Source organism: Streptomyces sp. NPDC057474 (assembly GCF_042802555.1).
Classification (GTDB): domain Bacteria; phylum Actinomycetota; class Actinomycetes; order Streptomycetales; family Streptomycetaceae; genus Streptomyces.
This window is the reverse complement of record NZ_JBHVDX010000064.1, coordinates 1-42,929: the sequence shown is the minus strand read 5'-3', so window position 1 is coordinate 42,929 and position 42,929 is coordinate 1. Positions and strand designations below refer to the sequence as shown.

The window sequence follows — 42,929 nt, the reverse complement described above, 5'->3', positions numbered from 1 at the left end:
CCCCTGTTGGACAGGGGCGCGGGGAACTGCGCGATCAGCCACACACAAGCCGTTGGCGCACGGCTTGCCGAAGACGCCTAGCTGATGATCGTGATCCGGTTCGCCGCAGGCGGCGCGATCGGGCTCGTGGCCGAGGAGTTGGCCAGCAGGTACTGCTCGAGCGCGGCGAGGTCGTCCGCGCCGACCAGGTCGTTCGTGCCCTGGCCCAGCGTCGGGAAGCCGTCGCCGCCGCCCGCGAGGAAGCTGTTGGTCGCGACACGGTAGGTGGCGGCCGGGTCGATGGCGGCACCGTTGAGCTTGACGGTGTCGGCGGCGATCCGGTCCGCGCCGGTCTTCGTCAGGTCCAGCGTGTACGTCAGACCGGACGACGGCAGCAGCACCTTCGGCGCGGCGGTGTTCGAACCGCTCACCTGCTCCTTGAGGATGGAGATGATCTGGGCGCCCGTGAAGGACTGCAGGTTGACCGTGTTGGAGAACGGCTGGACGGTGAAGCCCTCGGCGTAGGTGACCACGCCGTCGCCCTCGGTGCCCTTGGCCGCGTAGGTGAGCGGCGCGCGCACACCACCGGGGTTCATCAGCGCGAGGTCGACCTCGGGGTCCAGCGTCTTGCCGTACCAGTACTGCGCGTCGGCGATGAGGTCACCCATCGGGGTCTCCGTGCCGACGTTGGCCACATCGCCGGTTATGTAGCCGATGGTGCGGTTGCCGATGGGGGCGGCGAGGGTGTTCCACCTGCTGATGAGGGCCGTCATGTCGGCGGCCTTCGCGACGGTCCGGGTGACCACGTGGTTCGCGGACTTCACGGCCGTACGGGAGATGTCGTTGGTCTGACGGTCGTACGTCAGCGTCGTGTCGGTGTAGAGGCGGCCGAAGGACGCGGCCGAGGTGACCATGCGCGGCTTGCCCGCCGGGTCGTTGATCGTGCAGGCGTACGCGGCGTGCGTGTGGCCGGTGACGACGGCGTCGACCTTCGGCGTGATGTTCTTGGCGATGTCGACGATCGGACCGGAGATGCCGTCACCGGCGCCGGGCGAGTCGCAGTCGTAGTTGTACGACTGGGAGGCGGGGAGACCGCCCTCGTGGATCAGCGCGACGACCGACTTGACGCCCTGGCTCTCCAGCTCCTTGGCGTACTTGTTGATCGTCTCGACCTCGTCCTTGAACTTGAGGCCCTTGACGCCCTCGGCGGAGACGACGCCCGGGGTGTCCTCCAGCGTCACACCGATGAAGCCGATCTTGACGCCGTTCTTCTTCCACACCCAGTAGGGCTTCAGGAGCGGCTTGCCGGTCTTCTCCTCGATGACGTTCGCCGCGAGGTACGGGAAGTCGGCGCCCTTGAACTTCTTGCCCTCGACGTAGCAGCCGTCGACCTTGTGGCAGCCGCCCTTCTGCAGGCGGGAGAGTTCCTTGGCGCCCTCGTCGAACTCGTGGTTGCCGACGCTCGTCACATCGAGGTCGAGCCCGTTCAGCGCCTCGATGGTGGGCTCGTCGTGGAACAGGCCCGAGATCAGCGGGGAGGCGCCGACCATGTCACCCGCGGCGGCCGTGATCGAGAACTTCGTGTTGGCCTTGCGGGCCTCCCGCAGGTGCGTGGCCAGGTACTCGACACCACCGGCGTTGATCGTCGTGGTCGTACCGTCCTCGTGCAGCTCGGTCACCCGGCCCGAGGAACCGGCCGGCGGCTCCAGGTTGCCGTGCAGGTCGTTGAACGACAGCAGCTGCACGTCCTGGTACCGCGGCTTGCTCTTGCCGGGCTTGTGAGACTCCGCCTCACCGGCGCTCGCCGGGATCGCGGCGGCCAGCGCCCCGACGGTCGCCAGGCCGGCCGCGGCGGCGAGCATCCGGTTACGGCGGCTTCTGCGGCGCTGCGCTTGGGGTGTGGCTGACATGTGCCCCCCTGGATTCGTGAGAAGTAAGAGAAACGTGAGAACAGGCCCCGTGCGGCCGAAGCCTAGGGTCAACGCGCGTAGCGCGGCAGGGGGTTCATGGTTACGACCTGGTTGCCATCAAGGAGGACTCGGAACGAATCGGCACCAACAGGGGCGCGGGACCGTGACATCTGCGGCTCCGCCGCGGGGCGCGACCCGCCACATTCAAGCCGCACCCGCCAGCGCACAGAACCGGCCGAGCTCATAGGCGCCCTCCCACCGCACCCCCGGTTAACCTCGTACCCATGACCAGCGACGACACGGCCCAGCCCAGCGGAGCGCGCCGCATCGAAACCCGCCTGGACCTGACCGCCACCCAAAGGGACGTCGTACTCGCCCTGCTGGACGAGGCCGCCCAGGTGGACGGCCAACAGGCGGTGTCCGAGCAGGGCCGCCTCCAGCTCCGCGGCGGCCCCCGCGAAGGCGTACGTCACCTCCTCCTCACCGCCGGAGAGGACCTCGTCGGCTACGCCCAGCTGGAGGACACCGACCCCGTCGAGGCCCCCGCCGCCGAGCTGGTCGTCCACCCCTCCCACCGGGGCCACGGCCACGGCCGGGCGCTCGGCTCCGCCCTGCTCGCCGAGTCCGGCAAGCGCCTGCGCGTCTGGGCGCACGGCGGCCACTCCGCCGCCCGCCACCTCGCCCAGGTCCTCGGCCTCACGCTCTTCCGCGAACTGCGTCAGATGCGCCGCTCCCTGGCCGATTTCGACCCGCCCGAGCCGGTGCTCCCCGAGGGCGTCACCGTCCGCGCCTTCGTCCCCGGCGAGGACGACGCGGCCTGGCTCGCCGCGAACGCGGAGGCCTTCGCCCACCACCCCGAACAGGGCTCCCTCACCCAGCGCGACCTCGACGACCGCGAGGCCGAGCCCTGGTTCGACCCGGCGGGCTTCTTCCTGGCCGAGCGGCACGGCGAGGGCGGCGCCGAACTGATCGGCTTCCACTGGACGAAGGCGCACGCCGCCGAACAGCTCGGCGAGGTGTACGTCGTCGGCGTCCGCCCCGGCGCCCAGGGCGGCGGCCTCGGCAAGGCCCTCACCACGATCGGCCTGCGCCACCTCGCCGCCCAGGGCCTGCCCACCGCGATGCTCTACGTCGACGCCGACAACAAGGCGGCGGTGACCGTCTACGAACGCCTGGGCTTCGTGACGTACGAGACGGACCTGATGTACCGCAGCGAAACCTGACGTACCCGGAGTTTTCCACAGGCTGGGGGCGGTGTTGTTGACACCGCCCCCTCTCTTGCACCACCCTTTCACTACTCAATTAGTGAAAGGGTGGTTGTCCGAGTGGTCGAGTACCGCATCGACCGGCGCAGCGGTGTCGCCACCTACGTGCAGATCGTCCACCAGACCAAACAGGCCCTGCGGCTCGGCCTGTTGGAGCCCGGCGACAAGCTCCCCACGGCCCGCGAGGTCGTGGAAGCCACCGCGATCAACCCGAACACGGTGCTGAAGGCCTACCGCGAGCTGGAGCGCGAAGGCCTGGTCGAGGCCCGCCGCGGCCTCGGCACGTTCGTACGCAAGTCACTGGGCATCGCACCGGTCGACTCGCCGCTGCGGGCCGAGCTGGACGGCTGGGCCGAGCGCGCCCGGGAGACCGGGCTCGAACGGGACGACGTGGAGGCGCTCTTCACGTCCGTCCTGGACGAACACTTCACAAAAGATCAGCTGGATCGGAAAGATCGGGGGGACGAGGCATGACGGGGACCGCGATGGAGGCGGCCGCGCTCGGCAAGAAGTTCGGGTGGCGGCAGGGGGGCTGGGCGCTGCGCGACTGCACGCTGCGGCTGCCGAGGGGACGGGTGTGCGCGGTCGTCGGACCGAACGGCGCGGGCAAGTCGACACTCCTGGCCCACGCGGCCGGGCTGCTCGCCCCCACCGAGGGCGTCATCAGTGTGCTGGGTACGACCCCCGCGGCGGCCCGCGAGCGCATCGCGTACGTCGCCCAGGACAAGCCCCTCTACCCGCAGCTGACCGTCGCCCAGACACTGCGGCTGGGCCACGAACTCAACCCCCGGCGCTGGGACGCGACCGCCGCCGAGCGGGTGGTGGACGCGGGCGGGCTGAGCCGGGACGCCAAGATCCGCTCCCTCTCCGGCGGCCAGCGCACCCGGGTCGCACTCGCCCTCGCCCTCGGCAAGCGGCCCGAACTGCTGCTCCTGGACGAGCCGATGGCCGACCTCGACCCGCTCGCCCGGCACCAGCTGATGGGCACCCTGCTCGCGGACTCCGCCGAGCACGGCACCACGGTTGTCATGTCCTCGCACGTGGTGGCCGAACTGGAGGGTTCCTGCGACCACCTGTTCCTGCTGGGCGCCGGGCGCGTCCGGCTCGCGGGCCCGCTGGACGAGATCCTCGCCGCGCACACCCTGGTCACCGGCCCGGCCGGCGATCTCGCCCCGCACACGGTCGTCGAGTCCCGCACGACGGGGCGTCAGCTCACCGCGCTGATCCGCCCGCAGGGCCCCGTCGGCCCCGGCTGGCAGACCGCCGAACCGACCCTGGAGGAGCTGGTCCTCGCCCACCTGAGGGCACCTCAGGCTCCGGCCCTCACCGTCGACGACCTGGGTGCCGGTGACCACGCCGACGAGACGGACGAGACCGACGGGGCCGAAGCGCGGGAGGCGGCGGTATGAGCACCACGACCACCGAGACCGCCGCGACCCCGGCCGCCCGCTCCGGGAACCCGGCCCCCGCCCGGGCCATGACCCCGGTCCGGGGGCTGATCCGGGCGACGCTCCGCGTGCATCAGTCGGCACTGTGGTTCTGGGGGCTGCTGGTGGTGCTGACCGCCGGCGGCCTGGTGTGGGCCGCCGGACCGGTGGTGGACGCGGCCTGGGCGGAGTACGTCAGGAGCGGCTGCGCGACGAGAGACTACTGCCCGACAGGCCCCGTGTACTCCCACTACGGGCTGGCCGTCAACCTGGGCTTTGCGGTCCTCACCATCGCCCCCGCCCTGATCGGCGCCTGGGCGGGCGGTGCCCTGATCGCCCGCGAGCTGGAGAGCGGTACGGCGAAGCTGGCCTGGACCCAGTCCGTCACCCCGACCCGCTGGCTCGCCGCCAACCTCACGGTCCCGGCCGCCCTCATCGTCTCGGGGACGGTCCTGCTGACCCTGCTGAACCGCCTGGTGTGGTGGCGGGGGGAGCGGCTGCGGCACGCGCTGGGAAACCAAGACTGGTTCGACTACAGCACCTTCACGGGCAACGGCACCCTCGCCACCGCCTACGCCCTGCTCGCCCTGGCCCTCGGCGTCCTGGCCGGCCTGCTGATCCGCCGTTCGCTGCCCGCGCTCGCCGCCGGGTTCGTGGGCGTGGCGGTCTTCATGAGCATCTTCCGGACGCAGCGCCATGCCCTGTGGCCGGTCGAGACCCTCGTGTCCAAAACCCCCGACCCGAACTGGACGGGCGAGCTGGTCGACCGCGGCATCGTCCTCACCTCGGGCGACCGTGTCTCGAATGCGGCGTGCGTGGACGTCTCCTGCGGCCGGTCCGACGTCGCCGGTTACTACGCCGACTTCCACCCCTCCTCCCACTTCTGGTCCCTCCAACTCGTCGAGACCGGCATCGTCCTCGGCATCACCGCCTTGCTGGTCCTGGCCGCGTTCCACCTGCTGCGCCGCCGTACGGGAGGCAGCGCGTCGCCGCGTACGGGAGCCGGCTCGTCGCCGCGTACGGGAGGCACCCCATGACCGCCACGACCACACCCGCCGTCCCCGGGGCCCCCGCCACCCGCCGCGGCCTCCGCCCCCGCGGCCTTGTCTGGACCGTGCTGCGCCTGCACCGCTCGGCGCTGCTGGTGTGGGGCGGGTACGTGCTGGCCATGGCCGGATGGCTGCTCTGGCTGCGGATCGTCACGCTGCCCCGGATCGACCAGGAGGTGGCCTCCTGCGGGGACAGCGACCCGTGCATCGACGTCGCGGCGGCGATGACGTACAGCTCGGACCTGAGCATGATCGGCACACTCGTCTCCTACCTCTGCTACGGCGTGGCCGCCTGGGCCGGTGCCGCCCTGACCGGCCGCGAGCTGGAGCGGGGCACGGCGAAGCTGGCCTGGACCCAGTCGGTCACCCCGACGCGGTGGCTGACCGCCAAACTGGCCGTGCCCGCCGTCGCGCTCGTCCTCGGCACCAGCGTGCTGGTCCTGCTCTACCGCGCGACCTGGGCGTCGGACCGGGGCATGGTGGGCGACGAGTGGTTCAACCCCGACCCGATGGTGAACCGAGGCCCCCTGCTCGTGGCGTACGCCCTGTGCGCGCTGGCCGTCGGCGCCCTGGCGGGCCTCGCCCTGAGGCGCGCGCTGCCGGCGCTCGCCGTGGCCGTCGGCTTCATGTCCTGGTTCCACGTGTACCTCGACCGGCACACCAGCGAGCTGTGGCCCACCGAGACGCTCACGGACGTGGCCGCGAGCATGGTGCGGGACGAGGCGGACCAGATAGCCCTCGGCTCGGTCACCGAGTCGGGCGCCCGGGTCTCGGACCTCAGCTGCTTCGACGGCGCGGGCCCGGACGCCGTCCGGGCGTGCATGGCCAACCACGAGTTCACCGGCCTGTACGCCGAGGTACACCCGCCCTCGCACTTCTGGCCCCTGCACCTCATGGCCACCGGCGTCGTCCTCGCCGTCACCGTCCTCGCCACCACCGCCGCCTTCTGGCTGCTACGCCGCCGCACACGCTGACGGCACCCCCGCCCACGCCACGACGGGCCGGCCATCGACCCGGCACGCCCTTCCCACAGGGGGAGGGGCGTGCCGACGGCGTACGACAGGTAAACGGTGCACGACGGCGAAATGGTGTGCGCCGGGGCCTCGCGCGTGCTTCCGCGGAACCGGCGGTCCTCCCTGCGCTATCCCGCACGTAAGGTCTTCGTAACCGGCGATTCAGACGACCTTGCGACGCTTCCGCAATGAACCCCGTCGTGCCCGAGCCCTCGCCTCCCCCACGCAACGGCCCAAGCAACGGGAAGAGCGCGGGGAGCGGCCCCCGTGCGACCGCGCCCGTCGCCCCGGACCACGCCGCCGTCGGTGTCGTCGCGCGCATCGACGCGGACATCGCCGCGAACGACGCCGCGAACGCCTCCTCGCCCGTCCCCGCACTCCCACCGGCCCTGTCCGACGCGCCTGTGATGCTCGCGGCGCGGAACAATGGTGTCATGAGCCAGTCCAACGCCCAGGCAGACCAGGTCCAGCACGCACAGCCGACCGTCGGCTCCATAACGGGCCACCGCCCGCACACGGTGTCGGCCGCGGTCTCCGACCTGGAACCCGACATCGACGCCGACCTCGACGGGTACGAGGAGGAGGAGCACGAAGGCGAAAGGCTGCCGCAGGGCCGTTTCCTCGACCGGGAGCGCAGCTGGCTCGCCTTCAACGAGCGCGTCCTTGAGCTGGCCGAGGACCCGAACACCCCCCTCCTCGAACGGGCGAACTTCCTGGCGATCTTCGCCAGCAACCTGGACGAGTTCTTCATGGTCCGCGTGGCCGGCCTGAAGCGCCGCATCGCCACCGGCGTGGCCACCCGCTCCGCCTCCGGCCTCCAGCCCCGCGAGGTGCTGGAGATGATCTGGGCCCGCTCCCGCGAGCTGATGGCCCGGCACGCCGCCTGCTTCCACGAGGACGTCGCCCCGGCCCTGGCCGAGGAGGGCGTGCACCTGGTCCGCTGGAGCGAGCTGGCGGAGAAGGAGCAGGCCCGCCTCTTCACGCTCTTCCGCCACCAGATCTTCCCGGTCCTGACGCCGCTGGCCGTCGACCCGGCGCACCCCTTCCCGTACATCTCGGGTCTCTCCCTGAACCTGGCCGTACGCGTGCAGAACCCCGTGACCGGCACCTCGCACTTCGCCCGCGTCAAGGTGCCGCCGCTGCTGTCCCGCTTCCTGGAGGCCTCCCCGGGCCGGTTCGTCCCCCTGGAGGACGTGATCGGCGCCCATCTGGAGGAGCTGTTCCCCGGCATGGAGGTGCTGGAGCACCACGCCTTCCGGGTCACCCGCAACGAGGACCTGGAGGTCGAGGAGGACGACGCCGAGAACCTCCTCCAGGCCCTGGAGAAGGAGCTCATGCGGCGCCGCTTCGGGCCGCCGGTGCGCCTGGAGGTCGAGGAGAACATCAACCAGGAGGTCCTGGACCTGCTGGTGCGCGAGCTGAAGATCAAGGAGTCCGAGGTCTACCCGCTGACCGGGCCCCTGGACCTCACCGGCCTCTTCCGCATCGCCTCCCTTGACCGGCCCGAGCTGAAGTACCGCAAGTTCGTCGCCGGCGTCCACCGCGACCTGGCCGAGGTCGAGTCGGCGTCCGCGCCCGACATCTTCGCCGCCCTGCGCAACCGGGACGTGCTGCTGCACCACCCGTACGACTCCTTCTCGACGTCGGTGCAGGCGTTCCTGGAGCAGGCGGCCGACGACCCGGACGTCCTCGCGATCAAGCAGACCCTGTACCGGACCTCCGGCGACTCCCCCATAGTCAACGCGCTCATCGACGCCGCCGAGGCCGGCAAGCAGGTCCTCGTCCTGGTCGAGATCAAGGCCCGCTTCGACGAGCACGCCAACATCAAGTGGGCACGCAAGCTGGAGGAGGCCGGCTGCCACGTCGTCTACGGCCTGGTCGGTCTGAAGACACACTGCAAGCTGTCCCTGGTGGTCCGCCAGGAGGGCGAGACGCTACGGCGCTACAGCCACGTCGGTACGGGCAACTACCACCCGAAGACGGCGAGGCTGTACGAGGATCTGGGCGTGCTGACGTCGGACGCGCAGGTCGGCGCGGACCTCTCCGACCTCTTCAACCGTCTCTCCGGCTACTCGCGCCGCGAGACCTACCGCCGCCTCCTCGTCGCGCCCAAGTCCCTGCGCGACGGCCTGATCGCCCGCGTCAACAAGGAGGTCCAGCACCACCGTGCCGGACGTCCCGCACACGTCCGTATCAAGGTCAACTCGATCGTGGACGAGGCGCTCATCGACTCCCTGTACCGGGCCTCGCAGGCGGGTGTGCCGGTCGACGTGTGGGTGCGCGGCATATGCGCCATCCGCCCCGGCGTCCCGGGTCTGTCGGAGAACATCCGGGTCCGCTCGGTCCTCGGCCGCTTCCTCGAACACTCCCGGATCTTCGGCTTCGGCAACGGCGGCGAGCCCGAGGTGTGGTTCGGCAGCGCCGACATGATGCACCGCAACCTCGACCGCCGGATCGAGGCCCTGGTCCGGATCACCGACCCGGCCCACCGGGCGGCGCTCAACCGCCTGCTCGAGACCGGTATGTCCGACACGACCTCCTCCTGGCACCTCGGTCCCGACGGCGAGTGGACCCGGCACTCGACCGACGCGGACGGCCAGCCCCTGCGCAACGTCCAGGAGATGCTCATTGACGCCCGGAGGCGCCGGCGTGGCACAGCAACACCTTGACCCCACGGACCCCACGGTCGTACCCGCCGATGCGGTCGCCTGCTATCTGCGGGCCCAGGCCACGGAGTTCCTCCGCGCGCTGCGCACCCACCGTGAGACCGGTGGGGGCGCGGCGGCCGGAGCCGAGGAGTCCACCGACGCGGCCCTCGCCCTGCGCCGCTCGGCCCGCCGCATCAGCGGCACGCTGCACACCTTCCGGCCTCTCCTCGACACCGACTGGTCGGAATCCCTTCGCCCCGAACTGGCCTGGCTGTCAGGCACGTTGGGCCGCGAACACGCGTACGCGGCACGGCTGGACCGCCTGGTGACGGCCCTGAACCGCCTGTCGGGAGCGACGACGTTCCCCGTCCAGGCGCCGATGCCCGCCCGCTCCACCGCCGCCGCGGCCAGCCGTTCCGGCACCGCCGCCTCCGCTGCCGGTGGCCGTTCCGCGGAACCCGGCACCGCCGGCCCAGGTACCCGCCCCACGGCAACCCCCGACCGCGGAAACCTGACCGTCGGCGCCGCGAAAGCCGGCGCCCTCCTGGACCGCCAGCTCACCCTCGCCCGCACCCGGGCCCACTCCGCCGCCCTCCAGGCCCTCGGGTCGAGCCGCTTCCACGCCGTCGCGGACAACGTCGCCGTCCTCGCCAGCGAGGTCCCCCTCACCCCCACCGCCCCCGCCGCGGACCTCCGCCCCCTCGCCGCCGCCGCCCACGACCGACTCCGCGACGCGGTCACCGGCCTCCCCCTCCACACGGCCGGCCACCCCTACAACGCCGAGGCCCTCATCCACGGCCTCTCCCCCGACACCGCGCCCCACCCCCAGGACGCCCCCTGGCACCAGGTACGGCTTCTGCTCCGCCTCCACCGCTACGCCCTGGAGGTCCTGCACCCCGGGGCCGTGCCCGTCGACGTACGCCTCCTCGCGGCCGGCGAGGCACTCAACCGTCACCGGGACGCGTCCGAAGCGGCCTCCGCGGCGGCCGCCGCCGCCCGCACCCCCCGTATCGCCCCGGCCACGGCCTACGCCCTCGGCGTCCTCCACGCCGACCAGCGCCACGAAGTGGAGGCATCCCGGTTCGCGTTCCAGCAGTCCTGGCAGAAGGAGGCGGTGAGCACGTCGTGACCGAGAAAGCCCACGCCATCATCCAGGCGGCGGGCTGCGTCCTGTGGCGCCGCTCGCCCGACGGCGGGGACCTGGAGATCTGCCTGGTCCACCGGCCGAAGTACGACGACTGGTCGCACCCCAAGGGCAAGTTGAAGCGCGACGAGGGCACTCTCGCCTGCGCGCTGCGCGAGGTCGAGGAGGAGACCGGCCACCGCTGCACGCCGGGCCCCCGGCTGCCCACGACCCACTACTTCGTCAACGGGCGGGCCAAGCAGGTGAGTTACTGGGCGGCCGAGGCGGCGGCCGAGGGCCACTTCGAGCCCAACCACGAGGTGGACCGGATCCTCTGGCTGGACCCGGCCACCGCCCGCGACCGTCTCACCCAGCCCCGCGACCGGGAACTGATCGACGAGTTCCTGGCGACCCTCCGCCACGCATAGCCCTCACGCCCCGCTCGTCGTGTGCCCCTCCGCGTCCGTCCGGGCCAGACTCCGCGCCCGTCTGGCCGGGCCACGCCAGCCGCAACTGCATCTCGCCACGCAGAAGCGGCCCTGTTCGACGGTGGTCGTACGATGCTGCGGAGGTACCGGCTCGTCCTGATGCGCCACACCCCCAACGTTACCCAAGGCAAGTACACGTGTTCCCCTCCGCCCGCCCGCTCCCCGCGGGGGCGAAGCCCTGAAGGGGCGCGGGCTGTGACATCTGCGGCTCCGCCGCGGGGCGCGACCAGCCGAACCCGACCCCTCAGCCGCACTACAACCGCCGCCCCGAGCTCTTGAGCGCACGGCGTGACAACCCTCCCCACCCGTCGTTATCCGAACGAGCAGGAGGACCCGGTACAAACCCGGCGAGGGGGTCGGCAGGCGATGGTGACGCGGCGGCACGGCAAAACGGGCGCGGTGTTCGTCGCGGCGGGACTCATCGTCGGCGCGGCCGGTGTCACCGGCTGTGCGGGCGGCGGCCTCGCCGACGACTCCCTCCCCTCCGACCCGGTGGAACTGCTGCACCGAGCCGCCCCCACCCTCGTCCGCGCGGGCAGCTCCAAGGCCCGTACGGAGATGGAGATGGCCACCGGCGGCACCCGCGTGACCATCCACGGCGAGGGCGTCTACGACTACGGCAGACAGCTCGGCCGACTCAAGGTGCTGCTCCCGCACGACCCCGCCGGCCGCAGCGAACACCGCCCGATCACCGAACTCCTCGCCCCCGGCGCCCTGTTCATGAAGAACCGCGGCGCGGGCGTCCCCGCCGACAAATGGGTCCGCGTCGACACGGGCACCCTCTCCGACGGCAATCTGGTCACCGGCGGCGCCACCGACCCGTTCGCCGCCGCCGAGGTGCTGCGCGGGACGCGTACGGCGAGGTTCGTCGGCCAGACCGAGGTCGACGGCACCCGGGTCCGGCACTACCGCGGCACCGCCGACCTCATGACGGCGTCCCGCGCGGCCTCCGAAAGCAACCGGGCTCCCCTGCGCGCCGCCGCCAGGGGCTTCGCCACCGCCCGGGTCCCCTTCGACGCCTACCTCGACGACGAGGGCCGCATCCGCAAGGTCCGCCACCGCTTCAGCTTCGTCAACGGCGGCCAACAGGGCACCGTCGCCGTCGCCTCGACGACCCTGCTGTACGACTTCGGCGTCCCCGTCGCCGTACGGTTGCCGAGGCCCGAGGACATCTACGCCGGGAAGATCGCGGAGGGGTAGCGGAAAGTACGGGGCCGGAAATGGTCCGTTGGTGCCATGCGCCGGCTGTGGACCGCTGCCTACCCTAGGAGTCGGTGACGGCAGAGAAGAGGTGATGCGCGTGGCTCCGGCAGGCGGTACGGCGGTTCAGGACCACGTGGCCCTCGCCGAGATCGAGCTCTGCGGCGACCTCATCATCGCGGCCTCGGCCACCGAGGGCGACCGCCTCAGCCCCGACCGTATCGACGAGGTCCTGCGCGTCTGGGAAGAGCGCGCCCACGAGGACGAACCGCCCCGGTAACGGGCGGGCGCCCAGGGGCCGTATTCGGCGGCCGCACCCGGTGGCCGAAAAGCGCCCCCCGGCAGCACGGCCGCCGACTCCCCCGGCCCTCAGGTCCGCAGCAGCCGCCCGATCGCCTTCGTGGCCTCCTCCACCTTCGCGTCGATCTCGGCGCCGCCCTTGAGGGCCGCGTCGGCGACGCAGTGCCGCAGGTGTTCCTCCAGGAGTTGCAGCGCGAAGGACTGCAGGGCCTTGGTGGAGGCGGAGACCTGGGTGAGTATGTCGATGCAGTAGACGTCCTCGTCGACCATCCGCTGGAGCCCACGGATCTGCCCCTCGATGCGCCGCAGACGCTTGAGATGTTCGCCCTTCTGGTCGTGGTACCCGTGGATTCCACGGTCGTGGTCGGTCACGACACCCGGCTCCACACCGTCTACGGCCTCTACGGCGGAGGGCACTTCAGCGCCGGCCCCTGTGGTCGTCATCGCAGCCTCCAGACTTATACCCCTACCGGGTATATGGTATCGAACTTTGGCGGGTATACGCCCTGCAGGCGGCCCCCCTGCCGGTCAATCTGCCTGATGGGCGACACTGGGGGACGGCCCATTAGCCGTGGCCGGATGATGCGCCTAGCATCAGCCTGACCGAAACCGATGCATACCGAGGACCCCACGTGCGCTTTCGTCTGACCCCCAGGGAGACGAGCTTCTACGACATGTTCGCCGCGTCCGCGGACAACATCGTCACGGGCTCGAAACTCCTCATGGAACTGCTCGGGGCGGACACCGCCAGCCGGGCCGAGATCGCAGAGCGTATGCGGGCCGCTGAACACGCCGGTGACGACGCCACCCACGCGATCTTCCACCAGCTGAACTCCTCGTTCATCACGCCCTTCGACCGCGAGGACATCTACAACCTCGCGTCCTCCCTCGACGACATCATGGACTTCATGGAGGAGGCCGTCGACCTGGTCGTCCTCTACAACGTGGAGGAACTGCCCAAGGGCGTCGAGCAGCAGATCGAGGTGCTGGCGCGGGCCGCCGAGCTGACCGCCGAGGCCATGCCGAACCTGCGGACCATGGCCAACCTCACGGAGTACTGGATCGAGGTCAACCGGCTGGAGAACCAGGCCGACCAGATCCACCGCAAGCTGCTGGCCATGCTCTTCAACGGCAAGTACGAAGCCATCGAGGTCCTCAAGCTCAAGCAGATCGTGGATGTGCTGGAAGAGGCGGCGGACGCCTTCGAGCACGTGGCGAACACGGTGGAGACCATCGCGGTCAAGGAGTCCTGAACCCTTCATGGACACCTTCGCTCTGGTCGTGACCATCGGGGTCGCGCTCTTCTTCACGTACACCAACGGCTTCCACGACTCCGCGAACGCGATCGCGACCTCGGTGTCGACCCGCGCGCTGACGCCACGCGCGGCCCTCGCCATGGCCGCGGTCATGAACCTCGTCGGCGCCTTCCTCGGCAGCGGCGTCGCCAAGACGGTCAGCGAGGGCCTGATCTCCACGCCCGAGGGCTCGAAGGGGATGGGCATCCTCTTCGCGGCACTGGTCGGCGCGATCACCTGGAACCTCGTCACCTGGTACTTCGGCCTCCCGTCCTCCTCCTCCCACGCGCTGTTCGGCGGCATGGTGGGCGCGGCACTCGCGGGCGGTACGACGGTCTACTGGTCCGGCGTGCTCGAGAAGGTCGTCATCCCGATGTTCGTGTCACCACTGGTCGGCCTGGTCGTCGGCTATCTGGTGATGGCGGCGATCATGTGGTTCTTCCGTCGCGCCAACCCGCACAAGGCGAAGCGCGGTTTCCGTATAGCGCAGACCGTGTCGGCAGCGGGCATGGCCCTCGGGCACGGTCTCCAGGACGCCCAGAAGACGATGGGCATCGTCGTGATGGCCCTGGTCATCGCGGACGTCGAGGACTACGGCGACCCCATCCCGGTCTGGGTGAAGATCGTCTGCGCGGTCATGCTCTCCCTCGGCACGTACGCGGGCGGCTGGCGCATCATGCGCACCCTCGGCCGGAAGATCATCGAACTCGACCCGCCGCAGGGCTTCGCCGCCGAGACCACCGGCGCGTCGATCATGTTCATCACGGCCTTCATCTTCAAGGCCCCCATCTCCACGACCCACATCATCACCTCGGCGATCATGGGCGTCGGAGCCACCAAGCGCGTGAACGCCGTCCGCTGGGGCGTGGCCAAGAACATCATCCTCGGCTGGTTCATCACGATGCCGGCCGCGGCCCTGGTCGCCGCGACGAGCTTCTGGATCGTGAACCTGGCGTTCCTCTGACCGCACGGCATTCCCCCGAGCCCGGCCGCACGGTCGACCGCGGCCTCGTTGGCTGTCGGCGGAGGCCTGCGGCCGGCCCTCGGGCAGCCGGGGCACCCGTGCCGGGCCCGTCCGGGAGGCGGCGTACGACCGACCAGGTGCGGGCGGCGAAGACCAGCAGCCCGGCCGCCGTGGCGACCTGCACCGGCCCGTGACTCGGCAGCGCCCACAGGCCCGTCCGGTCGGCGGCGGGGGGAGGATCGGGTTCTGCAGGCCCATGTCGACCAGGCCTGCCATGACTTCGGTGGACATGCCCTCCAACTCGCCCCGCACCGGCGCACCGAGCAGGATGCCAAGGCCGCCGTCCGTAGACGAGTCCGGCGACGCACAGCGCCAGGGTCCTGCCCCAGAACCGCTCCACCGGCCAGGTCGGCCACTGCACCAGCGCCGCGTACAGCGCGAACACGTCCCGCGTCAGCGAGTTGAGCCGGAAGCGGATCTCGCCGGGGCGGGCGACGGCGTGGAACATCCTGTTCTGGAACGGCAGCGGAGCACCACCGCCGGGTGACCTCGAACCACAACGCCGTACGAAAGAGTCTTCCCACAGCGCCGTACGAAGAGTCTTCCCACACCGCCTCCCCCGGCCGTCTCCTTGCCGGCGGAATGCCGAGCCGCGTCGCCCTCGGTGACGACCACGGCCTCGCCGAGGTGGCCGATCGTGTCGAAGCGGTCCCGGTCGTGGGCGATGTACGAGACGACGAGCACGGACCGGCCCGCGCCGGGTCACCCGCCCCCAACGAGGACGGGCCCGCCCCCGGGAGCCGGGGGCGGGCCCTTTACCTACCTCGCGGCGGCACCGCCATGCAGCACCGCGAGGGGTTCTTTAGACGTCGGCCTAGCCGAAGCGCCCGGAGATGTAGTCCTCCGTGGCCTGGACGGACGGGTTGGAGAAGATCCGCTCCGTGTCGTCTATCTCGATGAGCTTGCCGGGCTGCCCGACGGCCGAGAGGTTGAAGAACGCCGTGCGGTCGGAGACACGCGCCGCCTGCTGCATGTTGTGCGTCACGATGACGATCGTGAAGCGCTCCTTCAGCTCACCGATGAGGTCCTCGATGGCGAGCGTCGAGATCGGGTCAAGCGCCGAGCACGGCTCGTCCATGAGCAGCACGTTCGGCTGGACCGCGATCGCGCGGGCGATGCACAGCCGCTGCTGCTGACCGCCGGAGAGGCCGGAACCCGGCTTGTTGAGGCGGTCCTTGACCTCGTTCCAGAGGTTCGCGCCCTTGAGGGACTTCTCGACGATGTCGTCCAGCTCGGACTTCTTCTTGCCGCCGACCAGCTTCAGGCCCGCCGCCACGTTGTCGTAGATCGACATCGTGGGAAACGGGTTCGGACGCTGGAAGACCATGCCGACCTCACGCCGCACGGAGACCGGGTCGACCCCGGCGCCGTACAGGTTCTCGTCGTCGAGCATGACCTTGCCCTCGACGCGGCCGCCCGGCGTGACCTCGTGCATCCGGTTCAGGGTGCGCAGGAACGTGGACTTGCCGCAGCCGGAGGGGCCGATGAAGGCCGTCACCGTACGGGGCTCGATGGCCATCGAGATGTCCTCGATGGCTCGGAAGGAGCTGTAGTAGGCGTTGAGGCCGCTGACGTCAATTCGCTTGGCCATGGGAATCACTGCTTCTTTCGCGGGGGAACTGGTCGCTGTATGGCCGCGTCAGCGACCGGTCTTCGGCGCCTTCCAGCGGGCGATGCCGCGGGCCGCCAGGTTCAGGATCATGATGAAGGCGATCAGCGTCAGTGACGCCGCCCAGGCACGGTCGTACGCCGCTCCGGAGCCGCCGCTCTGCTGGAACTGCAGATAGATGTACATCGGCAGCGAGGCCTGCGGGTCGGCGAAGGGGTTCGCGTTGATGTAGGACGAACCCCAGACCAGCAGCAGGACCGGAGCGGTCTCACCGGCGATACGGGCGACCGCGAGCATCACACCTGTCGTGATACCACCGATGGCGGTCGGCAGCACGATTTTGAGGATGGTGCGCCACTTCGGCACGCCCAGGGCCAGCGAGGCCTCGCGCAGCTCGTTCGGGACGAGCTTGAGCATCTCCTCGGTGGAACGGACGACGACCGGCAGCATCAGGATGGTCAGCGCCATCGCGCCGGCGAAACCGGAGGGGCCCATCCCCAGGATCAGGATCCAGGTACTGAGGACGAACAGACCCGCGACGATCGACGGGATACCCGTCATGACGTCGACGAAGAAGGTGACGGCCTTGGCGAGCTTGCCGCGGCCGTACTCGACCAGGTAGATCGCGGTCAGCACACCGATCGGCACGGAGATGACGGCGGCGATGCCGACCTGCTCCAGGGTGCCGAGGATGGCGTGGTAGATACCGCCGCCGGGCTCGGTGGTGGAGACCACGCCCATCGAGTGGCTGAGGAAGTAGCCGTCGAGGACCTTCACACCGCGGCTGATGGTCTCCCAGATGAGGGAGACCAGCGGGAGCACCGCGAGCAGGAACGCGACCCAGACGAGGCTGGTCGCCACCCGGTCCTTGGCCTGCCGCTTGCCCTCGACGCGGGCGGCGATGCCGTACGAGCCGAGGACGAAGAGGATGCCGGCGATCAGGGCCCACTGGATGGAGCTTTCGAGGCCGGCCACGGCGCTGATGCCGAGGCCCAGGGCGATCGACCCGGCGGCGACCGCCCAGGCGAACCACTTGGGCAGGGACGCGGCGCGGAGCGTGCTCGGGCCCTTCGGGGAGAGAGTTGCGTTGCTCATGCGTTGGCCCCCGAGAACTCCTTGCGGCGGGCGATGATCAGCCGGGCCGCGCCGTTGACCAGCAGGGTGATGACGAACAGGACCAGACCGGAGGCGATGAGGGCGTCCCGGCCCATCTCGGTGGCCTCACTGAACTTGCTGGCGATGTTCTGGGCGAAGGTGCCGCCGCCCGGGTCGAGCAGACTGAGGTTGATCTCGAAGCTGGACGACAGGACCATCGCCACGGCCATGGTCTCGCCGAGCGCGCGGCCGAGGCCGAGCATCGAGGCGGAGATGACACCGGAGCGCCCGAAGGGCAGCACCGCCATGCGGATGACTTCCCACCGGGTGGCGCCGAGGGCCAGGGCGGCCTCCTCGTGCATCTGCGGGACCTGGCGGAAGACCTCACGGCTCACGTTGGTGATGATCGGCAGGATCATGATCGCGAGCAGGATGCCGACGGTGAGCATCGAGCGGGGGGCGCCGCCCTCCCACGACAGGATGCCGGTCCAGCCGAGGTAGTCGTTCAGCCAGCCGTAGAACCCGTCGAGCTGCGGTACGAGGACCAGGATGCCCCAGAGGCCGTACACGATGGACGGCACCGCGGCGAGCAGGTCGATCACGTATGCGATCGGGCCGCCCAGCTTGCGCGGGGCGTAGTGCGTGATGAAGAGGGCGATACCGACCGCGACCGGGACCGCGATGGCCATCGCGATGATCGACGAGACGATGGTGCCGAAGGCCAGGACCGCGATGCCGAAGACCGGCGGGACCGCGGTGGGGTTCCACTCGAAGGTGGTGAAGAAGTTGGCCTCGTCCTTGCTGATGGCGAGCGCGGCACGGTAGCTGAGGAACACGGCGATGGCCGCCATGAGCACCAGCAGGAAGATGCCGGATCCGCGGGAGAGGCCGAGGAAGACCCGGTCGCCGATGCGTGTGACGCCTCGGGCGGCGCGCTTGTCCTCGGCGGTCTCGGAAGTCGGTGGGGTGGGGGGAGCGGGAGTGTCTTTGGTCGATATGTCCATCAGGTTCTCCGGTCTGCGGAGCCGCCGTCGGGCGGGCGGCGGCTCGGGGCGGAGCCGCCCGCGGTGGCGGGAGACTCCTGGCGGCGGTGCACCGGACGGTGCGGCCCAGTCCCGGTGGGGACTGGACCGCACTCAGGTCAGCTCAGTTCCGAGATGGTCGTACGGACCTTGGTGATGATCTCCTCGGGCATCGGGGCGTACCCGGCCTCGGAGAGCAGCGCCTGGCCGTCCTCGGACGCGACGTAGGTCAGGAAGGACTTGGTGGCGGGCAGGGTGTCCGCCTTGTTGCCCTTGTCACAGACGATCTCGTAGGTGACGAGGGTGATCGGGTAGGCGCCCTCGGCGGTGGGCTTGTAGTTCAGCTTCAGCGCGAGGTCCTTGCCGGTGCCCACGATCTCGGCCTCGGAGATGGCCTTGGTGGCGTTCTCGACGGTCGCCTTGACCGGCTCGGCGGCACCGGTCTTGACGTCGACCGTGCTGATGCCGTCCTTGGCGTAGGAGAGCTCCATGTAGGAGATCGCGCCCTTGGTCTCCTTCACGCCCTGCGCGACACCGGAGGAGCCCTGCGCGGACTGGCCGCCCTTGGCCTCCCAGGCCTTGCCGCCCTCGTACTTCCAGTTGTCGGGGGCCGCGGCGATCAGGTACTTGGTGAAGTTGTCCGTGGTGCCGGACTCGTCCGAGCGGTGGAAGGCCTGGATCTTGAGGTCGGGCAGCGTGGCGTCGGGGTTCAGCGCCGCGATGGCCTCGTCGTTCCAGTTGGTGATCTTGCTGTCGAAGATCAGGGCGAGGGTCTTGGCGTCCAGGACCAGGTTCTCGACACCCGGGACGTTGTAACCAACGGCGATCGGACCGCCGACCATCGGCAGGTCGATGCCCTGACCGCCGGAGCAGATCTCCTTGGAGGCCGTGACCTCTTCGGGCTTCAGCGCCGAGTCGGAGCCCGCGAAGGCGACCTGGCCCTGGGTGAACGCGGTGATGCCCGCGCCCGAGCCGCTGCCCTTGTAGTTGATCACGACGTCCTTGCAGGTGCTCTGGTACTGCTTCACCCAGGCGTCGATCGCGTTCTTCTGCGCGGAGGAGCCGTCGGCCAGCAGCTGGCCCTTGGCGTCGCCGCAGTCGATGTTGCCGGCGGGCGCCGAGCTGTCGCCGGTGCCGCTCGCGCCTTCACTGGTGTCGTCGGACCCGCATGCCGTGAGGGTCAGGACGCCGGTGAGGGCGACAGCACCGAGAGAAAGGGCGCGCAGCCGGTTCTTGCGCTGAAGCTTCACTTTCGGGAGTTCCTTCCAGGAGCCGCCGTCCACATGGCGGCGTGCGAAGTCGTCGTATCAGCTTCGGGACCTGTCCAGCTGATGCCTTCAGTCCCTCAGACTGCTGTCGTCACGGGTTGCGCGCCGCATTTCGGTCCGCACCCCGCACCGGGTAAGGCCGAAATTAGGCAGATCAGGTGAAGCCGCCAATGGACGGAAGTGAACGGCGAGTGAACCCCTGCCGACAGTGCGGTGAGGTCACGGAATGCTCACGGTGAGGGCACGCGCAGATTCCGATACACGATCCCGCACCCGTCACCTCACCCACACCATCGGACTCAAGCGTTCCACATCACTCCTCCCCCCGATCAGTGACTTCAAGTAGTCGACCAACTACAGGAACAACAAATCCCCAGCTGACCCCGGCCCTACGCACACCCACCCACCCCGCCCCCCGAAAGGGGCGCGGGGAGCTGCGCGAAAAACCCGACGCGCCCGCACGGACGAACCACACCAACCGCCCCCACACCCCCCGGCGGGGGGCCTGGGGGCGGCAGCCCCCAGAATCGGGTCGAAGAGGCACAGCCCTTGGGGAGGGGGAGGGGGACGGGCAGGAGCGGCGGGGGCGAAAATCCGGGAACCCCGCCCCCGTCAACCCCGTCTCGTTCCACGACCAACCCCACGCGGCGCACCGGGAGGCGCACATGGAACGACGTATGTTCATCGGCGGCGCAGCCGCACTGACCACCCTGACGGCTGCCGCCTGTACAGGCGGCAGCGACCCGAACCCCACCGACGGCACCACCGGCGCCACGGTCACCTCCCTCCGCACGGCCGCAGCCACCGGCGCAGGCACCGCGTCCAAGGCCACCGCCGCCAACTGGTCCGCCCTCGCCCGAGACCTCGACGGCCCCCTCGTCCTCCCCGGCGACAAGGCCTGGTCGACAGCCCGCCAGCTCTACAACACCCGCTTCGACACCCTCAAGCCCACCGCGGTCGCCTACGTCGCCCACCCCGACGACATCCGCACGACCCTCGCGTACGCCAGGGCTCACGAGATCAAGGTCTCGATCCGCAACGGCGGCCACTCCTACGCGGGCTGGTCCTCCGGCAACGGCCGCCTGGTCATAGACGTCTCGAAGCTGAACAAGATCCGCGCCTCCGCGAACGAGGCGGTGGTCGGCGCCGGCGCGAAGCTCATAGACGTCTACCGCGCCCTGGCCGCGAAGGGCGTGACCATCCCCGCCGGCTCCTGCCCGACCGTGGGCGTCTCCGGCCTGACCCTCGGTGGCGGCCACGGCGTGACCTCCCGCGCCTACGGCCTGACCTGCGACAGCCTCACCCAGGCCACGCTGATCACGGCGGACGGAAAGCTGCTCACCGCGAACGCCACCACCAACAAGGACCTCTTCTGGGCCCTACGAGGCGCCGGCAACGGCAACTTCGGCGTGGTCACCGAACTCCGCTTCAAGACCCACGCGGCCCCCCAGGGCGTCACCGCGTACCTCACCTGGCCGTGGTCCAAGGCCGCCGCCGTACTGAAGGCCTGGCAGGAGTGGGGCCCGGCACAGCCCGACGAGATCTGGTCCTCCTGCCACCTGGGGAACGGGGGCAGCCCGTCCGTCTCGGTCGCCGCCTTCTCCCTCGGCACGTACGGCGAACTCGAGAACGCCCTCGACCGCCTGGCCGACCGCGTCGGCACCCCGGCCCGCAGCGTCTCCCTCAGGCGCCGCTCGTACGAGGCCGCCATGGAGGGCTACGCCGGCTGCTCCTCCTTCTCGACCGACGCCCAGTGCCATCTGCCCGGCTCGACCCCGGGCCGCTCCCCCAAGGGCGCGCTGGGCCGCGAGACGTACGCGGCCCGCTCGGACTTCTTCGACCGTTCGATCTCGTCGGCGGGTATCCAGACCCTGCTGACCCAGATCACGGGCATGAAGGGCGGGGCCGGCTCCGTCCAGCTCACAGCCCTGGGCGGCCAGGTCAACCGCGTCTCCCCCACGGCCACGGCCTTCGTCCACCGCCGCTCCCGGATGCTGGCGCAGTACCTCGCCTCCTGGAAGCGCGGCACCTCCGGCACGACGGCCCAGTCCTGGCTCAACACGGCCCACAAGTCCATGACCCGCCACGCCTCCGGCGCCGCCTACCAGAACTACACCGACCCCACCCTCACCAACTGGAAGAAGGCGTACTACGGCGACGCGGCCCCTCGCCTCACAACCTTGAAGAAGAAGTACGACCCGAACAGGTTCTTCACGTTCCCGCAGGCCCTGTAGGAGGCCGGGGTACCCGCTCGGCCTTGGCTTTGGCTTTTGGCTTTTAGGGGCGCGGGGAACCGCGCGACAAGCCACGAACCACCAGCACCCTCCAAACAACCGACCCCCGAGCCATCAGGCGCCCATTAGGCGCCCAAGGGGGTCAAAGGGGCACAAGCCCCTGAGGATGGGACGGGTAGGGGCGGCGGGGGCGAAAAGATCCCGGGCGAACCCTCAGGCCGCCAGATCCCGCTCCTCCGCCGAAGCCGCCTCGACCCGCGCCCCCGGAATCACCGCACGCCCCCCGTCCCGCCCCCGAGCCCGCACAACCCACCCCACCCGAGGCGACCGCTCTACCGCCTTCATCAACGGCGTGAGCAAAGCCATCGCGAGCGGCGAAAGCAGCAACGCGACAGCGGTCCCCAACGCGAACCCACCGATCACGTCAGTCGGATAGTGCACACCCATGTAAACCCGGATGAACCCACCAAGCAGCCCGATAACGAGCCCGACCATCCCGAACTTCCGATTGGCGACGAACAACCCCACCGCCATCGCCATGATCAGCGTCGCGTGATCGCTCACGAACGAGTAGTCGGTCTTGCCGGAGACCAGCACCTCCAGCCCCTCGTGATCGAGAAAGGGCCGAGGCCGCTCCACGAACCCGCGTATCGGCACGTTGACCAGCACGGCGATCCCGGCGGCAAGCGGCGCCCACACGAGCGCGGCCACGGACGAGGCGGCGTCCTCCCCGCCCCGCTTCCGCACCTCCCACCAGCACCCCAGGATCAGCAGCACCATCGCGAAGAGGAGCCCGTACTCACCCACGAACTCCATCACCCGGTCGAGCCAGGCCGGCGCGTCCTTGGCGAGACCGTTGATGTCGTACAGCAGCTCGACGTCGGGATTCGATCCGGATTCAGCGGCAAGTGCGGCATGCGCGGCGAGTCCAGCCATCGTGCTGCGGCCCTTTCGTCATCGTTCCCGCGACCGCACCCGTACGTGCGCCGCGCTGTGCCACCCCCGTGGTGTACGTAGTGCTTCCGCGTGAGCGTCAACGCGCTACGTCAAATAGGAACGCACACTCCCCTTCAATGCGTTCCACCCTCCACCGAATGATCACTCAGACGTTATCGAAGAGAGACACGTCTCCGCAGCTCAGGGCAGGGTTTCACGGATAATTACGGCGCTGTCAGACCGTCGTGGGCAACGCTTTCGCGCCATCTTCGGTGACCCGGGTGGCGCCGAAGTAGTCGGGGGTGTCAATCGGGTCGAACCGGATGACGGCATTCGTCCGCGGCGCGTCGATCATGTATCCGCCCCCCACATAGATCCCGACGTGCCGGATGGCCCGGGAATTGGTGAGGTCGTCGGAGAAGAACACCAGATCCCCGGGCAGCAGCTCGTCCCGCGAAGGATGCGGCCCGGCGTTGTACTGATCGTTCGCGACCCGCGGCAGCGTGATCCCCACGCTCGCGTACGCCGCCTTCGTCAGCCCCGAGCAGTCGAAGCGTCCACCCTGGTCAGCGGTGCCGTTGCCACCCCACAGATACAGCGTCCCGAGCTTCTTCTGCGCGTACGCGATGGCCCCGGCCGCCTGCTCGCTCGGATCGACCCGGGTCGTGGGCGCGGCGAAACTCTCCGACAGCGTCGTGATCGTCTTGACGTAGTTCTGGGTCTCCTTGTACGGCGGGACGCCCCCGTACTTGATGACGGCGTACGCCCCCGCGTTGTAGGAAGCGAGCATGTTCGCCGTCGGATCACCGGGTACGTCCTTCACGTACGAAGCGAGCGAGCAGTCGTACGAGGCGGCCGACGGAATCGCGTCATTCGGATCCCACACATCACGATCCCCGTCACCATCCCCGTCGAGCCCATGCGTGGCCCAGGTCCCCGGAATGAATTGCGCGATCCCCTGCGCGGCGGCATGGCTCTGCGCCTTCGGATTGAACCCGCTCTCCTGATACAGCTGTGCGGCGAGCAACGCCGGATTGATGGCGTCGCACAGATTGCCCCATTTCTGCACGAGCGTCTGATAGGCGGCGGGCACGGCCCCCTTGGCCAACCCGACCGACTTCCCGCCGATCCCGTTGGCAAGATTTCCGGCGACCAGGTAGACACCCACGACCAGCAGCATCACGAAGCTGAGCCCGGCGCTGCCGGCAGCGATCACCACGATCCACGCCTTACGCACCGTCAACCGCCCCTCACCGCGCGCCAGTCCGCCGACGGTAAGTGTAGAGCGGACCCCGCCCCGGCGGAATGATCACTCGACGGCCCCGCAGTCGACCCAGAGCAGCTTCCCACCCTGTGAGACACCGAGGTCGCGCAACACGGACACACCCCGACCCTGGGAGCAGGCACGTACGAGGTGGAGCCCACGCCCACGCTCGGCTTCGGGTTCGGCGGGTACGTCCTCGTTGAACCCCACCGGCACCAGCCAGTCCCGATCCCACACTCCCACCCGCAACCTCCCACCGATCTCCAGCACTCGCAGGGCGTACTCCTGCGCGGTGTGCCGATGAGCGTTGGTGAGCAGCTCGGTGGCCAACAGCTCGGCGGTAGGGGTGAGTTCGGAGAGGTCATGCGCGGCGAGCACGGCCCGGAGAGTGGCGCGCCCTACGCCGGGGGAACGGGGGTCTCGGGGGAGACGAAGGGTGTAGCTCCAGGACGGGGATACGGTGGCCATGGAAGTCTCCGATTACAGAGGGGAGTTGGTGCATGACCTACGATAGCGATGCCCATAAAAGGTCTTACACGGAATCTAGAAAAGCACTGATCTACCACCCGTGTGAGTGACCTGCGTGCGAAAGGAGCGGGCAAGCCCGTGAGAAGTAACCCGACGGGACGTCAACTCCGGCTGGGCACCGAGCTGCGCAAGCTCCGGGAGCGCGCCGGGCTGTCGTCCACACAGGCCAGCCGCCTGCTCGGCGTTCAACAGAACCAGATCAGCAACGTGGAGGCCGGGCGCGCCGGGGTGAGCCCCGAGCGCGTGCGTACGCTCGGCTGCCACTACAAATGCCCGGACAGAGACCTGATCGAGGCGCTCACGGACATGACCTCCGACCGCACCCGCGGCTGGTGGGAGGAATACCGCGACCGTCTGCCCGCCGCCCTGCTCGATCTCGCGGAGTTGGAGCACCACGCCGTACGCCTACGTGCAGCCGTGACTGTGCACATCCCCGGCCTGCTACAGATCATCGACCACGCCCGCGAACTGTTCCGCCAGGTCGTACCCGAGTTGTCCCCACCCGACATCGAGCACCGCGCGTCGTTCCGCATCAAGCGCCAGGACGTGCTCTTCGGGGACCGCCCGACCCCGTACGCGGCGATCATCCACGAAGCAGCTCTGCGCATGCAGTTCGGCGGACCGACCGTGGCCAGGAAACAGCTTCAGCACCTGTTGGCCATGAGCGAACGTGAGCACATCACCTTGAAGGTACTCACGTTCGATGCCGGCTCGTTCCCCGGCTCCGGACAGTCGATCTTCTACTCCGGGGGGCCGGTACCTCCGCTCGACACCGTCCATCTCGACCAGTCGCACGGGCCGACCTTCCTCGACGCCGAAGCACAGCTGTACATGTACCGGGTCCTGCTCGACCGCTTGGACGGCCTGGCCCTCAAGCCCGAGAAGTCCCGCGACTTCATCCACAACCTGATCCACGGCCTCTGAAAGGAACGACATGCCCCAGCACATGTCCTGGCAGAAGTCGTCCTACTGCGGGGCGGGCGACTCCTGCATACACATAGCCACCGACCCCGCCACAATCCACCTCACCGAATCCGCCGACCCCACCCAAGCCACCCTCGCCACCACCCCCTCCTCCTTCCGAGCCCTTCTCCACGTACTCAAACTCGACAAGGAACCCGCCCGTGTCTGACATCCCCCCGGACCTCGACTGGATCCGCGCCGCCCCCGACGACGCCACCGGCCCCGGCCCCTGGATCGAGCTGGCTTTCGGCGAGGGCAACGGCGAGGACGACCCCGAGGCCCCCGTCTACATCCGCGAGACCAGCGATCCGGACAACGTCGTGACGACGAACCGCCGCAAGTGGGACGCGTTCGTACTGGGCGTACAGGCGGGCGAGTTCGACCACTTCGTGGAGGGCGTCGAGGGGTTCGAGAAGTGAGGTGACCGTGTGCGGGCGGCAGGGAAGCCGGGATACTGCTCATCACCGTCGATGCGTCGCGACTAGTAGATCCTGAAAGTGCATCCCCCGGAGCTCTTCCCACCGTTGTTGTCAGTGACCTTCTTGCCGTCGACCTTGATCACGCACGGCGCCTGCTGAAGCGTCCCGTCAGGTTTGGTGATCGAGCCGGGGACGACGGTGACCAGGCGGTACCCCACCGTCCGCTCGGCCTCCGTGAGCTCGACGGTCTCCGTCTTCGTCCACGGCAGAGTCTGCTGCCCGGACCCGACGCTCTCAGCGTGGTAGATAACCTGTGTGGTGCCCTCACCGGAAACCTCCAGCGTCACCTCGTGGGTCGCCCCGCCGCCCGATCCACCCGACGTCGAGACACTCTCGGAAGCCTCGGCCGTCGCCTTCCCTCCACTCGTGCTCTCCTTCGAGTTCCCAGCATCGCCACCACACCCTGTAAGCAGCACCCCGGCCGCCACGAGCACGACCGCACCGGCAAGCGTCCTTCGCATGTTCCCCGTATCCCGTTTCCTGTTTCTGCTGACGACGCCGGCTCATCGCACGCCTCGGACTGCGCGGCAGCGCACAACTACTCAGCTGCTTCAGACGGGTTACTCATCGACAGGCGTCCGCCGCCTCACGGCAGCCATATCACTCCCGAGGAGGCCGGGAAATCGGGGTAACCCTGCCCCGTCCACACCGCGCCGGTGACCTCGGTGCCGGGGTCGGCGAGGACCGGTGCACACGTCTCGTACGAGGCTCCGGGCGGGAAGCTCTTGGTCTTCGGGTAGGAGTCACACGTGGCGAAGGTCCCGATGACCAGAAGTTGCCGGGCGGCGGTCCCGTCGTCGAGCAGCCCGCCCGGCGGGTCGACAGCGGCGTGGGAGAGGTCCTTCTCGCTCGCGTTCTTGATGGTCGCGCGCACGTAGTACGGCGTCATTTTCTTGGCGTCGCCGCTCAGCCCCAGCGAAGCCACATCCGCCTTGCTGCCCTTCTCGATGCCGGTGATCGTGACCTCGAGGATGCCCGCCTTCGTCCCCCCTTCATAGCTGAGCAGGGTCGGTTCTCCGAGCTTCGCCTCGGTCCCGGGCTTCGCCGTGCCGTCCTCGTTCGTGCTCGAGGTCGGGGACGGCGAGGGCTGGGGGGAACCGGTGGCGGAGACACTGGGCGCAGGCGTGTCGGGTGTGCCACCCGCCCCGTCGCCGGAACCGCAGCCGGCGAGGGTGAGCGCGAGGGCCAACGAAGCCGCGGCCGGCGCTGACCGGCGCGCGATGCGGGTTATCACGCCAGGCATCGTATGCGTGAATGCTCGCTCCACGCGCCATCGCTGGCGCTCAGTCAGTTGGTGCGGCTGTCCCGCGGCATGCGCAACTTGAAAGTCGGCTCAGGTATCGATCTCGCCCCGCCACGCGAACGTCAGCAGAGCCTTCGGCAGGTACTCCGACTCGACCTCGATGGGGAAGCCCTTGTCGTGAGCGAGGCAGGCGATGGCCAGCGGACCGAAGGCGACGAGGCCGTCACTGTTGATGGCCCGGTCGTCATCGGCGGTCCAGTACTCCTTGTGCCAGCGGAGCGCGTCGACCAGCGCCTCGTTGAACTTCTCGTGGTCCTCACGCAGGTAGCGGTAGAACAGGATGATCGGCGGATACAGGATCGAGGACATGTAGTCCTGGTCCGCCCACCGCGCCGAGTCCGGACCGGTGCCGTCCACGGCGGCGACCAGATGGTCGCCGACGCCGTCCTGGCCGAGCCAGAAGTGCTGCAAGGTCTCCACCCACGGGTAGATGTACTCGTCGAACGTCGCACCCGATTCACGCAGCAGTGAGACGGGCACCCGCGCCAGCTCGCTCAGCCGGTCGTTTTCACGGCAGATCAGCGCGAGGTAGAAGGCTTTGACCCAGCTGTCGGCGTTCACGTTGGGCTGGGGCCCGGTCGCCGGAAGCTTCCACTCCTTCTCCTTGATCCGGCAGGTCAGGGTTCGCCCCTCGGGCACGGTGGCCAAGGCGAACCGCGCGTGGCCCAGTTGCATCGCAGTGACCCAGGCCTCCCAGGTCTCGAACTCCTCGGCGTCCGGGTCCACCTCGCATCGGGCCATGGCAAAGGTCAGCGTCGTGTCCAGTGCTCGCCGCCGGGCCATGTCCGACTGTTCGAGGCGCTCCAGCACCCGCGCCACGGACCCCGTCAACGCTTCGAGACCCGCTGCCGTATCGACGTGGGCGGCGAGGCTCGGAGGGTCGTCATGCCGAAGAATGCGCGTGACCACTGGTTCTCTCCTCTTAGTCAATCTTGAAGTGCTCCAGCTTCGCACCAGCGTAGGTGCCTGGATTCTCCGCCGCCTTCACCATGACGTACTTCAGCTTGCCGCTCTCGAGTGCCTCGGATATCAGGTCCGCGAGGTCGCCGTTGGTCACGGGCTTCCCCTTGGCGTCCAACACTGGGTTGCCCGCGCTGTCTGTCGCCCCGAGCTTGTAGTTCTTCTCCATCTGAAAGAGGATCGTCTCGATATAGGGCCGCGTACCCTGCTGCACCATCCAGCCCTCTGCATCGCCGGTGCCCTTGCGCCACATCGGATTCGCCTGGGGTGCCTTCGCCTCCGCGATGACAAGCGTGCCGTCATCCAGCCGGTACAGCTGGTCGAACATGTTCGCGCCGTTCGACGTCTTCGGCAGGTCGATCCACTGGGCGTCCGGGAACCGCTGCGGAATGACATGCCGCATGGCCGCCTGCTCACCCAGCGCCTCGGCGATCGAACTGTTGTTGGGCCGCCCCGGGAGCTGCGCGTCGAACGCGTTCTGCGCGCTGTTGAGCTTCGTCAGGTTCTCGGGAGAGGGATCACCCCTGTACGCCCGCTCGGCGTTGGTGAGGTCCTTGGACACCTTCCGGTCCATCGCGGCGTCGTCGAGGTGACCGATCTGGTCGGTCCGGACCGACCCGCGATCGAATGTCCCGGGGTCGAGCGTGCTCTTCGCGCCCGGCTTCGGCGGCAGGGAGTCCTTGGCGATCCAGCTGCCGTCCGAGTCCTTGGCCAGGATCGGCAGCTCGTCCCCGTTCTCGTCGAGCGTCTTGATGCTCTTACGGTGGCCGTCAGAGCGGTAGAAGTTCTCGAACCAGGTCTGATCGCTATCGTTCGCCCTCCTGATCTGCTCCTCGATGATCTTCTTCTGCTCTTCGGGGGTACGTTCGCGCGCCTGCTGCCCCTCGTCCGCGGCCCCGGCGCCGTTGTCCACCGCGTCCCCGGCCCCAGCGGCCTCGTCGCCGGAACGGCCCGCGTCCCCGGCCTCCTCGTCGCCTGCCCGCCCCGCGTCATCCCCGGTACGCCCGAGATCGTCCAGCCCCCCGCTCCCGCCGGACCCCCCATCGCGCCCCACTGGCGCGTTTTCGCCGGTACGGCCCCCGGCGCCGCCCACGTTGTCGCCCCCGCGCCCGCCCACGGCCGCCGTATCACCCCCACGACCGCCCACAGCCACGGAGTCACCCACCCGCGTCCCGGCCCCGGCCCCCACCAACTCACCCTCGCCCCGAGCCCCCGGCGTCTGCTCCTGCCGAGCCGCGGCCTCCCCCGCCCGCTGCTCCGCGGTCGCCTCGTGGCGGATGCTGTCGAGGGACTCCCGTACCGTCCCGTCGGCGTTGTGCATGACCAGCGTCTTGGTGTCGAGGTAGACGACCTCGCCCTTGGGAGTCTCCATACGGACGGTGTTCTCGGGGGTCAGCCCGGCCGGGAGGTCGTCGGCGAGATTCGGGGAGTCGGCGATCTGGTATGTGCCCTCACCCAGCCGGATGTGCGTGCCGTCGGTGATGCCGCGCAGGCTCGCCATCACGTCACTGATCTTCACCCCCGTCGAGCCGACACCCTTCGCGATGTACGTCATCGGATCGACGATCCGCCCCGCCTTGCCCGCGAAGGAGATGGCCTTCGCGATCGCCCCGGCTTTGGCGGTCCCGGCGACCGCTCCGCCCGCGCCACCCGTGAAGACGGTCGTCAGGACGTTGAAGGTGACCGCCCCCGCCGCACGGGACGGGTTCTTGCCCCACTCGTCGTACGCGATGAGCGCCTTGCCGGTCTCCACGACGGCCGTACGGGAGTCACGCAGCCAGGAGGGCAGCTTGTCGTCGGGGGCCAGCCAGTACGCGGCACCGACGACCGGTACGGCCGTGATGACGATGCCTGTCAGGAGCTTCCCCAGCCCCGTCCACGCCTGCCCGGCCGCGTCCCAGCCGTCCACGCCCACCAGCGTGCCGAGCCCCCGGATGGTCCCCCACACACCGTCGACGAAGAAGCCGACGGTGAAGTCCCAGGCGTGCTCGTGGAAGTAGTACCAGGGGTTGGACTCCTCGACGACGTCACCCCACGGCAGACCGCCGACGTTGTTGAGGTCCTCGGCGCGGTAGCCGTACATGTTCTCTTTGTTCGAGCCGTCGTTGACGACGAGCGGCTCGCCGCCGACCAGCGCGACGATCTTGTTGTGGCAGGCCAGTTCGGCGGCCTGGAAGGCGGACCAGGCTGCGTTCACCGCGTTGCGGCGGGCCGTGTTCTCGTCGATGAGGTCGCCGTCCGCGACCCACTCGTCGTCGTCCGCGACGCGCCGCTCGAAGGCTGCCGCCTCCTCGCGGAGCGAGTTGAGCCTGTCGACCAGGGGCCGGACCTCGGCCGCGTAGTCGAGCAGCGCCTTGGAGACCGTGCCCAGTTCGGTCTGCAGGTCGTAGCCGGCCGCCGCGACCGGCGCGGTGGTCGCGAAGAGCTGGTCGGCCTCGGGGGCCTTGTAGAAGGGTTCCAGCAGGTTGAAGTTGGCGTCGATCAGCAGGCCCGCGGCACCGATCGCCATCCCGTCGAACTGGATGTCGCCGGCGTCCGTCTCCAGCTGCTCCAGATTCCCCGTGAACTCCGGTATCTCGGCCGAGACAACGGGCTTCTCCTCGCTCACGCCTACCCCCGTGGACGCCCTCGCAGATTCGTTCCCTCAACTCGACACCCGGCGCCCACACCTGACGCATGGACAAACACGGACACCCAGTCGATCATTTGTACCAAAATTGCGATCGCGACCCCATGCACTTCTGGCCAAAGCTCGGCCCTCGGGAACATCCGGCCCCCACACACGACCCTTACGTCCCCATCAGGCACACTCGAACCCCGGAGAACACCGGATCGACAGAACAGGGCCGACACCCCGTCAGAAGCGGGGCCGGACCAGCCTCCTGAGGTCACGAAAGGGGAATAACGACGGAACCACACCACAGGTTTCGGTTCACCCTCGTTGCCCGGCGTGACCTGCCGTGATACACAGAGTGACGATACGACCCCTCGTTTACCGTTCCGCGCCCCCCGTTAGGGTCCCTCGCGGGTCGGTGGCAAGGGATCCGTACGAAAACCGCCAATCAATGACGCCAAGTCGACATACGACAGCGTCATTGTCGGCGAGAATGGGCCCGACCTCTGCGCACCCGCGCGGAGGAGTGCGGTGCGGACGCCGAGGCTCCCGTGCTGCACAGCCAGCGAAGACAACAGAACTACCCACTAGGGGCGGTGACTTACATGTTCGTTGCGGCCGACAAGGGCGACATCACCACCATCATCGGCGGAATCGCCCCAGACTGGGGGCCTTTCGGCAGCCTGGGCAACGAGGCACGCGTGATGATCGAGGTCGTGATGGCGGTCGCCATCCTCCTCTGCCTCGGCATCGCGATCTGGGGTGCGGCCAAGCAGCGCATCGGCGCGACCGCCCTCCGCGACACCTTCAGCGCCGAACAGGGCAAGGGCCTCATCGTTGCCGGCCTCACCGGCGTCTTCATCATCGGTTCACTGGGCACGCTCTTCACCATCGTGTACGGCATGGCCGTGTAGCGCGGCGGCCGGCCCTCGCCCCGGCCGGGCCGCCGACTTCGCCCGGTTCCCCCTTTCACCCCACCCGTCCGTCGTGCCCACCGGCTGAGGTTGCGTTTCCCTGATGTCGAGTCTCCACACCGCGCCCGCGCGGGAACCAGCGCGGCTACCGTCGTACTGCTACGCCTTTCGGTACGACGTCGAAGTTGAAGGGGCGACTGCGGCATGAGTCTCGGCGACGAGCACGGGCACGGCGACTCCTCGCACTCCGGTGACAACGGGGCGTACGGGGGCTACGCCGGCACCGGCCAGACCCGAACCCGCTTCCCCGAAGGCGGCGGCGACCCCTACGGCGGCACCCCCCGCCGCCCCCGCTCCTCCTCCAGAAGCCTCGTCACCATCGTCGGCGTGGTCGTCCTCCTCATCGCCGCGATCGCCTTCGCGAACCGGGGAGGCGGCGACTCCGACACCGACGGAGGTTCCGGCGACGCCAAGACGGAGACCGCGCCTACGGCGGCTTCGGGGGAGCGGCCGGTCACCACGAAGACCGGTGGCATCCCCTCCGGCTTCGCCCACGACCAGCAGGGCGCCGAATCGGCGGCGGCCAACTACTCCGTGGTGCTGGTCTCCGCCGACATCCTCAAGCCCGTCCGGCGAAGTGAGATCGTCCAGCAGGTCTTCGCCGCCGACAAGTCGGCCGATCTGGAAGACAGTCTGAACAAGGTGTACAGCAAAGACTTCCTGACCAAGGTCGGACTGGACGAGGACGGCAACGCATCAGCCGGCAGCACGTACGTCTCACGCACCATGCCGGTCGGCACCACCACCACGAGCTACTCGGACAGCACCGCGACCGTCGAGGTCTGGTGCACAGGTGTGTTCGGCATGGCGTCGGAGAGCACGACCAACCCGGTCACCAGCGACTGGTTCACCATGACCCTCCAACTGCGCTGGGAGAACGACGACTGGAAGGTCGACAGCTTCGCGCAGAAGGAAGGCCCCGCGCCGGTCAACGGCGACAACAAGGTCTCGGCGTCCGACGAGATCTCGAAGGCCGTCGAGGAGTACGGAGGGTTCACCTATGCCCGGTAGGCCACGCCGCGTACTCGAGGTCACCGCAGCCTTCACAGCTGTACAGACCGCGCTCGTCCTGCTGGCGACGCGTGCCGTCGCAGCTCCTACGCCGTCACCCTCGCCGTCGCCCAGCGGCGACTCCTGCTCACTGCTCTCCGGCGCGGCCCGGGAGTACTGCGAGAGCGACAACGGAGGTGGCGCCGGCGGTGGTGGTTCGGGCACCACTCCCAACGACCTCACCACCACCCTCGACCCCCTCTCCTCCCTCGCCCAAGGCTGCGCCGACGCCGCCTCCTGGACCGTCGACAAGCTCTCCGAGGCCGTCAACGAGACCGCGGACGTCGACTTCACGAACATGACGTTCCTGAAGCAGTACGCCGTCGTCTTCGCGGCCTCGGCGATCCTCACCCTCGTGCTCTGGCTGCTCGCGGTGACCAAGCGAGCCGTACGCGGCGTGCCGTTCACGACGGCCATCTCGGAAGCCGTCGGGTTCCTCTGGCTGACCGTGCTGGCGTCAGCCTTCACCCCCCTGATCCTCTACACCGTCGTCTCGGCCACCGACGGCGTCAGCGACATCATCGCCCAGACGACCGGCAACCAGACGGACACGTTCTTCGGCACGTTCTCCGAGGCCCTGAAGCAGGGCAACGACATCGGCGGCGGCCCGATCATGCTGATCCTGGTGTCGCTGATCTCCATCGTGGCCGCGGGCGTGCTCTACATGGAGCTGTTCCTGAGGGCCGTCCTGCTCTACGTCGGTGCCCTGCTCGGCGTGGTGGTCTACGCGGGCCTCGTCGACAAGGACCTGTGGGGCCATGTCCGCCGCTGGGCGGGAATCATGATCGCGATCATCCTCGTCAAGCCGGTCATCGTCATCGTGCTCGGCCTGGCCGGCGCCCTGACCACGGAGGAGGGCCCCGACTCCCTCGCCGCGATCGTCTCCGGCCTCGCCATCATCCTCCTGGCCATCTTCGCCTCCGGGATGATCTACCGCTTCGTCCCGGGCTTCGGCGACGAGATCGCCAACTCCCGCAACAACCGCATCATGCGCGGCGCCGAAGGCAAGGCCGCCGCCGTGATCAGCTCCCCGGCCAGCCTCGTCGCCCAGGGCATCAAGACCCACAGCTCCCGGGCCGACAACAACGGCGGCGGAGGCGGAAGCAGCACCCCCCGCCCGGCCAACCCCGCATCCGGCGGCGTGGCCGCCCACAGCTCGCGCACCGCGAACGGAGGCGGCGGAACTGTCCCCTCCGCCGCACCCCCGCCCCGTACGAGCCCGGTCAACACCCCCCACGCCGACAACACCCGCAACAGCAGCTCCAACCGCACGGGAGGTGAAGGGCGTTGACGACCGAGTCCCACCTGTCCCATCCGGTCACGCCCCGCCGTACATATCTGATCGGCCGCGCCCGGCCGAACGCGATCATCGGCCGGAACCGCGAGTCCGGCGAGATCGCGTTGATCATCGCGGGCGCGTTCCTCGGCATGATGTGCGGCCTCCTCGTCCCGGTGCTCGTCCCGCGCATCGCCCTGCTGACGGGCTTCCCGATGCTGGCGCTGGCCGCGGTGTACGTGCCGTACAAGCGGCGGACGTTCTACAAGTGGTTCGAGATCAACCGCAGTTACAAGCGCAGCCTGCGCAGCGGCACGACGTACCGCTCCGCCAACATGGAGGCCGGTACGCGCCTCGACGGCCGTGAGGTCGAGGTCGGGCCCCCGCCGGGCATCGGCCGCATCACCTGGCTGGCCGCGCCCTTCGGCCCCGACGAGATCGCCGTCCTCCTCCATGCCGACCGCCGAACCGTCACCGCGGCCATCGAGATCGAGGGCCCGGGCGTCGGCCTGCGCGACTCCGAGGACCAGGAAGCCCTCGTCGACCGCTTCGGCACCCTCCTCAAGCACGTGGCCAACGGCGACGGCTTCGTCACCCGCCTGCAGATGCTCGCCCGCACGCTCCCGGCCGACCCGGACGCCCACGCCAAGGACGTCTCCCAGCGCGGCGACGAGCGCGCCCCGGGCTGGCTGCAGCAGTCGTACGACCAGCTGCAGTCCATGGTCTCCACGAGCAGCGAGCAGCACCGCGCGTACCTCGTCGCCTGTATGCACTACACCCGCGAACTCGCCGCCGAGGGCCACGCCATGGCCCGCGCGGCCCGCCCGCAGCAGGGCCGCAAGCTCGACAAGGACGCGGGCCTCGCGGTCGTCATGGCCCGTGAACTGACGGACATCTGCTCGCGCCTCCAGGAGGCCGACATCCGCGTACGGCAGCCGCTGGGCCAGGGCCGCCTCGCCTCCCTCATCCACTCCATGTACGACCCGGACCACCCCATCGACCACATCCAGGCCATGACCAAGCGCAACGCCTGGCCGGCCGAGCTGGACGCGATGGAGCCGGACTACCTCCAGGCCAAGACCCGCGAGTCCTCCACCCGCGCCCCCTGGTGCCACGCCACGGCCTGGGTGAAGGAGTGGCCGATGACCCCGGTCGGCGTCAACTTCCTCGCGCCGCTCCTGGTCCACACCCCGGACGTCATCCGCACGGTCGCCGTCACGATGGACCTCGAACCCACCGAGGTCGCCATCGAGCGCATGCTGACGGAGAAGACGAACGACGAGGCGGAGGCGTCCCGCGCCGCCAAGATGAACCGCACCGTCGATCCCCGTGACGTGGCCTCCCACTCCCGCCTCGACCAGCGCGGCGAGGACCTCGCGAGCGGCGCGGCCGGCGTCAACCTGGTCGGCTACATCACCGTCTCCTCCCGCTCCCCGGAGGCCCTGGCGCGCGACAAGCGGACGATAAGGGCCTCGGCCGGCAAGTCGTATCTGAAGCTGGAGTGGTGCGACCGCGAACACCACCGGGCCTTCGTCAACACGCTCCCGTTCGCCACCGGAATCCGAAGGTAGGGCCACCGCGATGCGGGATCATCCGGACCAGCAGGGCTCACGGCCGCAGTCGGAACAGAAGTCGGAACAGAAGTCGGGACACCCGCGAGGCGCACGGCCGCAGTCGGGACCGAAGTCGGGACAGGAGGTACGTCGCTGATGCGGGACCCGATGTCCGCCCTCACGGACGCCTTCACGTCCTTCCTCTTCGGCAAGGTCGAGACGACCCGCCTCCCCGTGCGCACCTCCACGGGCCAGGCCCAGGCGGTCTACCTCCCGACCGCCGCCCCCGGTCTCGGTGACTCCGGCGTGATCATCGGCCGCGAGGTCTACTCCGGCAAGGGCTACATCTACGACCCCTTCCAGCTCTACGGCCAGCAGCTCCCCGCCCCGCACTGGCTCGTCCTCGGCGAGTCCGGCAACGGCAAGTCGGCCCTGGAGAAGACCTACGTCCTACGGCAGTTGCGCTTCCGCGACCGCCAGGTCGTCGTCCTCGACGCCCAGGGCGAGGACGGCGTCGGCGAATGGAACCTCATCGCGCAGGAGCTGGGAATAACTCCCATCCGCCTGGACCCGACGGCCGCCCTGGACACGGGCATCCGCCTCAACCCTCTCGACCCCTCGATCACCACGACCGGCCAGCTGGCCCTGCTCCGCACGATCATCGAGGTCGCGATGGGCCACGGCCTGGACGAGCGCTCCGGCTTCGCCCTCAAGGTCGCCCACGCCTATGTCAACGAGACGATCGTCGAACGCCAGCCGGTCCTCACCGACATCGTCGAGCAGCTCCGCCACCCCGAGCCGGAGTCCGCGGAGGCGATGAACGTCGCCATAGACGACGTACGGGCGTGGGGCCTGGACGTGGCGCTGGTCCTGGACCGCCTGGTCGACGGTGACCTGCGCGGCATGTTCGACGGCCCCACGACGGTCGGCATCGACCTCGACGCCCCCCTGATCGTCTTCGACCTGTCCCACATCGACCGGAACTCCATCGCCATGCCCATCCTCATGGCGATCGTCGGCGTGTGGCTGGAGCACACCTGGATCCGCCCCGACCGGAAGAAGCGCATCTTCCTGGTCGAGGAGGCCTGGCACATCATCAACAGCCCCTTCGTCGCCCAGCTCTTCCAGCGTCTGCTGAAGTTCGGCCGACGGCTCGGTCTGTCCTTCGTCGCGGTCGTCCACCACCTGTCCGACGTGGTCGACGGCGCGGCGGCGAAGGAGGCCTCGGCCATCCTCAAGATGGCGTCGACGCGGACGATCTACGCCCAGAAGGCGGACGAGGCGAGGGCGACGGGCCGCGTACTGGGCCTGCCGCGCTGGGCGGTGGAGATCATCCCCACCCTCACCCCCGGCATCGCCGTCTGGGACGTCAACGGCAACGTGCAGGTGGTCAAACACCTGATCACCGAGACCGAACGCCCCCTGGTCTTCACCGACCGCGCGATGACCGAATCGTCCGCCGACCACCTGCTGGAAGGCGACGACGCCCTGCGCGCCGCCGAACTGGAGGCGGAGGAACGGGCGGCCGCGTTCGTCGAACACCGACTGAGCGAGGTCGACGGATACGGCTCCTCCGAGTCGACAGTGGCCTGAGCGGGACCAGGGACGAGCCGGAACAAGCAGGGCAGGGCGAGGTAACGGCGTGAACGGCGGCGGAGGAAACGGCGTGAACGGCGGCGTGCGATGAGACCGGACGACCGGCACCCCGGGCAGGGCGGAGGCGGCATCCCCGACGGGCTGCTGATCGCCCTCCTCGGCTTCCTGGTGGGCCTGACCCTGCTGGTCTGGTCGGCCACCGGCCTGGCCGGCCTCTTCGCCCACGGCGCCTGGCCCGACGCCATCACCTTCAGCCGTACGCCCCTGGCCGTACGCAACCTGGTCTCCGCTCCCCAGGACCTTGCCGCCGCCTGGCCGGACACCCCCGCCGGCCAACTCTCCGGCTACGGCCTCTTCTGGGGCCTCTTCATCAGCCAGCTCATGATCCTCCTCGTCCTGACCGTCTTCGTGATGGGCACGCTGGCCCGCTGGAGGACCGTACGGACGCGGGAGAACGCGGCACGGGGCCAGGGGAAGGGCGGCGCCGCAGCGGGTGCGCCGACCGAGTCACCCGGCCACGTCACACCGCACGCCGGAGGCTACGCCCACCACCCGGGCCCGGCCGCCGGGACACCGACCGACTCGGCCGGCCATGTTCCGGCGCATGCCGACGGATACGGCCGACACGGAGCTCCACCCGCCACCGCCGCCCCCGGAGGCCCGGCCACTCCTGTTCCACCGACCGACGGGGCCCACACCGGCAGCCCCGTCCCACCGGGCACCGGAGGCCAAGGCGGCAGCACAGCTGCGCAGCCCGCCGGAACACCCGGGTACTCTTCCCCACCCGCCACGCCCACCAGCCCGTTCCCGGACCCCCGACAGGGCACCACTCCTGTCCCCCAGCAGGGCAGCATCCCGGCCGCTCACAACGGCTTCGCCTCGGTTCCCCTCGCGGCGGCGAGCGGGCCCGTGACCGGGACCGGTGCGGGTGGCGGGGCCGGCCCGCACAGCACAACCGGAATCGGCACGGGCCCCACAGCAGCGCCCGGTGCTGGAGCCGGACCCGCAGAACACCCCGCCGCTCCCCTCACCCACCCCCGGTCCGCAGGAGCAGAGCTTTCGGCGGTTCCCTTCGCCTCCGGCGGCAATCACCCGGGCGGCTGGGCGAACACGACCCCCTCGGTGATCCTCGGCCCCGCCGAGTCCCGTCGCCCCGCCGCCGCCCAAGCCGTACGCGACGCCGAGGGCCCCGCCCTGGTGGTCACCTCAGACCCCACCCTCTGGTCGGACACGAAGGACGCCCGCGCGAAGCTGGGCCCGGTCCTCCTCTACGACCCCGCGCACCGCTGCGACACCCCGGCCCGCCTCCACTGGTCCCCCATCGCCGGCTGCGAGGACAAGCCGACGGCGGTGGCCAGGGCGGCCGCCCTCCTCGCCCCCATCCGCCCCACCGCCAAGATCGACCAGGCGATGGCGGACACGGCGGAAACACTTTTGCGCAGCTACCTGCACGCCGCCGCCATAGACTCCCGCACCATCCGCCACCTGCACCGCTGGGCGCAGGGCAGCAACGTCCAGGAAGCGGTACGCACCCTCCGTACGAACCCGAAGGCGGCCCCCGGCGCGGCGGGCGAACTGGAGTCGGCCCTCACTTCGCACCCCGAACGCCGGGACATCGCACAGCAGTTGACGGCCCGCGCCCTCTCCGCCCTCTCCACGGTCAACGTCCGGGAATCCTGCACCCCGAACCGAGCGGACTCCCTGGCCCTGGATTCCTTCGTGCACGAGGGGGGAACGCTCTATGTGGTCGGCGACCCCATCGAGGACCCCAAGGCGAATCCTTCCGCCATGCCACTTCTGACGGCCCTCGCCTCAAGCGTGGTCGAGCGCGGCCGGCGCATGGCCGAACGGTCATCCTCCGGTCGCCTCGACCCACCACTCACCCTGGTCCTGGACGACGTGGCAGCCGTGGCCCCGCTCCCCCAGCTCCCCGCCCTCCTGACCTCCGGCCACGACCGGGGCCTCCCCACCCTGGCCCTCCTCCGCTCCCGCGAGCAGGCCAGATCCCGCTGGCCGAACCACGAACTCCCGCTGTCGTAACGACTGTTCGCCACCACGATTCAGGAACCGTCACGACGCATCAGGACCGTCACGACGCATCAGGACCGTCACGACGGATCAGGAACCGTCACGACCGATCGGGGCCCGTCACCCGCTCGGCTGCCCGCCCTCCTGAGACACCGCGTACCCGGAAACGGACGGCCACCGCACGGTCAGCACCACCGACTCCTCCTCCGCGACCCAGGAGTGGTCCACCCCACGCCCCCAGACGACATAGTCGCCCTGGCGCTCCAACACGACGCTACGGCCGGGGAAGTCGACCCGGAAGCGACCGCTGATCAGTACCTGCAGGGCGGTACGTTCCTCACCCCGGACCCACTGCGCGCGCGTGTCGCCCTGCGGGTGGACCCCCCACTTGATCTCCACCTCGTCACTCCGACGAGGATCGCCATCGGCCTTGAAGTGCCCGAGCAGCCAGCCACTGTCCAGCGCCGCGTCCTTGCCCGCATTGCCCACATACACGCTGTCGTCCATGCCGCCGAACGCTAACACCAGCCCGCCCGGCACCCGCGCCTACGCCTACGCCTACGCCTACGCCTACGCCTACGCCTACGCCTACGCCTACTGCAGCACGTACTCCAACTCCCGCCCCTCGTCGCCCTCGACGGTCACCCCACTGCCCACGAACCCGACCCGCCGATAGAACGCGGCGGCCCGCCCGTTCCCCTCATTCACGAACAACCGCACCCGCTCGACCCCGGCCTCCCGGGCCCACTCCAGCGCGGCCGCGAACATCGCCTCGCCCACGCCCTTCCCCCGGTGCCCGTCGCGCAGGAACACCCCCACCAGATGCCCCTGCCGCCGCTCGACGATCCCCCCGAAGAAGTCCCGCATCCCGGCCTCCTCCACGAGCACGGTCACCGTCCCGACCCAGCCACCGTCCCCGCTCTCCACAACGAACTGCCGCCGCTCCCGAACCCCCTCCGCGGCCCCCGCCGTCCGCTCCTTCCAGAACGCGTCCGGCCGCGCCTCGGCATCCTCGTACGTCTCCAAGAACGCGAGATGCGCCACCGGATCCAACAACGCGGACAACCGCAACTCCCGTACGGCCCGCCACTCATCAGCCCGAACGGCCCGCACCACATACCCCTCGGGCACGGCACTCCCAGCACTCACCACCAGATCCATACCGGCCACGGTAGTACCGGGGTACTACACCCTTCATTCGATTTCCCGCCCCGGCCGGACGCCCCGCCGCCCGTTCCGGCGGACCATCGAGAACGGACAACTGACCGCAGCTGTCGACGTCGAAGGAGCCCCACGGGGACCCCACCCACTGCCCCCTCCCATACCCCCACCCACACAAAGGTACGAGGATGCCCCCGTGACAAGCGACGGCACCCAGCCCGACTGGCAACCGACCGGCCCCCAACCCCTCACCCACCACTTCCAACGCCTCACCCACCGAGCCCGCGACCTCGACCGCCGCCGCCCCCTCCTGTGGGACCTGCTCGTCACCGCCTCCTTCGTAACGGCCGCCCTCATCGACTACACAAGCGGCGGATGGCGGAACGTCGCAGAGAACCCCACACTCCCCGGCTGGCTGATCACCACGCTCTCCCTAGGCCTCAGCGTCCCGCTCATCGGCCGCCGCACCCACCCCTTCCCGATCCTCCTGACGATGCTCCCGTTCGCCGTCGTCAACACCTGGACCGGCGCCTTCCTCCAGGCCTCGATGCTCCTCCTGGTCGCCCTCTTCCACGTAGCGCTACGCACCCGCCAGCGCACCCTGCTCTGGTCGTACGCCCTGACCGTCCTCCCCTTCGTGGTCGGCGGCCTCCGCTACCCCGCCGACCAGGGCTTCGACCAGAACGTCGTCCCGGCCGCGATGAGTCTGGCCCTCGCGGCGCTCGCCGGCATAGCCGTCCGCACCCGCAAGGAGCACCTTGCCTCCCTCGTCGAACGCGCCCGCCAGCTCGAAGTCGAACGCGACCAACAGCTCCGCCTCGCCGCCGCCGCCGAACGCGCCCGCATAGCCCGCGAGATGCACGACATCATCGGCCACAACCTCTCCGTCATCACCGGCCTCGCCGACGGCGGCCGCTACGCGGCACCGAAGAACCCCGCCCGGGCCACCGAAGCCCTCACCGCCATATCCAGCACCAGCCGCCAGGCCCTCGGCGAACTACGCCGTCTCCTGGACGTCCTGCGCGACGACCCCGAAGACACCACGGCACCACCCCAACCGGCCGACCTCACCCCCCAACCCACCCTCACCGACCTCGACCACCTCATCACCGGCGTACGCTCCGCAGGCCTCCCCGTCCACACCGCCATCCACGGCACCCCCGCCCTTCCCCCCGGCCGCCAGCTCACCGTCTACCGCGTCATTCAGGAAGCCCTCACCAACACCCTCAAACACGCCGGCCCCGGCGCCACGTCACAACTCCTCATCTCCTACGAGGACACCGGCGCCGTCTCCCTCACGATCACCGACACCGCCCGCACCACCCCCACCCCGCCTTCCTCGGCGAACGGCGGCCGCGGCCTCCCCGGCATGCGCGAACGAACAGCCCTGTACGGCGGCACACTTGAGGCCGGCCCTCTCCCCCACCCGCGACGCGGCTGGCGAGTCCACCTTCACCTCCCGGAGGAAACCCCGCAGTGACCACCGTCCTCATCGCCGACGACCAGCCCCTCCAGCGCCTCGGCTTCCGCATGCTCCTGGAGAGCCAGGACGACATGACGCTCGTCGGCGAGGCCCCGGGCGGCAGCGAGGCGGTCCGTATGACGGCCGAGCTCCACCCCGACGTGGTCCTGATGGACGTCCGCATGCCCGGCCTCGACGGCATCGAGGCGACCCGGCGCATCGTCTCCGCGGGCGACCGGACCCGCGTCCTCATCCTCACCACGTTCGACCTCGACGAGTACGCCTACGCAGGCCTTCGCGCCGGCGCCTCCGGCTTCCTGGTCAAGGACGCGCTCCCCGAGGAACTCCTCTCCGGCATACGAGCCGTCGCCTCCGGAGACGCGGTCGTGGCCCCCAGCCTGACCCGCCGCCTCCTCGACACCTACGCCCAGCGCCTCCCCGCCCCCGGAGAGCCCACCGATCCCGCACTCCCGGACCCACGCCTCTCGCCTCTCACAGACCGCGAACGGGAAATCCTCACCGTCATCGGCAAAGGCTGGACGAACACCGAGATAGCCGCCCGCCTCCATCTCGCGGAGTCGACGGTCAAGACCCACGTGGGCCGCGTCCTCGCGAAGACCGGGTCACGGGACCGCATTCAGGCAGTGATCCTGGCGTACGACGCGAAACTGGTGGAGCCGTCCTGAATTCCGACCCGGAAACGCAGAAAGGCCCACACCATAAGGTGTGGGCCTTTCGCAATATTTGTTCGGCGGCGTCCTACTCTCCCACAGGGTCCCCCCTGCAGTACCATCGGCGCTGTAAGGCTTAGCTTCCGGGTTCGGAATGTAACC

General features: G+C 69.5%; 39 protein-coding genes and 1 rRNA gene. 24 read left to right on the top strand and 16 right to left on the bottom strand.

The annotated features are described in order from the left end of the window. Window positions 1-77: 77 nt before the first annotated feature. Window positions 78-1,889 carry a bifunctional metallophosphatase/5'-nucleotidase gene (locus ACFU53_RS19895; protein ID WP_383993763.1) on the bottom strand — a complete coding sequence of 604 codons (1,812 nt, stop codon included), beginning with the start codon at window positions 1,887-1,889 and terminating at the stop codon, window positions 78-80. Window positions 1,890-2,173: 284 nt separating this feature from the next. On the opposite strand from ACFU53_RS19895, the gene mshD reads away from it, so the two are divergent. The 10 genes from mshD to ACFU53_RS19845 all read left to right on the top strand — a co-directional run bounded on the left by mshD (window position 2,174) and on the right by ACFU53_RS19845 (window position 12,382). Continuing rightward, window positions 2,174-3,112 (top strand): mycothiol synthase, encoded by a 939-nt coding sequence (mshD, locus tag ACFU53_RS19890; RefSeq protein WP_383993760.1) that lies wholly within the window; start codon window positions 2,174-2,176, stop codon window positions 3,110-3,112. A gap of 102 nt (window positions 3,113-3,214) precedes the next feature. Beyond that, on the top strand, window positions 3,215-3,628 hold the full coding sequence (locus ACFU53_RS19885; RefSeq protein ID WP_383993769.1) for a GntR family transcriptional regulator: 414 nt from the start codon (window positions 3,215-3,217) through the stop codon (window positions 3,626-3,628). Continuing rightward, window positions 3,625-4,563: an ABC transporter ATP-binding protein gene (locus tag ACFU53_RS19880; RefSeq protein WP_383993758.1), complete on the top strand. Its 939-nt coding sequence runs from the start codon at window positions 3,625-3,627 to the stop codon at window positions 4,561-4,563. Before ACFU53_RS19885 ends, ACFU53_RS19880 begins: the two co-directional genes overlap by 4 nt. Further along, on the top strand, window positions 4,560-5,618 hold the full coding sequence (locus ACFU53_RS19875; protein WP_383993755.1) for an ABC transporter permease: 1,059 nt from the start codon (window positions 4,560-4,562) through the stop codon (window positions 5,616-5,618). The genes ACFU53_RS19880 and ACFU53_RS19875 overlap by 4 nt, the downstream gene beginning before the upstream one ends. Continuing rightward, the gene (locus ACFU53_RS19870; RefSeq protein ID WP_383993752.1) at window positions 5,615-6,604 is read left to right on the top strand and encodes an ABC transporter permease; all 990 of its coding nucleotides are present in this window, start codon (window positions 5,615-5,617) and stop codon (window positions 6,602-6,604) included. The genes ACFU53_RS19875 and ACFU53_RS19870 overlap by 4 nt, the downstream gene beginning before the upstream one ends. A 473-nt stretch (window positions 6,605-7,077) precedes the next feature. Next, complete coding sequence (locus ACFU53_RS19865; RefSeq protein ID WP_383993766.1) at window positions 7,078-9,312, top strand: RNA degradosome polyphosphate kinase; 2,235 nt, start codon at window positions 7,078-7,080, stop codon at window positions 9,310-9,312. Further along, complete coding sequence (locus tag ACFU53_RS19860) at window positions 9,293-10,420, top strand: CHAD domain-containing protein (protein WP_383993749.1); 1,128 nt, start codon at window positions 9,293-9,295, stop codon at window positions 10,418-10,420. Before ACFU53_RS19865 ends, ACFU53_RS19860 begins: the two co-directional genes overlap by 20 nt. After that, entirely contained in the window at window positions 10,417-10,842 is a 426-nt protein-coding gene (locus tag ACFU53_RS19855) for an NUDIX hydrolase (protein ID WP_383993746.1), read from the top strand. The genes ACFU53_RS19860 and ACFU53_RS19855 overlap by 4 nt, the downstream gene beginning before the upstream one ends. 426 nt (window positions 10,843-11,268) lie before the next feature. Further along, complete coding sequence (locus ACFU53_RS19850; RefSeq protein WP_383993743.1) at window positions 11,269-12,102, top strand: hypothetical protein; 834 nt, start codon at window positions 11,269-11,271, stop codon at window positions 12,100-12,102. Between the two features lie 94 nt (window positions 12,103-12,196). Then, window positions 12,197-12,382, top strand: a complete 186-nt coding sequence (locus ACFU53_RS19845) for a hypothetical protein (RefSeq protein WP_383993740.1) — start codon at window positions 12,197-12,199, stop codon at window positions 12,380-12,382. 89 nt (window positions 12,383-12,471) lie between these two features. Here the strand turns inward: ACFU53_RS19845 and ACFU53_RS19840 are convergent, their stop codons facing one another. Continuing rightward, window positions 12,472-12,846 carry a metal-sensitive transcriptional regulator gene (locus tag ACFU53_RS19840; RefSeq protein WP_383993737.1) on the bottom strand — a complete coding sequence of 125 codons (375 nt, stop codon included), beginning with the start codon at window positions 12,844-12,846 and terminating at the stop codon, window positions 12,472-12,474. A gap of 188 nt (window positions 12,847-13,034) precedes the next feature. On the opposite strand from ACFU53_RS19840, the gene ACFU53_RS19835 reads away from it, so the two are divergent. After that, window positions 13,035-13,655, top strand: a complete 621-nt coding sequence (locus ACFU53_RS19835; protein WP_383993735.1) for a DUF47 domain-containing protein — start codon at window positions 13,035-13,037, stop codon at window positions 13,653-13,655. Window positions 13,656-13,662: 7 nt separating this feature from the next. Further along, entirely contained in the window at window positions 13,663-14,661 is a 999-nt protein-coding gene (locus tag ACFU53_RS19830; RefSeq protein WP_383993732.1) for an anion permease, read from the top strand. An 874-nt stretch (window positions 14,662-15,535) separates the two neighbouring features. Here ACFU53_RS19830 and pstB read toward each other — a convergent pair. The 4 genes from pstB to pstS all read right to left on the bottom strand — a co-directional run bounded on the left by pstB (window position 15,536) and on the right by pstS (window position 19,697). Further along, window positions 15,536-16,312 carry a phosphate ABC transporter ATP-binding protein PstB gene (gene pstB / locus ACFU53_RS19825; protein ID WP_383993729.1) on the bottom strand — a complete coding sequence of 259 codons (777 nt, stop codon included), beginning with the start codon at window positions 16,310-16,312 and terminating at the stop codon, window positions 15,536-15,538. 48 nt (window positions 16,313-16,360) lie between these two features. Continuing rightward, on the bottom strand, window positions 16,361-17,425 hold the full coding sequence (pstA, locus tag ACFU53_RS19820) for a phosphate ABC transporter permease PstA (protein WP_383993726.1): 1,065 nt from the start codon (window positions 17,423-17,425) through the stop codon (window positions 16,361-16,363). Next, window positions 17,422-18,429: a phosphate ABC transporter permease subunit PstC gene (gene pstC / locus ACFU53_RS19815; protein ID WP_383993723.1), complete on the bottom strand. Its 1,008-nt coding sequence runs from the start codon at window positions 18,427-18,429 to the stop codon at window positions 17,422-17,424. Before pstC ends, pstA begins: the two co-directional genes overlap by 4 nt. A 137-nt stretch (window positions 18,430-18,566) precedes the next feature. Beyond that, window positions 18,567-19,697: a phosphate ABC transporter substrate-binding protein PstS gene (gene pstS / locus ACFU53_RS19810; RefSeq protein ID WP_383993720.1), complete on the bottom strand. Its 1,131-nt coding sequence runs from the start codon at window positions 19,695-19,697 to the stop codon at window positions 18,567-18,569. A gap of 683 nt (window positions 19,698-20,380) precedes the next feature. Here pstS and ACFU53_RS19805 point away from each other — a divergent pair. After that, window positions 20,381-21,949 carry an FAD-binding oxidoreductase gene (locus tag ACFU53_RS19805; RefSeq protein WP_383993717.1) on the top strand — a complete coding sequence of 523 codons (1,569 nt, stop codon included), beginning with the start codon at window positions 20,381-20,383 and terminating at the stop codon, window positions 21,947-21,949. 213 nt (window positions 21,950-22,162) lie between these two features. On the opposite strand, the gene ACFU53_RS19800 is transcribed toward ACFU53_RS19805, so the two are convergent. The 3 genes from ACFU53_RS19800 to ACFU53_RS19790 all read right to left on the bottom strand — a co-directional run bounded on the left by ACFU53_RS19800 (window position 22,163) and on the right by ACFU53_RS19790 (window position 24,527). Continuing rightward, complete coding sequence (locus ACFU53_RS19800; protein WP_383993714.1) at window positions 22,163-22,885, bottom strand: phosphatase PAP2 family protein; 723 nt, start codon at window positions 22,883-22,885, stop codon at window positions 22,163-22,165. A 235-nt stretch (window positions 22,886-23,120) separates the two neighbouring features. Then, the gene (locus tag ACFU53_RS19795) at window positions 23,121-24,128 is read right to left on the bottom strand and encodes an NlpC/P60 family protein (protein WP_383993711.1); all 1,008 of its coding nucleotides are present in this window, start codon (window positions 24,126-24,128) and stop codon (window positions 23,121-23,123) included. 66 nt (window positions 24,129-24,194) lie between these two features. Next, window positions 24,195-24,527 carry an ATP-binding protein gene (locus ACFU53_RS19790; RefSeq protein WP_383993708.1) on the bottom strand — a complete coding sequence of 111 codons (333 nt, stop codon included), beginning with the start codon at window positions 24,525-24,527 and terminating at the stop codon, window positions 24,195-24,197. Between the two features lie 228 nt (window positions 24,528-24,755). On the opposite strand from ACFU53_RS19790, the gene ACFU53_RS19785 reads away from it, so the two are divergent. Genes ACFU53_RS19785 through ACFU53_RS19775 form a run of 3 tightly spaced genes read left to right on the top strand, consistent with a single transcriptional unit; the run spans window position 24,756 to window position 26,059 of the window. Continuing rightward, window positions 24,756-25,601, top strand: a complete 846-nt coding sequence (locus ACFU53_RS19785) for a helix-turn-helix domain-containing protein (protein ID WP_383993706.1) — start codon at window positions 24,756-24,758, stop codon at window positions 25,599-25,601. Between the two features lie 10 nt (window positions 25,602-25,611). Next, a complete protein-coding gene (locus tag ACFU53_RS19780; protein WP_383993703.1) occupies window positions 25,612-25,809 on the top strand; it encodes a DUF397 domain-containing protein in 198 nt (65 codons plus the stop codon). Then, a complete protein-coding gene (locus ACFU53_RS19775; protein WP_383993700.1) occupies window positions 25,802-26,059 on the top strand; it encodes a DUF397 domain-containing protein in 258 nt (85 codons plus the stop codon). The genes ACFU53_RS19780 and ACFU53_RS19775 overlap by 8 nt, the downstream gene beginning before the upstream one ends. A gap of 62 nt (window positions 26,060-26,121) precedes the next feature. On the opposite strand, the gene ACFU53_RS19770 is transcribed toward ACFU53_RS19775, so the two are convergent. The 4 genes from ACFU53_RS19770 to ACFU53_RS19755 all read right to left on the bottom strand — a co-directional run bounded on the left by ACFU53_RS19770 (window position 26,122) and on the right by ACFU53_RS19755 (window position 30,990). After that, on the bottom strand, window positions 26,122-26,553 hold the full coding sequence (locus ACFU53_RS19770) for a hypothetical protein (RefSeq protein WP_383993698.1): 432 nt from the start codon (window positions 26,551-26,553) through the stop codon (window positions 26,122-26,124). A gap of 152 nt (window positions 26,554-26,705) precedes the next feature. Continuing rightward, window positions 26,706-27,353, bottom strand: a complete 648-nt coding sequence (locus ACFU53_RS19765; protein WP_383993695.1) for a hypothetical protein — start codon at window positions 27,351-27,353, stop codon at window positions 26,706-26,708. Window positions 27,354-27,452: 99 nt separating this feature from the next. Further along, window positions 27,453-28,331, bottom strand: a complete 879-nt coding sequence (locus ACFU53_RS19760; RefSeq protein ID WP_383993692.1) for an immunity 49 family protein — start codon at window positions 28,329-28,331, stop codon at window positions 27,453-27,455. A 13-nt stretch (window positions 28,332-28,344) separates the two neighbouring features. Continuing rightward, a complete protein-coding gene (locus tag ACFU53_RS19755) occupies window positions 28,345-30,990 on the bottom strand; it encodes a hypothetical protein (RefSeq protein WP_383993689.1) in 2,646 nt (881 codons plus the stop codon). Window positions 30,991-31,601: 611 nt separating this feature from the next. On the opposite strand from ACFU53_RS19755, the gene ACFU53_RS19750 reads away from it, so the two are divergent. From ACFU53_RS19750 to ACFU53_RS19725, 6 genes are all read left to right on the top strand, one after another. Next, window positions 31,602-31,910, top strand: coding sequence for a hypothetical protein (locus tag ACFU53_RS19750; RefSeq protein ID WP_257551092.1), 309 nt, complete (start codon window positions 31,602-31,604; stop codon window positions 31,908-31,910). A 204-nt stretch (window positions 31,911-32,114) separates the two neighbouring features. After that, a complete protein-coding gene (locus tag ACFU53_RS19745; protein ID WP_383993686.1) occupies window positions 32,115-32,981 on the top strand; it encodes a hypothetical protein in 867 nt (288 codons plus the stop codon). Further along, entirely contained in the window at window positions 32,971-34,311 is a 1,341-nt protein-coding gene (locus tag ACFU53_RS19740) for a hypothetical protein (RefSeq protein WP_383993683.1), read from the top strand. The genes ACFU53_RS19745 and ACFU53_RS19740 overlap by 11 nt, the downstream gene beginning before the upstream one ends. Beyond that, window positions 34,308-35,867: an SCO6880 family protein gene (locus ACFU53_RS19735; protein WP_383993680.1), complete on the top strand. Its 1,560-nt coding sequence runs from the start codon at window positions 34,308-34,310 to the stop codon at window positions 35,865-35,867. The genes ACFU53_RS19740 and ACFU53_RS19735 overlap by 4 nt, the downstream gene beginning before the upstream one ends. Window positions 35,868-36,005: 138 nt before the next feature. Continuing rightward, entirely contained in the window at window positions 36,006-37,442 is a 1,437-nt protein-coding gene (locus ACFU53_RS19730) for an ATP-binding protein (RefSeq protein ID WP_383993678.1), read from the top strand. A gap of 90 nt (window positions 37,443-37,532) precedes the next feature. Then, window positions 37,533-39,485, top strand: a complete 1,953-nt coding sequence (locus ACFU53_RS19725) for a type VI secretion protein (protein ID WP_383993675.1) — start codon at window positions 37,533-37,535, stop codon at window positions 39,483-39,485. 108 nt (window positions 39,486-39,593) lie between these two features. Here the strand turns inward: ACFU53_RS19725 and ACFU53_RS19720 are convergent, their stop codons facing one another. Together ACFU53_RS19720 and ACFU53_RS19715 are read right to left on the bottom strand one after the other, a co-directional pair. Further along, complete coding sequence (locus ACFU53_RS19720; protein ID WP_383993672.1) at window positions 39,594-39,980, bottom strand: signal peptidase I; 387 nt, start codon at window positions 39,978-39,980, stop codon at window positions 39,594-39,596. Between the two features lie 87 nt (window positions 39,981-40,067). Next, window positions 40,068-40,634, bottom strand: a complete 567-nt coding sequence (locus tag ACFU53_RS19715) for a GNAT family N-acetyltransferase (RefSeq protein ID WP_383993669.1) — start codon at window positions 40,632-40,634, stop codon at window positions 40,068-40,070. Between the two features lie 196 nt (window positions 40,635-40,830). Between ACFU53_RS19715 and ACFU53_RS19710 the strand changes: the two genes are divergently transcribed. Both ACFU53_RS19710 and ACFU53_RS19705 read left to right on the top strand, forming a co-directional pair. After that, the gene (locus ACFU53_RS19710) at window positions 40,831-42,114 is read left to right on the top strand and encodes a sensor histidine kinase (RefSeq protein WP_383993666.1); all 1,284 of its coding nucleotides are present in this window, start codon (window positions 40,831-40,833) and stop codon (window positions 42,112-42,114) included. After that, window positions 42,111-42,782, top strand: coding sequence for a response regulator (locus ACFU53_RS19705; protein ID WP_383993663.1), 672 nt, complete (start codon window positions 42,111-42,113; stop codon window positions 42,780-42,782). Before ACFU53_RS19710 ends, ACFU53_RS19705 begins: the two co-directional genes overlap by 4 nt. A 60-nt stretch (window positions 42,783-42,842) precedes the next feature. Here the strand turns inward: ACFU53_RS19705 and rrf are convergent. Next, a 5S ribosomal RNA gene (gene rrf / locus ACFU53_RS19700) occupies window positions 42,843-42,929 on the bottom strand; the annotation flags it as partial.

Coding starts and splice junctions, on each gene's coding strand:
- ACFU53_RS19895 (WP_383993763.1), bottom strand. CDS start 1,889: ATGTCAGCCACACCCCAAGCGCAGCGCCGCAGAAGCCGCCGTAACCGG.
- mshD (WP_383993760.1), top strand. CDS start 2,174: ATGACCAGCGACGACACGGCCCAGCCCAGCGGAGCGCGCCGCATCGAA.
- ACFU53_RS19880 (WP_383993758.1), top strand. CDS start 3,625: ATGACGGGGACCGCGATGGAGGCGGCCGCGCTCGGCAAGAAGTTCGGG.
- ACFU53_RS19875 (WP_383993755.1), top strand. CDS start 4,560: ATGAGCACCACGACCACCGAGACCGCCGCGACCCCGGCCGCCCGCTCC.
- ACFU53_RS19870 (WP_383993752.1), top strand. CDS start 5,615: ATGACCGCCACGACCACACCCGCCGTCCCCGGGGCCCCCGCCACCCGC.
- ACFU53_RS19865 (WP_383993766.1), top strand. CDS start 7,078: ATGAGCCAGTCCAACGCCCAGGCAGACCAGGTCCAGCACGCACAGCCG.
- ACFU53_RS19850 (WP_383993743.1), top strand. CDS start 11,269: ATGGTGACGCGGCGGCACGGCAAAACGGGCGCGGTGTTCGTCGCGGCG.
- ACFU53_RS19845 (WP_383993740.1), top strand. CDS start 12,197: ATGCGCGTGGCTCCGGCAGGCGGTACGGCGGTTCAGGACCACGTGGCC.
- ACFU53_RS19840 (WP_383993737.1), bottom strand. CDS start 12,846: ATGACGACCACAGGGGCCGGCGCTGAAGTGCCCTCCGCCGTAGAGGCC.
- ACFU53_RS19830 (WP_383993732.1), top strand. CDS start 13,663: ATGGACACCTTCGCTCTGGTCGTGACCATCGGGGTCGCGCTCTTCTTC.
- pstB (WP_383993729.1), bottom strand. CDS start 16,312: ATGGCCAAGCGAATTGACGTCAGCGGCCTCAACGCCTACTACAGCTCC.
- pstA (WP_383993726.1), bottom strand. CDS start 17,425: ATGAGCAACGCAACTCTCTCCCCGAAGGGCCCGAGCACGCTCCGCGCC.
- pstC (WP_383993723.1), bottom strand. CDS start 18,429: ATGGACATATCGACCAAAGACACTCCCGCTCCCCCCACCCCACCGACT.
- ACFU53_RS19805 (WP_383993717.1), top strand. CDS start 20,381: ATGGAACGACGTATGTTCATCGGCGGCGCAGCCGCACTGACCACCCTG.
- ACFU53_RS19800 (WP_383993714.1), bottom strand. CDS start 22,885: ATGGCTGGACTCGCCGCGCATGCCGCACTTGCCGCTGAATCCGGATCG.
- ACFU53_RS19780 (WP_383993703.1), top strand. CDS start 25,612: ATGCCCCAGCACATGTCCTGGCAGAAGTCGTCCTACTGCGGGGCGGGC.
- ACFU53_RS19750 (WP_257551092.1), top strand. CDS start 31,602: ATGTTCGTTGCGGCCGACAAGGGCGACATCACCACCATCATCGGCGGA.
- ACFU53_RS19745 (WP_383993686.1), top strand. CDS start 32,115: ATGAGTCTCGGCGACGAGCACGGGCACGGCGACTCCTCGCACTCCGGT.
- ACFU53_RS19740 (WP_383993683.1), top strand. CDS start 32,971: ATGCCCGGTAGGCCACGCCGCGTACTCGAGGTCACCGCAGCCTTCACA.
- ACFU53_RS19730 (WP_383993678.1), top strand. CDS start 36,006: ATGCGGGACCCGATGTCCGCCCTCACGGACGCCTTCACGTCCTTCCTC.
- ACFU53_RS19725 (WP_383993675.1), top strand. CDS start 37,533: ATGAGACCGGACGACCGGCACCCCGGGCAGGGCGGAGGCGGCATCCCC.
- ACFU53_RS19720 (WP_383993672.1), bottom strand. CDS start 39,980: ATGGACGACAGCGTGTATGTGGGCAATGCGGGCAAGGACGCGGCGCTG.
- ACFU53_RS19715 (WP_383993669.1), bottom strand. CDS start 40,634: ATGGATCTGGTGGTGAGTGCTGGGAGTGCCGTGCCCGAGGGGTATGTG.